48 protein-coding genes (2 of these 48 running past the window's edge) are annotated in these 57671 nt (G+C 66.5%); 26 read left to right on the top strand and 22 right to left on the bottom strand.

Features of this window, described 5'->3' with window-relative positions; translation table 11 throughout:
- The 7 genes from J2Y55_RS14665 to J2Y55_RS14635 form a co-directional block, all read right to left on the bottom strand.
- Positions 1-10250, bottom strand: partial view of a leukotoxin LktA family filamentous adhesin gene (locus J2Y55_RS14665; protein WP_310154286.1) — the 5' portion only. It extends 9382 nt beyond the left edge of the window; 10250 of the gene's 19632 nt are visible here — the first part of the coding sequence; it begins with the start codon at positions 10248-10250; its stop codon lies off the left edge, out of view.
- A 374-nt stretch (positions 10251-10624) separates the two neighbouring features.
- Entirely contained in the window at positions 10625-11734 is a 1110-nt protein-coding gene (locus J2Y55_RS14660; protein ID WP_310154284.1) for a 5-methyltetrahydropteroyltriglutamate--homocysteine S-methyltransferase, read from the bottom strand.
- A gap of 54 nt (positions 11735-11788) precedes the next feature.
- A complete protein-coding gene (locus tag J2Y55_RS14655; RefSeq protein ID WP_310154383.1) occupies positions 11789-12532 on the bottom strand; it encodes an ABC transporter ATP-binding protein in 744 nt (247 codons plus the stop codon).
- Between the two features lie 31 nt (positions 12533-12563).
- Positions 12564-13331 (bottom strand): ABC transporter ATP-binding protein, encoded by a 768-nt coding sequence (locus J2Y55_RS14650; protein ID WP_310154283.1) that lies wholly within the window; start codon positions 13329-13331, stop codon positions 12564-12566.
- On the bottom strand, positions 13328-14359 hold the full coding sequence (locus tag J2Y55_RS14645; RefSeq protein ID WP_310154282.1) for a branched-chain amino acid ABC transporter permease: 1032 nt from the start codon (positions 14357-14359) through the stop codon (positions 13328-13330). Before J2Y55_RS14645 ends, J2Y55_RS14650 begins: the two co-directional genes overlap by 4 nt.
- A 1-nt stretch (position 14360) precedes the next feature.
- Positions 14361-15215 (bottom strand): branched-chain amino acid ABC transporter permease, encoded by an 855-nt coding sequence (locus J2Y55_RS14640; RefSeq protein ID WP_310154281.1) that lies wholly within the window; start codon positions 15213-15215, stop codon positions 14361-14363.
- Between the two features lie 188 nt (positions 15216-15403).
- On the bottom strand, positions 15404-16612 hold the full coding sequence (locus J2Y55_RS14635) for an ABC transporter substrate-binding protein (protein ID WP_404978922.1): 1209 nt from the start codon (positions 16610-16612) through the stop codon (positions 15404-15406).
- Between the two features lie 247 nt (positions 16613-16859).
- Between J2Y55_RS14635 and J2Y55_RS14630 the strand changes: the two genes are divergently transcribed.
- From J2Y55_RS14630 to cysN, 4 genes are all read left to right on the top strand, one after another.
- Positions 16860-17645 (top strand): SDR family oxidoreductase, encoded by a 786-nt coding sequence (locus tag J2Y55_RS14630; RefSeq protein WP_310154279.1) that lies wholly within the window; start codon positions 16860-16862, stop codon positions 17643-17645.
- A 203-nt stretch (positions 17646-17848) separates the two neighbouring features.
- Positions 17849-18679 (top strand): phosphoadenylyl-sulfate reductase, encoded by an 831-nt coding sequence (locus J2Y55_RS14625; protein ID WP_310154277.1) that lies wholly within the window; start codon positions 17849-17851, stop codon positions 18677-18679.
- The gene (cysD, locus tag J2Y55_RS14620) at positions 18676-19578 is read left to right on the top strand and encodes a sulfate adenylyltransferase subunit CysD (protein ID WP_310154275.1); all 903 of its coding nucleotides are present in this window, start codon (positions 18676-18678) and stop codon (positions 19576-19578) included. Before J2Y55_RS14625 ends, cysD begins: the two co-directional genes overlap by 4 nt.
- Complete coding sequence (cysN, locus tag J2Y55_RS14615) at positions 19578-21212, top strand: sulfate adenylyltransferase subunit CysN (protein ID WP_310154273.1); 1635 nt, start codon at positions 19578-19580, stop codon at positions 21210-21212. The genes cysD and cysN overlap by 1 nt, the downstream gene beginning before the upstream one ends.
- Positions 21213-21279: 67 nt before the next feature.
- Here the strand turns inward: cysN and J2Y55_RS14610 are convergent, their stop codons facing one another.
- The 7 genes from J2Y55_RS14610 to J2Y55_RS14580 all read right to left on the bottom strand — a co-directional run bounded on the left by J2Y55_RS14610 (position 21280) and on the right by J2Y55_RS14580 (position 27884).
- A complete protein-coding gene (locus J2Y55_RS14610) occupies positions 21280-22164 on the bottom strand; it encodes an EF-hand domain-containing protein (protein ID WP_310154271.1) in 885 nt (294 codons plus the stop codon).
- Between the two features lie 187 nt (positions 22165-22351).
- On the bottom strand, positions 22352-22759 hold the full coding sequence (locus tag J2Y55_RS14605; protein ID WP_310154269.1) for a RidA family protein: 408 nt from the start codon (positions 22757-22759) through the stop codon (positions 22352-22354).
- Between the two features lie 46 nt (positions 22760-22805).
- The gene (locus J2Y55_RS14600) at positions 22806-24449 is read right to left on the bottom strand and encodes a benzoate-CoA ligase family protein (RefSeq protein ID WP_310154268.1); all 1644 of its coding nucleotides are present in this window, start codon (positions 24447-24449) and stop codon (positions 22806-22808) included.
- A gap of 30 nt (positions 24450-24479) precedes the next feature.
- Entirely contained in the window at positions 24480-25682 is a 1203-nt protein-coding gene (locus tag J2Y55_RS14595; protein ID WP_310154378.1) for an acyl-CoA dehydrogenase family protein, read from the bottom strand.
- Between the two features lie 55 nt (positions 25683-25737).
- Positions 25738-26571: an enoyl-CoA hydratase family protein gene (locus tag J2Y55_RS14590; protein WP_310154266.1), complete on the bottom strand. Its 834-nt coding sequence runs from the start codon at positions 26569-26571 to the stop codon at positions 25738-25740.
- A complete protein-coding gene (locus J2Y55_RS14585) occupies positions 26568-27113 on the bottom strand; it encodes a MarR family winged helix-turn-helix transcriptional regulator (RefSeq protein WP_310154264.1) in 546 nt (181 codons plus the stop codon). The genes J2Y55_RS14590 and J2Y55_RS14585 overlap by 4 nt, the downstream gene beginning before the upstream one ends.
- A 3-nt stretch (positions 27114-27116) precedes the next feature.
- On the bottom strand, positions 27117-27884 hold the full coding sequence (locus J2Y55_RS14580; protein WP_310154261.1) for an SDR family NAD(P)-dependent oxidoreductase: 768 nt from the start codon (positions 27882-27884) through the stop codon (positions 27117-27119).
- A gap of 229 nt (positions 27885-28113) precedes the next feature.
- On the opposite strand from J2Y55_RS14580, the gene J2Y55_RS14575 reads away from it, so the two are divergent.
- The 4 genes from J2Y55_RS14575 (at position 28114) to J2Y55_RS14560 (ending at position 33312) form a co-directional block, all read left to right on the top strand.
- A complete protein-coding gene (locus J2Y55_RS14575) occupies positions 28114-30438 on the top strand; it encodes a bifunctional salicylyl-CoA 5-hydroxylase/oxidoreductase (RefSeq protein ID WP_310154258.1) in 2325 nt (774 codons plus the stop codon).
- A 110-nt stretch (positions 30439-30548) separates the two neighbouring features.
- The gene (locus J2Y55_RS14570) at positions 30549-30881 is read left to right on the top strand and encodes a hypothetical protein (protein ID WP_310154255.1); all 333 of its coding nucleotides are present in this window, start codon (positions 30549-30551) and stop codon (positions 30879-30881) included.
- Between the two features lie 173 nt (positions 30882-31054).
- Positions 31055-32002 carry a ring-cleaving dioxygenase gene (locus tag J2Y55_RS14565; protein WP_310154252.1) on the top strand — a complete coding sequence of 316 codons (948 nt, stop codon included), beginning with the start codon at positions 31055-31057 and terminating at the stop codon, positions 32000-32002.
- A gap of 608 nt (positions 32003-32610) precedes the next feature.
- Positions 32611-33312, top strand: coding sequence for a DUF2778 domain-containing protein (locus J2Y55_RS14560; RefSeq protein WP_404978920.1), 702 nt, complete (start codon positions 32611-32613; stop codon positions 33310-33312).
- A gap of 19 nt (positions 33313-33331) precedes the next feature.
- On the opposite strand, the gene topA is transcribed toward J2Y55_RS14560, so the two are convergent.
- Entirely contained in the window at positions 33332-36013 is a 2682-nt protein-coding gene (gene topA, locus J2Y55_RS14555) for a type I DNA topoisomerase (protein WP_310154250.1), read from the bottom strand.
- A 230-nt stretch (positions 36014-36243) separates the two neighbouring features.
- Between topA and panB the strand changes: the two genes are divergently transcribed.
- From panB to dprA, 6 genes are all read left to right on the top strand, one after another.
- Entirely contained in the window at positions 36244-37065 is an 822-nt protein-coding gene (gene panB, locus J2Y55_RS14550) for a 3-methyl-2-oxobutanoate hydroxymethyltransferase (protein WP_310154248.1), read from the top strand.
- A gap of 82 nt (positions 37066-37147) precedes the next feature.
- Positions 37148-38092: an aspartate carbamoyltransferase catalytic subunit gene (locus tag J2Y55_RS14545; RefSeq protein WP_310154245.1), complete on the top strand. Its 945-nt coding sequence runs from the start codon at positions 37148-37150 to the stop codon at positions 38090-38092.
- 5 nt (positions 38093-38097) lie between these two features.
- Positions 38098-38340 (top strand): hypothetical protein, encoded by a 243-nt coding sequence (locus J2Y55_RS14540; protein WP_310154242.1) that lies wholly within the window; start codon positions 38098-38100, stop codon positions 38338-38340.
- Positions 38333-39637 (top strand): dihydroorotase, encoded by a 1305-nt coding sequence (pyrC, locus tag J2Y55_RS14535; RefSeq protein WP_310154239.1) that lies wholly within the window; start codon positions 38333-38335, stop codon positions 39635-39637. Before J2Y55_RS14540 ends, pyrC begins: the two co-directional genes overlap by 8 nt.
- A gap of 34 nt (positions 39638-39671) precedes the next feature.
- Positions 39672-40295 carry a glycerol-3-phosphate 1-O-acyltransferase PlsY gene (gene plsY, locus J2Y55_RS14530; RefSeq protein ID WP_310154236.1) on the top strand — a complete coding sequence of 208 codons (624 nt, stop codon included), beginning with the start codon at positions 39672-39674 and terminating at the stop codon, positions 40293-40295.
- A gap of 6 nt (positions 40296-40301) precedes the next feature.
- The gene (gene dprA / locus J2Y55_RS14525; RefSeq protein ID WP_310154233.1) at positions 40302-41573 is read left to right on the top strand and encodes a DNA-processing protein DprA; all 1272 of its coding nucleotides are present in this window, start codon (positions 40302-40304) and stop codon (positions 41571-41573) included.
- Between the two features lie 26 nt (positions 41574-41599).
- Here the strand turns inward: dprA and J2Y55_RS14520 are convergent, their stop codons facing one another.
- Together J2Y55_RS14520 and J2Y55_RS14515 are read right to left on the bottom strand one after the other, a co-directional pair.
- On the bottom strand, positions 41600-41800 hold the full coding sequence (locus tag J2Y55_RS14520) for a hypothetical protein (RefSeq protein ID WP_310154230.1): 201 nt from the start codon (positions 41798-41800) through the stop codon (positions 41600-41602).
- Between the two features lie 563 nt (positions 41801-42363).
- The gene (locus tag J2Y55_RS14515) at positions 42364-43287 is read right to left on the bottom strand and encodes an AEC family transporter (RefSeq protein ID WP_310154227.1); all 924 of its coding nucleotides are present in this window, start codon (positions 43285-43287) and stop codon (positions 42364-42366) included.
- Between the two features lie 268 nt (positions 43288-43555).
- Between J2Y55_RS14515 and J2Y55_RS14510 the strand changes: the two genes are divergently transcribed.
- A complete protein-coding gene (locus tag J2Y55_RS14510) occupies positions 43556-44005 on the top strand; it encodes a hypothetical protein (RefSeq protein ID WP_310154224.1) in 450 nt (149 codons plus the stop codon).
- Positions 44006-44065: 60 nt separating this feature from the next.
- Complete coding sequence (locus J2Y55_RS14505) at positions 44066-44362, top strand: hypothetical protein (RefSeq protein ID WP_310154221.1); 297 nt, start codon at positions 44066-44068, stop codon at positions 44360-44362.
- A 19-nt stretch (positions 44363-44381) separates the two neighbouring features.
- On the opposite strand, the gene ruvX is transcribed toward J2Y55_RS14505, so the two are convergent.
- The 3 genes from ruvX to J2Y55_RS14490 form a co-directional block, all read right to left on the bottom strand.
- Entirely contained in the window at positions 44382-44906 is a 525-nt protein-coding gene (gene ruvX / locus J2Y55_RS14500) for a Holliday junction resolvase RuvX (RefSeq protein WP_310154218.1), read from the bottom strand.
- A 55-nt stretch (positions 44907-44961) separates the two neighbouring features.
- Positions 44962-45891: a tripartite tricarboxylate transporter substrate-binding protein gene (locus tag J2Y55_RS14495; RefSeq protein WP_310154214.1), complete on the bottom strand. Its 930-nt coding sequence runs from the start codon at positions 45889-45891 to the stop codon at positions 44962-44964.
- Between the two features lie 243 nt (positions 45892-46134).
- Positions 46135-46890 carry a GntR family transcriptional regulator gene (locus J2Y55_RS14490; RefSeq protein WP_310154211.1) on the bottom strand — a complete coding sequence of 252 codons (756 nt, stop codon included), beginning with the start codon at positions 46888-46890 and terminating at the stop codon, positions 46135-46137.
- Positions 46891-46979: 89 nt separating this feature from the next.
- Here J2Y55_RS14490 and J2Y55_RS14485 point away from each other — a divergent pair, with 89 nt between their 5' ends.
- From J2Y55_RS14485 to J2Y55_RS14465, 5 genes are all read left to right on the top strand, one after another.
- Positions 46980-47267, top strand: a complete 288-nt coding sequence (locus J2Y55_RS14485) for a UxaA family hydrolase (RefSeq protein WP_069691299.1) — start codon at positions 46980-46982, stop codon at positions 47265-47267.
- Between the two features lie 219 nt (positions 47268-47486).
- A complete protein-coding gene (locus J2Y55_RS14480; protein WP_092166517.1) occupies positions 47487-48677 on the top strand; it encodes a UxaA family hydrolase in 1191 nt (396 codons plus the stop codon).
- A 119-nt stretch (positions 48678-48796) separates the two neighbouring features.
- Positions 48797-49846: a YeiH family protein gene (locus J2Y55_RS14475; RefSeq protein WP_310154204.1), complete on the top strand. Its 1050-nt coding sequence runs from the start codon at positions 48797-48799 to the stop codon at positions 49844-49846.
- 79 nt (positions 49847-49925) lie between these two features.
- Complete coding sequence (locus J2Y55_RS14470; RefSeq protein ID WP_310154202.1) at positions 49926-50855, top strand: hydroxyacid dehydrogenase; 930 nt, start codon at positions 49926-49928, stop codon at positions 50853-50855.
- The gene (locus J2Y55_RS14465) at positions 50852-51832 is read left to right on the top strand and encodes an Ldh family oxidoreductase (protein WP_310154200.1); all 981 of its coding nucleotides are present in this window, start codon (positions 50852-50854) and stop codon (positions 51830-51832) included. The genes J2Y55_RS14470 and J2Y55_RS14465 overlap by 4 nt, the downstream gene beginning before the upstream one ends.
- Here the strand turns inward: J2Y55_RS14465 and ade are convergent.
- The gene (gene ade / locus J2Y55_RS14460) at positions 51829-53544 is read right to left on the bottom strand and encodes an adenine deaminase (RefSeq protein WP_310154198.1); all 1716 of its coding nucleotides are present in this window, start codon (positions 53542-53544) and stop codon (positions 51829-51831) included. The genes J2Y55_RS14465 and ade overlap by 4 nt on opposite strands.
- 264 nt (positions 53545-53808) lie before the next feature.
- On the opposite strand from ade, the gene J2Y55_RS14455 reads away from it, so the two are divergent.
- The 5 genes from J2Y55_RS14455 (at position 53809) to J2Y55_RS14435 (ending at position 57080) form a co-directional block, all read left to right on the top strand.
- Positions 53809-54093: a GIY-YIG nuclease family protein gene (locus tag J2Y55_RS14455; protein WP_310154195.1), complete on the top strand. Its 285-nt coding sequence runs from the start codon at positions 53809-53811 to the stop codon at positions 54091-54093.
- A 21-nt stretch (positions 54094-54114) separates the two neighbouring features.
- The gene (locus J2Y55_RS14450; RefSeq protein WP_310154194.1) at positions 54115-54813 is read left to right on the top strand and encodes a metal-dependent hydrolase; all 699 of its coding nucleotides are present in this window, start codon (positions 54115-54117) and stop codon (positions 54811-54813) included.
- Between the two features lie 77 nt (positions 54814-54890).
- A complete protein-coding gene (gene gatC, locus J2Y55_RS14445; protein WP_069691306.1) occupies positions 54891-55178 on the top strand; it encodes an Asp-tRNA(Asn)/Glu-tRNA(Gln) amidotransferase subunit GatC in 288 nt (95 codons plus the stop codon).
- A gap of 85 nt (positions 55179-55263) precedes the next feature.
- On the top strand, positions 55264-56778 hold the full coding sequence (gatA, locus tag J2Y55_RS14440) for an Asp-tRNA(Asn)/Glu-tRNA(Gln) amidotransferase subunit GatA (RefSeq protein WP_310154191.1): 1515 nt from the start codon (positions 55264-55266) through the stop codon (positions 56776-56778).
- Positions 56778-57080, top strand: a complete 303-nt coding sequence (locus J2Y55_RS14435) for a chorismate mutase (protein WP_310154189.1) — start codon at positions 56778-56780, stop codon at positions 57078-57080. Before gatA ends, J2Y55_RS14435 begins: the two co-directional genes overlap by 1 nt.
- 170 nt (positions 57081-57250) lie before the next feature.
- Here J2Y55_RS14435 and J2Y55_RS14430 read toward each other — a convergent pair whose 3' ends face one another.
- Positions 57251-57671, bottom strand: the 3' portion of a protein-coding gene (locus J2Y55_RS14430) for an efflux RND transporter permease subunit (RefSeq protein WP_310154187.1). Its footprint extends 2765 nt past the window's final position; only the last 421 of its 3186 coding nucleotides appear in the window; its start codon lies beyond the right edge, outside the window — the gene reads right to left on this strand; its stop codon occupies positions 57251-57253.

The raw sequence follows: 57671 nt of genomic DNA, 5'->3' as shown, positions 1-57671 counted from the left end.
CCCTGGATGGTGTCGCCGTTGACGAAGACGTTGCCGCCGGCCGCATAGAGCTGGCTGATCCGGTAGGCCCGCACCAGCCCCGAAGAGATGCCGCCGACCAGCGTGTCGGCGACAGCGGTGTCGTCGATCGTGCCGTTGGTCGTGGTGTAGTTGGCGCGGACATAGGCCACCGCGTCGAAGGCGTCGTCGCGGGTGACGACGACCGGCGCGCCGCCGGCCTTCACATAGACCGTCGGCGTCGCGTTGAGGTCGCAGATCGACAGGCCGCCCGTGCCGCAGCCGATGGTGATCTCCTGCTCGTGGAACACGCCGCCGACGGCACGGCCGTTCATCACCACCGTCGAGGTCGCCGATGCGCCGGGGGTCTCGTCGCGCTGCGTCACCGGGATGAAATAGAGCTGGAAGCCGTGGCCGGCGCCGTCGGCATTGGGCGTCACCATGCCGTTATAGGCGCCGAGCGTGACGTTCTGGGCGCTGAGCAGCGCAGCCCCGGTATTGACGTTCAGCCGCGCCCGGTTCTGCAGGTCGGTCGAGGCGTCGGCGTCGGGCACCGCGATCAGGCCGCGCACATAGCCGATCGCCGTGGCGTCGCCGGAGATCGAGGTCATGGCCAGGCCGGACGCATCGCGCCCGGCGGTGACGTTGACGTTGTCGAGGCCGGTCAGCGTGCTGTTGGTGCCGATCGTGATCGTCTGGTTGGTGATGATGTCGGTATCGGCCTCGGCGACGCCGACGGCAGCGAGGCCATAGGTCGTGACGAGCGCGTTCGTCTTGACCGTCGCGGTGGTGTAGGTGCCGATATTGATCGTGCCGGCCGAGGTCAGCGTGACCCCTGTTCCGAGCGTGACCTCGTTGTCGACATTGCGGGCGCGGTATTGCGAGGTGACGCCGGACCCTTGCAGCAGGCCGCCGGTGGTCAGCGTCACCGTGTCGTTGGCGGTCAGTTCGGTGATCGCCTGGATCGCGATCGGGCCGGGCGAGGAGACGGCGTTGAAGCCGCCGGAGAAGTTGGCGTTGTCGCCGATCAGGACCTTCGACGAGCCGTCGATGTCGATCGTCGACTTGGCGCCGACGCCGTTGATGCCGCCGCCCGCGCCGGCGCTGATCGTGTCGCCGAGCGCGAGTTGGGTGAAGACGTTGCGGCTTTCGAGCTCGATGCCCTGGAGGCAGGTGGTGACGTAGCAGCCTTTGGTGCCGTTGCCGATCGCGTTGAAGATGACGGACGCACCGATGTCGACCAGTACGTTGGAGGTCGCGTCGTGACTTGCGAGCGAAGCGCTGGCGCCAAGGGCTGCCGCCTGCGTCGCATCGACCCGGTTGGCATAGGAATCGGTATGGCCCGCATTGACCAGGATCGTGTTGGCGCCGATCTGCGTGCGCGCGCCGATGCTGGCCGTGACCGTGGCGGTATTGGCGGTGTCGGCCGAGGCTCCGGCGCCGGCGACCAGCCCGCCGCTGCCTGATGTGGCGCTGGCGATCTGCGTGTCGCTGCCGGCTGCGATCAGGCTGAATTTCGTCGCGCTGTTGCCCAGCAGGCGGGCGTCGTCGCCCAGCGTCGCGCTCGTCGTCGCCGTCGAGCGCGCCTCGGCCAGCACGGCGCCGATCGCGTATTTGCCGGCGATCGAGAAGCCGGTCGCCGAGGCGATCTGGCGCGTCGTGTTGGTCGCGTTGATCTCGACGGTGCCGGCCGGCAGCCGGACGTTGTTGCCCGCAGAGGCGGTGACCGTCGAGGTGTTGACGGCCTTCGCGTCCGAGCCGACCGCGCTGGCATAGTAGGATCCAGAGCCGGAGAAGGACCAGGCGGCGGCTCCGGTGCCGCCGCGGCTGAAATCGCCGGTCGCGCCGGGCGAGCCGCCGATCGAGGTCACGGGCGTGCCGAAGATCGTGCTGGTCGCCAGGATCGAGAGGCTGCCGGCGGTGAGCGCGCGCTGGGCGGCGGCTCCGCCATCCATCGCCGCGATCACGGTCTGGTTGGTGGTGGCGCGCGAGATGGCCGCGCCTACGGCGAGCCCGCCCGTCACCGAGACGCCATAGGCGGCCGCCTTGGCGTCGGGCGTCGCGGTCGCGGTCACGCGGATTGCCCCGGTCCCGACATTGACGCTGGCGTTGTCGCCGAGATGGGCCTCGACGCGCGAGGAATCGCTGGCGCGCGCGTCGGCGCCCGTGCCGGCGACCAGCAAGCCGCCTGCGCCGGCGGTCGCCGAGGCATAGGAGATGCCGGCGCTGCTGGCATCGACAGTGAGCGATGTTCCGCCCGAGAGCGTGGTGTTGGCCGCGACATTCGATGTCGCCGTGCCGTCGAGGCTGCTCTTGGCGATCGAGATGCCAAGCGCGCCGCCGCCCGCCGCCGCCGCGCCGAGCGCGTCGGCGCGCGAGCCTTGCGTCGTCGTCGCGCCGACCGTCGTCGCGCCGGTGACCGTGAGCGTGCCGCCGAGCCGGGCGGTGAGCGTATTCGAAACCGCGCCCTGCGCTACCGCCGCGCCGGCGGAAGCCGTGCCCGAGCCCGCGCCGGCCTTGACGTCGATCCGGGACGCCACGCCCCCGGCGCCGTCGATGGCCGAGGCATTGACCGTGATCGAACCCGTCGTCACCGTCGCCTGGTCGAGCTGGGCGCTGACAGTGTCGGCGACCGTGGTGTAGCCAAGGGCCGCGCCGACGCCGACGCCGCCAATGCCGATGCCGAGCGCGGTGTTCTCGGTCGAGGTCTTCGAGGTCGAGGTCACCGTGACCGAGCTGGCCGTGATCGACCCGCCGAGCGCGGTCGCACCTGTCTGGGCGCCGGTCGAATCGAGCAGGGCGGTAGCGCTGATCGCGCTCGGCGTGGCTGTGCGGGCGCGGTTGCTGGTGAACCAGGCATATTGCGAGGCGGCGTAGGCGCTGACTTCGCTGAAGGTCGCCGTCCGGCCGAGCTGGGCGTCGGCGGCGGCCTGGTAGACGGCCTGGCCCGACCCACGCAGCGAATAGAGCCCGTTTACCGGGACGCCATTGGCCAGCAGCGTGGCATAGGCGTCGTTGGCGGCGATCTTGACCTGCGCGTCGGTGAGGTTGGGCGTCGTGACCTCGAGAACCTGCCGATAGGAATTCAGCCCGGCGTCGCCGATGACATATTGCAGATTGGCGGCCTTCAGCGCGGTGTAGCGCGCCGCCGCATAGTCGCGGACCTGCTGGTCGGTCGCGGTCGGCAGGAAGAGCGCGATGGCGGCGTTGGAGCGTAGAGCCTGGACGCCGCTGGCGGTCAGGGTCAGCACACCGTTGACGACCGTGCCGTTCTGGATGAGCGCCAGATATTCGGCATTGGCCGTCGTGCGCAGCTGGTCGTCGGTCGCGCCTGAGGCGTAGGCGCCGCGCAGGGTGCGATAGGTCGCGAGCCCGCTGGTGCTCAGAATGAAGCCGGGATCGACGGCGGTGAGCTGGTTGACGCGCGAGAGCGTGCCGTTGCCGCCGATATTGAGATCCGCGCCGGCCGGCGCGCCCGTGCCGACCGAGATGACGTTGACGGCCGCGCCGAGCCCGATCGAGCCGCCCTGGCCGATGGTGAAGGCGTTGGCATCGACGCTGCGGTCGCTCACCGCCTGGACCACGACCGCGCCGGTCGTCGAGATCGTGCTGCCGGAGAGGTCTGCGAGCACACTTGAGTCGAGGCTGGCGACATTGGTCGCGGAACCGGCGCCGACGCCGGCGCCGCCGATGGCTGCCACGCCCGTCTCCGGCGTGATCGTCGTGGTCTCGCGTGCGATCACGTTGAGCGAGCCGTCGATGGTCTGGCCGGCCAGTTCCTGGATCGGTGTACGGCGCTGCGTCGAGTTTACGCCATAGAGCCCGGCCCGCGTCGTGTTGGCGACATCGATCAGGTTGACCATGCCGGCGATGCCGACCAGGCCTGCGGCCGAGCCGCCGGCGGCCAGCGCGGTGAAGCTGTTGGTGCTGGTCGCCTGCACGTCGAGCCGGCCGTTCAGGTTGAGCGTCGTGACGTTGGCGCCGCCGCCGATCGTCGCCAGCGTGGTGCTCTGGCTGCGGGCCACGACGAAGGCGCTGCCGAGCGCGACGCCGCCGCCGGAGCCGACGCCGGCGACACCGTAGAAGCCGTTCATGCTGTCGGCGGTGACGCGCAGCGAGGCCGCGTTGACGATGCCCTGGTCGATAGTCGCGGTCGTGACCGCCTCGAAGCTGTTGACGAGGCCGGTCGCCGCCGCGCCGGCGACGCCGGCGGAAAAGCCGATCGTCTTGCCGGTCGAAGCTTGCGAGGACACCGCCGCGACCTCGACCGCGCCGACGCCGCCGAGCCCGGCCTGGTTGGTCGCGATCGTGCCCGTGGTCGAGTTCGTCAGCGCGGCGCTCGTCTGGCGCTTCAGCGTGGTCTGCGCGTCGGCGCCGGCGCCGGCCGCGCCGCCGATCGCACCGACGACGATGTAGCTGCCGGCATAGGAATGGCTGGCGGCGTCGACCACGATCGCCGTCGGGTTCTGGCCGGCGTTCAATCGCGTGTCGATCGTGCTGCCGTCGATCGTGGCCGAGGTCGTTCCGCCGAGCGAGTTGCGGATGGTGACATAGCCGACCGCGCCGCTGATCGGGTAGACCGCGATGCCCGCCGTCACGGCATTGGCCATCACCGCCTGCTGCGAGGTCGCGATCACGGCCAGGCCGCGAATGCTGCGCTGGGCCATCGCCAGGTCAGGCAGGGTGGTCGACGGGCCGCTTGGGCTGGACAGGCTCGGCGGGCTGACGAGCGCGCCGCTGGCGAAGCTCAGCGACCCGGTGCCGTTGACGCGCGCATCGACGGAGCTGGTCTCGCTGATCGAGGCAATGGTGCTGCCGCCGATCGTGTTGTTCACGATCGAGAGGCCGCCGGCGACGCTGGGCGAGCCGCCGGCCGCACCAAGCGCGCCGGCCGAGACCGCGATGCCGTCATGATTGGTTGCGATCACGCCGACATTGTTCTCGGCGATGATGTCGGCGCGCTTCACCGTCGCGGCAACGTCGGTCGCGACGCTGCTGGTGGCGACCGAGCCGGCGAGCCCGACCTGGCGCGAGATCGCGATGCCGATCGACAAGGTCGAGATCGTGCCGCTCGACTGGCTCTGGACCAGCACGTCGCGCGAGGCGCGCAGCCGCGCATCCTCGATCGTCGAGCTGACGTTGTTTTCGATGCTGTTCTCGACGACGGAGAGGCCGAGCGCGGCCGAGCCGAAACCGAGGCCGAGCGAGCCCGCCGTGCCGCGGATGGTTGCGGTCGTGCTGCCGTTCAGCTTCACGTCTCGGCCCGTGACGATCGTGCCTGCGCCGGTGATGCCGGCGCGCACGACGTTGTCGACCGACTGCAATGCGACCGAGGCGACGCCGGCGAACTGGCCGGTGGCCCCGCCGAACCCGATCGCAACGCCGGTGATGCTGGCGCCGTCCTGCGCCCGCACCGAAACATCGCCGGTCGCGGTCAGGATGACGTTGTCGATCGTCGCGATATGCGACTGCGCTACCTCGTTGCTGAGGAAAGCGATTCCGACATTGTTGCGCCCGGCTTGCAGCGTGCCGGAGAAGGCGACGATCGCGGCGCCGTTCGGATTGGGGTCGCCGCCATTGGCGACGGCTCCGTCGAACTGGACCTGGGCCGCGTCGGCCTGGGAGAAGGTCTGGCGGCCGGCGATGATGGCGTCGAAGGTCGTGTCGCGGCTGCTGTCGGCGGTGACGACGACGTCGCCGCCGATCGTGATGGTCGGCGGTGCCCCGGCCGTGCCGCTGATCTCGGCCCGCGTCGTCGTCGTGACCTTGTTGAAGACGAAGGCGCCAGCCAGGCCGTTGCCGCCGAGGCCGACCGTGGCGGCCCCCGAGGCGATACGGCTCGAATTCGAGGCGACGACATTCAGGCCATTGAGATTGACGAAGCTCGAGTTGCGGATGGTCGCGCTGACCGCGTCCTGCCCGCTTGGATCGCCGATCTCGGCATAGCTCAGCGAGAGCCCGATGCCGGACTGCCCGCCGATATAGGCCGCGCCGCCGCCGATGCCGATATCGGTGGTCTGATAGGCGTTGACGCTGGCGAGTTTCGAGACCGAAGTGGCGGCGTCCCCGGTGATGGCAGAGTTGGCGATCGAGGCCTGGACCCGGCTGGTGACGAGCCCGACCGCCGCCGAGACTGCGGCCGCGCCGCTGCCGCCGGCCGAGACGCCGATGCTGACGCCGACGATCGTCGCCCGGCCGCCGGCGATGGCCTGGACGGAGGTGTCGTAGGCGCCGGTCAGGTTCGATCCGGTGATCTGCGCGTCGGTGCTGTTGTCGAGGACGCCGATGGCGACGGCCCCGGCGATGGCGCCGCTTGCGCCCGAGGTGTTGGCGAGATTGGCGGCAGCGGCGCCGGCGCCGACCTCGATGATCGTCGAGTTCACGGCCCTGACCGACGTGGTCAGTCCGGCATTGTCCTTCTTCTGCAGCCGGGCGCCGTCGATCCAGGCGGAGGTGCCCATTGTCGTCAGCGCGACGGCCGATGCGCCCGCCGCCGAGAGGCTGGGGCCGCTGCCGGACTGCTTGTTGAAGCTGTCGGAGATTTTCCGGATTGCCTCGCTCGTGCCCGGCGGCAGGGTCGTGGCGACAGCGCCATCAGCCGCAGCCGCTGCGACGGCGGCGGCCGTGATCCGTCCGGTCGTCGCTGCCTCGACAGCGATCGAGCCCGTCGTGATCAGCCCCTGCGGCGCGTTGCCGGCGAGCCGGCCGTCCGTGAGATCGTCCGAATTGTCGCCGACATAGGCGCGCGTGACCGAACCCGCATCCAGCACCGCCACCGAGATGCCGATGCCGTTACCGCCGCCGGCCACGATGCCGCCGCTGAGCGCGAAGACGGAGACGAATTGCTCGGCCTTGACCGAGACCGCATTGGCCGTGACGACCGCCTTGTTGCTGATCGAGGCCAGCGTCTGGTTGTGGATGCCCGAGACCGAGACGATGCCGTTCAGCGCGATCGTGCCGGCTGAGCGCCCGGAGGTGGTGGCGATCGCAAACAGCATGTCGGAGGTGCTGGCGGTGACCGCGAGATCGGTCGCCGTGATCGTCGCGCCGGCGGCCACCGCCGCGACGGTCTTGCTGCTGCGGCCGATGTCGATCAGCGAACCGCCGACCGCCGAACCGGAGCCGCCATTGACGCCGCCGGTGAAGCCGAAATTGCCGCCGACATCGACCGAATGCTGATCCGTGTCGGCATTGACGGTGACACCGCTCGCCCAGTTCTGAACGTAGTTTCCGGAGAGCGTCGTCGTCCAGGGCGCCGTCGTCGAGGTCTGGTTCAGCGTCGCGCCGCTGGCGATATAGGCCGAGGTGTCGTTGCTGACGCGGAAATAGTCGACCGCGCCGGCGAGTCCGAGATCGTTCGATTGCGAGGCGGCATTGGCATAGCTCGTCAGGATATTGTTGACGATGCCGAGATTGCCGTTGATGTGCGAGAGGGTCTCGCCCAGTCCGGACCAGTTCGTCCAGGTATTCGAGATCGGATTTTCGCTGAGCGCGGCGACGCCGATGCGGCCGGCATTGATCGTCACGCCGGACCCGATGGATGCGGTCGAGCTATGGGCGTAGTTGCCGACGGCGATACCGAAGGAGAGCGAGACCATCGCCTCGGGATTGCTCGCGGTCGGGTCCTTCGAGTTGGAGTTGGTCGAGCTGTCGGCGATCAGGCGCACGCCGAAATCGCGCTGCCGGCTCGCTACCACGACGTCGCCCGAGGCATAGATCGTCGGCGCCTGATCGCCCGGATCGGCCGCGATCGCGGCCGTGGCGCTCAGGTCGCTGCTGGCGATGGTGACGGCGCTGCCGACCTTGATCGGCACACTCGATGAGGCGGTCGACAGCTTGCCGAAGAGCTGGCTGAGCAGGTTCGAGACGGTGCTTCCGGCCGGCCCGGCATTGAAGATGATGTTGTCGCCGGTCGTCGCCGATGAGCTCGTGGCGTTCTTCGTCGTGTCCGAAAGGGCCTGGACCGTGACGTTCTGGACCTTGTCGGCGCTCGTGCCCAGCGAGGCGCCGAGCAGCGCATCAGCCTCCGCCTTGTAGTCGGAATAGGCGACGGCGATGCCGGCGACGCCTCCCGAGGCTGCCACGGCCGTTGACGAGGTCGAGAAGGAATTGGTGTTCTTGGCGGTGACGCTGACGGTTCCGAAGCCGCTGGTCGCCCCCGCAGTGACCGTCGCGCCGGAGTGGACCTTCGCGGCGGTGGTGACATCGACGTAGCCATAGGCGACCGTCGCCGCGACCAGGCCCGTGCCGACCGAGATCGAGATGGCCGAGACAGCGAGCTTGACGTCGTTCTCGGCGTTGACGGCGAGGTTGCGGCCGACCTTGATCGTCGCGCCCGAGGCGACGTCGGCGGTGACCGTTCCCATGATCTCGCCGATCGACACCGCCGCCGCGAACGGGTTTCCGCCGCTCAGCGTGATCGCGGGCAGCGAGGCCTCCTGCCGCGCCTTGGCGGTGATGGTGACGTCACGCGTCGCCTCGATCGTCGCGCCGTCGACGACACGGATGCGGCTCAACACATGGCTGCCGACATAACCGCCGTTCAGGCCAAAGAGGATGCCGCCAACGCTCTGCGCCGCCAGCGCCAGCAGCGGCCCGGCGGAGGGATCGACATAGGAGGCGACGGCGGTCGCATCCGCCTTCAGCAGAATGTCGCGTCCGGTGATCGTGCCGTGGACGTCGATGGTCGAGGTCGCGCTGGCCATGCCGGCGATCCGGATGTCCGATGTCGTCGCGTCGAGCGTGACGTCACCGGCGGTATAGGCGCTGCCCGTGCTGACGCCGGCGAGCAGCGAGCCGAACACGCTGATATTCGGGGCGGTCAGCAGGATCGCGCCGGAATTGCCGGTCGAGGGATTGGAGGCCGAGAGCACGCCGCCATTGGCGGAGCGGTTGAACTGGCGCGTATCGATGCTGCCATCGGCGGCGATCGTGATGCTGTTGGTCGCCTGCAACGACACATCCGTGCCGTTGGTGGTCATGCTGGCGCTGCCGCCGGTCCCGATGATCAGGTCTGTCGGGTCGATATAGAGCAGGCCGGCCTTGCCTGAGCGGGCGGAGAGATCGACATCGACCGCGCCCAGCGTGACCGTCTTCGTCGCGCTGAGTTCAGTGAAGCCGCCATCGCCGGTCAGGCCGCCCTTGCCCCTGAAGATCGCGCCATTCTCGACATCGAGATTGGTCCCGGCGAAGACCTTGATCTCGCCGCCCTTGCCGGCGACGCCTTGCGCCGCGCTGGCGTCAAAGCGCGCTCCGCGCGCAATCGAGATCGCGGCGTCGGAGGTGATCGAGATCTTGCCGCCGTCGCCGGTGTTGACGGCAGCCTGGCCCGCTGTGGCGCTGCCCTGCGCAAGCTTCGCCGAGGGCGCCGCCCCCTGTGCGCTCAGCCGCGCCGTCTGGGTGATCGTCGTGCCCCGGCCGGAGCGCACGACGATCGAGCCGGCGGAGCGCCGCGCCGTCGCATTGGCGCTCAGGGAGCCCGAAATGGTCGCTGTGCCTGCCGCGACGATCTCGATGCCGCCGCCGCGCCGCGCCACCATCGCGCCGCCATGGCGGATGCCGGAGGTGTTGACGCTGGCCGCGAAGGCGTTCTGGTGCCGCCGCCTGCGTTCGCCGATATCGACGGGGGCGGCATTGGCCGTGATCTGCCCGGCGACGCTGACGGAGCTGCCGTACAGCGTCACGCCGCGTTTGGCGTTGATGCGGCCCTCGATCGAGATCGCGCCGTCCGCCGAGATCGGAATGTCGTTGGCTCGCAGCCGCGCCGCCATCGTTTCATTCACGACGCCGTTGGGGCTGATCACCTGATCCAAGAAGTCGCGCGTCGGCGTGTTGACGGTCAGCTGTCCGGTGTTGATCACCCCGGACGGTCCGACCGTGAAGCCGGCGGAGTCCGAGAAGTAGACGTGCCCGCCGATCTGGCCGTTCTTGTAGGAATTCAGGATGCCGTTGACGACGACGGGGCCGTTGCGGACGATATTGACCAGCGCGCCGGTATTCTGCGGCAGGTGCATGTTGACGGTCGTGCCACCCGCTTGCTCGAAGCGCGAGAACGAGTTGTAGCCGGCATTGCCGGAAACCGTCTGGGTGGTGATCGTCGTGGTGGCGCCGTTGACGGAGACATTGGTCTGTGTCCGCCCGTCGGGCGTGATCATGTTCTGCGCGAAGGCCGGAGCGTTCCACAGCACCAGCGCCATGGCCTGGCCGACCAGACAACGCTGGCGCAAATTCGCCAGCACGGACTTCGTAGGCACGGAGCTGGGCCGGGCCGCAGGCAATGGCGTCGGAAGCATGACGTGCGGCAGCCGCGGCGAAGCGGTGCGACAGCGTGTGGTCTTGGAGCGTAGTGAGCGCAACGCGGAAGCCTCGGCCCGTCCGGCAAAACGGTGTTGTTTCGCCGGTTTCCGAGTCGAGACACGAGCGCCCGAAAGCCGGCGCGGATCGCGCCAGTCTCCGAATGCCCGTCTCCTCCCTGGATCAGGCTTAACGACTCCCTACCAGAGGCCGCCTGTCCTTGCGTCAGTGAGGAGTGAATGCGTTGCGAACCACAGTTCACATCACGCCTTCAGCAGGCGGGTTATGGCGGAAAACCGCCAAAATGGTTAGCGCGCGGCCGGTCGAATGGGGCTCAGCCCCAAATCTCACCTGCCGTCTCCGCGATCAGTTCGAGCTTCCGCCACTGCTCGTCCTCGGCCAGCGTATTGCCTTCCTCGGTCGAGGCGAAGCCGCATTGCGGGGACAGGCAGAGCTGGTCGAGCGCGACGAATTTCGAGGCCTCGTCGATGCGCCGTTTGAGATCGTCCTTGCTCTCCAGCACGCCGGTTTTCGAGGTCACCAACCCGAGCACGACATGTTTGCCCTTGGGCAGGAAGCGCAAGGGCTCGAAGCCGCCGGAGCGGTCATTGTCCCACTCCATGAAATAGCCGTCGACCGGCATGGTGTTGAACAGGAGCTCGGCGATCGGCTCGTAGCCGCCGGATGCGATGAAGGTCGAACGGAAATTGCCGCGGCAAAGATGCATGGTGATGGCGAGGTCTGCCGGCTTGTCCTTGAGCGCGGCCCGCACCATGCCGGCATAGATCTCGGGCTGGTGCTCGGGATCGTCGCCGCGGGCCCGCAGCATCTCGCGCTGGTCGGGGTCGCAGAGATAGGCAAACGAGATGTCGTCGAGCTGCAGATAGCGGCAGCCGGCATCGTAGAAGGCGTGGACGGCCTTGTTATAGGCGGCGCCGACATCGCCGTAGAACGCCTCCATCTGCGGGTAGACGCCCATATTGATCATCTTCCGGCCGCCCCGGTAGTGCAGCATGCTGGGGCCGGGGATGGTCATCTTCGGCGTCGAGCCCGGAGAGACATTGTCGCGCAGGAACTTGAAATGCTCGATCATCGGATGGCCGCTGAACCCGACCTTACCGACGATGCGCAGCGATTTGGCGATGCCGACGCCGCCCTTGAAGTTCATGCCTGAATCGGCCGTGATCGCCTCGATGCCGTCGAGCTCCTCCATGAAGTCGAAATGCCAATAGGCGCGGCGGAACTCGCCATCGGTCACGCCCTTCAGGCCGATCGCCTCCTGCCTGGCGATCAATTTGCGGATCTCGGCATCCTCGATCGCCTTGAAGGCGGCGTCATCGAGCGTCCCGGCGGCGTGCGTCTCGCGGGCCTGCTTGAGCGGGGCGGTGCGCAGCAGGCTGCCGACCATGTCGGCGCGGAAGGGTGGCTTGGTCCTGGTCGTCATGGTCTTGGTCCTCCGATCAGGTCTGGTTGTGGGCGGGCCTGGTTGTGGGCAGGTCTAGCAGTGGGATCGTGGCGACCGTCGCGAGCGGGCCGGCCGTTCGGCGACGGCGAGATGGGCGGACATGGCCGTCTCGTCAGCTAGGAGCGCTTCGGAGCGCGCGGCATGGACGATGGCGCCCCGGTCGAGGATGATCGCTTCGTCGGTGAAGGGCAGGATCTTGCGCGCCTTCTGCTCGACCAGGATCGTGGTCAGCCCGCCCTCGCGGTTGAGCCGGGCGATCGCAGCCAGCAATTCATCGACGATGATCGGGGCGAGCCCCTCCAGCGGCTCGTCGAGCAGCAGCAGGTCGGGGTCGAGCATCAGGGCGCGTGCGACCGCCAGCATCTGCTGTTCGCCGCCGGAGAGCTGGTTGCCGAGATTGCGGCGGCGCTCGCCGAGACGCGGGAACAATTCATAGGCGCGCGCGACCGTCCAGGCCGTGCCTCGTTGAACGACCGTCAGGTTTTCCTCGACCGTGAGCGAGCGGAAGATGTTGCGCTCCTGCGGAACCCAGCCGATGCCGATCGCCGCGCGCCTCTCGGGAGGCAGATGGGTGATGTCCTCGCCCTTGAAGCGGATGCGGCCCGAGACATGGCGGGTCAGCCCCATGATCGTGTCGATCAGCGTGGTCTTGCCGGTGCCGTTGCGCCCCAGCAGCGCCAGCGCCTTGCCGTCGGCGAGCCGCAGAGACAGCCCGTTGATGACGATCGCCTCGCGATAGCCGGCGACGAGGTCGTCGATTTCGAGCAGGCCGGCGATGGCTTGGGACTTGGATAAGAGACTTTGGGGCTCAGACATGCGCGTCCTCCCCGAGATAGACGGCCTTCACGCGTGGGTCGGTCGAAATCTCCTCGACGCCGCCTTCCGCGAAGAGCTGGCCCTGGACCAGCACCGAGATCCGGTCGGCGAAGGAGAAGACCAGCTCCATGTCGTGTTCGATCAGCAGGACGGTGACGTCCTGCGGCAGCGCCTCGACGCTGTCGAGCACGTCGTGGCGTTCATCCTCCGGCACGCCGGCCGCAGGCTCGTCGAGCAGGAGCAGCTTCGGCTTGCAGGCCATGGCGAGCGCGATCTCGAGCAGCCGCTGCTTGCCATAGGGCAGTGTCGCGGTACGCCACATCATCACTTCACCGAGCTTCATGCGCGTGAGCAGCGCCTCGGCTTCGTCGACGACCGCGCTGTTCTGGCCGACGCGGCTCCACCAGCGCGCACCGGCACCCTCGCGCTCGGCGATGGCGAGGCCGACGGTCTCGATCGGCGTGAGATCGGCGAAAAGCTGGTTGATCTGGTAGGTCCGCGCCATGCCGCGCTTGACGCGGCCTTGCTGGCTGACGCGCGTCACATCCTCGTCCAGCAGCCGGACCGTGCCGGAGGTCGCCGGCAGCACGCCTGTGAGCAGGTTGATGAAGGTGGTCTTGCCGGCGCCGTTGGGGCCGATCAGCGCATGGCGCGCGCCCTTGGCGACGCTGAGCGAGATCTCCGAATTGGCCTTGAAGCCGCCGAAGGACTTGCTCAGCCCGAGAGTTTGGAGGGCGAGCGTCTGGTGGGCGAGCGTCATGGCCGGCGCGCTCCCAGCAACCTGAGCAGCGGGGCAAAAGGCCTGGCCAGCGTGGCCATCAAGCGGTCGCGACCGATCAGCACCAGGATCACCAGGATGAAGCCCATCCAGAAGATCCAATAGGCCGGCGTCATCGCCGAGAGCGTGTCCTTCATCAGCTTGAAGGCGATCGCGCCGATCAGCCCGCCATAGAGATAGCCGGAGCCGCCGATGACAAGCACCAGCAGTGCGTCGGCCGAGCGCGCGAAATCGAGCACCTCCAGCGAGACGAACTGCGTCGTCTGGGTGAGCAGGGCGCCGGCCATGCCGGCATAGACGGCGGCCAATGTGTAGATCGCGACGATGCGTCGGTTCGGCGCGATGCCGATCGTCGCCGCGCGCAGGCGGTTGTCCTTGAGCGCCTTCAGCGACAGGCCGAAAGGCGAATGCACGATCCGCCTTGCCAGCAGGAAGAGCAGGAATGTCGCGGTCAGGCTGTAGGTATAGGCCTTGGTGCCGGCGAAATCGAAATCGAAGCGGCCCAGGATCGGGCCGACCGAGACGCCGAGCAAGCCGTCCGCGCCGCCGGTGATCCAGTCGAGCCGGTTGGCGAGTTCGTGGAAGATCAGGGCGACGCCGAGCGTCACCATCAGCCGGGTCAGATCCGTGCCGCGCAGGATCATGAAACTGGCGAGGAAGCCGACGAGGCCGGCCGCCGCCCCCGACAGCAGGAGCCCGGTCACCGGCTCGGACACGCCGTGCTTGGCGAGCAGCCCCGCCGCATAAGCCCCGACGCCGAAGAAGGCTGCATGTCCGAGCGAGACGATGCCGGCATAGCCCAGGATCAGGTCGAGCGAGAGCGCGAACAGCCCCAGGATCGCGATTTCGTTGAGCAGGAGATGGCGATTCGGAAACAGAAGAATCAGTCCGAAAGCACTGATCCAGAACAGGATTTCCGGCCAGCGCCAGGCTGCCTTCGCTTTCAGGAAGGCGGCGGGTGAGGGCGCTTGCGCCCCCAGCGGCCGGGTACGGGGAGGTTTGCTGAGCATCTCAGCGCCCACGCGCGAACAGGCCCTGCGGCCTGAGCATCAGGACTGCCAGCATGATCGCATAAATGATGAAGGCTCCAAGCTGCGGCACGAGATATTTGCCCATCACGTCGGCGACGCCGAGCATGAGCGCCGCCAGCAGCGGCCCGGTCAGGCTCGAGGTGCCGCCAACCGTGACCACGATCAGGAAGTAGAGCATGAATTTGAGCGGGAAGGTCGGATCGAGCCCGACGATCTCGGCGCCGAGCGCGCCGCCAAGCCCCGCCAGACCGGAGCCGAAGGCGAAGGTGATGGCGAAGACCTTGACCACCGGGATGCCGAGCCCGCGCGCCGCGCGCCGGTCATCGACGGCGGCGCGCAACTGGCTGCCGAAGCGCGTCTTCGCCAGCATCCATTGCAGGCCAAGCGCCATCAGGCCGCAGAGCACCACGATGAAAAGCCGGTAGATGCCGATGCCGACCCCGCCGATGAAGATGCGGCCCTGCAGATAAGCCGGCAGATGGATGTTCTGCTGCTGCGAGCCCATCAGATAGTCGGTCGCGGCGATCGACATGAAAACCAGGCCGATCGAGAACAGCACCTGGTCGAGATGGCTGCGCTCATACATGTGCCGATAGAGCGCGCGCTCGAAGAGCAGGCCCAGCGCCGCACTGAACAGGAAGGCGAGCGGCAGGCAAAGCAGGAACGGCACACTGAGCCGGTTCATCAGGATGACGGTGGCGTAGCCGCCGGCCATGGCGAAGGCGCCATGCGCCAGATTGACGAAGTTCATCAAGCCGAGCGTCACTGCCAGCCCCGCCGCCAGCACGAAGAGCAGCATGCCATAGGCGATCCCGTCGAACAGGATGGTCAGCAAGGAGGGCTCCACTCTCGGGTTGGAGTTGCCAGTGCTAGATCGTCATTGCGAGGAGCGCAGCGACGAAGCAATCCAGGGGGAGGTCGAGCACGGCCGCTCTGGATTGCTTCGCGGAGCCTGTACTCTGGCTTGCCGAAGGCAAGACCCGGGTGCTCGCAATGACGGTTGCGGTCTTGATGATCAGTGCCTTACTTCGCGGCCTTCACCGGGTCCGGCACAGCCTCGAAGGTCGAGAACTCGACATTGTAGAGTTCGCCATTCACCCTCTCGACCTTGCGGACATAGACGTTCTGGATGATGTCGCGCGTCTTGGGGTCGATCGAGATCGGCCCGCGCGGGCTGACCCAGCTCATGCCCTTCATCGCCTCGACCAGCTTGGTACCGTCGGTGTCGCCATTGGTCTTTTTCAGCGCCTGATAGATCAGGTGCATGCCGTCCCAGCCGCCCACCGCCATGAAATTGGGCCGCACATTGGCGGATTTGCGGAAGGCCTCGACGAAGGCCTTGTTCTCGGGCGAGGGATGGGCCGCCGAATAGTGATGCGTGGTGACGAGGCCGAGTGTGACGTCGCCCATGCTGTCGAGCGATTCGTCATCGGTGACGTCGCCGGTCGCGATCAGCCGGATGCCGGATTTGTCCAGGCCGCGCTCGACGAATTGCTTCATGAACTGCACGCCGAGGCCCGAGGGTACGAAGACGAAGAGCGCATCGGGTTTGGCGTCCGTGACGCGCTGCAGGAAAGGCGAGAAGTCGGGATTGCGCAGCGGGATGCGGATTTCGCCGGTGATCTCGCCGCCGGCTGCCGTCAGCCGCTCTTTGAACGACTTCTCGGCGTCGAGGCCCGGGCCGTAATCGGCGACCAGCGTCATCGCCTTCTTGATGCCGTTCTTCGAGGCCCAGTCGGCGATGCCGATCGTCACCTGCGGCAAGGTGAAGGAGGTTCGCACGATGAAGGGGGACTGTTCGGTGATCGAGGAGGTGCCTGCCGCCATGACGATCTGCGGCGTCTTCGACTGCGTCGCCAGCGGCGCCACCGCGAAGGCGAGCGGGGTTAGCCCGAAACCGGCCAGGAAGGAGACCTTGTCGTTGACCAGCAGTTCCTGCGCGATGCGACGGGTGACGTCGGGCGTGCCGGTATCGTCCTTGACGATCAGCTCGATCGTCTTGCCCGCGACGCTCGCGCCGTTCTGCGCAATGTAGAGCTTCGCGGCGGCCTCGATCTGCCGGCCGATCGCGCCGGCGAAGGGGCCGGTCATCGGCAGGATCAGACCGATCTTGACGGTCTGTTGTGCTTGCGCCTGTGCCGGCGCCGAGGCGAGCATGAGGGCCGTGCCGCCCAGGGCCAGCAAGGCACGGCGTGATAAGGCGCGCGATAATGCGAATCTCGATTTCGGCATGATACCCCTCCCAAAACGTGCGATTACCGCACTACTATTTTGAATTCGCACAATTTTCCGCTGGCCGATGCCGTCTGTCAATCTGGTCGAAAGGCGATGCCGGCCGTAGCCTAGCACGCGCCAGCGCAACGCGTCCTCGTCCTGTCTGCCCCGGCGCAGGCGGCCATTCCCTTGGCGAGGCCGAGCCGCTATCAGCGAGCCGACCGCGCGCGAACGCGTGCGCCCAGGAAACCGGACGGAGCACATCATGGATCTCGGCCTTCACGACAAGCGCGCTCTGGTGCTGGGCGCGAGCCGCGGCCTCGGCGCAGCCATCGCCCGGACGCTCGCGGCGGAGGGTGCGACGGTGATCGCGGCCGCACGCAACGTCGCCGCGACCAACGCCTGGATCGCCGACTGTCCCGCAGAGATGCGCGGGCGCCTCTCCTCCGTGAGCCTCGATTTGTCGGATATCGCAGCCGTCGACACGTTTCTCGGTGAGCTCAATGGCACTGGGGGCGTCGACATCCTGATCGGCAATTCGGGCGGCCCGCCGCCGGCCGAGGCGCGCGAGGCCAAGCGCGAGGACTGGCTGAAGCATTTCGAGGGGATGGCGGCCAACCTCTTCCACCTTGCGCAGGGCCTGCTGCCTGGCATGACGGGGCGCGGCTTCGGCCGCATCATCACCATCGCCTCATCCGGCGTGGAACAGCCGATCCCGCGCCTGGCGCTGTCGAACGGCATCCGCTCGGCGGTGATCGGCTGGTCGAAGACGCTCTCGGCGGAAGTCGCCGCGCAAGGCGTCACGGTGAATGTCGTCCTGCCCGGGCGCATCCATACCGAGCGCGTCGACCAGCTCGACAAGGCCGCCGCTGACCGCACCGGCGTCACGCCCGACGAGGCGGCCAAGGCCTCGCGCGCGACGATTCCGGTCGGGCGCTACGGCACGGCGCAGGAATTCGCCGATGTCGTTGCCTTCCTGGCCAGCACGCGGGCGAGCTATGTCACCGGCGCCAAGATCCGCATCGATGGCGGAGCCACGCGCGGGATCTGACGCTCTGCATGATCTGAACCCGGCAGGGGCGCGAGCGCCCACGATTCCGCAGCGGAAACGGGCCGTTTGCCTCGCTGCGGAAGGTTGTTCTCCTTTTTAAGTGAAATAAGAAAAACCACGCTACTGCCTGTGAATTGATCATTCGGGCTTTCGGGACTAGGTGAAGCGTTCGATTTACCGAACGCTTCACCTGGCGAAAACCGATGTCCGCCGATCTCTTGAATGCACCGGGCCTATCCGGTCGGATCACCGCTTCGGACGCTCCAACTACTGGCGCGACGCTGGAGCAGCGGGCCCAGGCCTTGAACGAGGCGTTCGGTGCGGCGGATGTCGCTGCCCGGCTCACTGGCGCCGCAGCAGCTGCGCATGGTCGCCTCGTCTTCACGACCAGCTTCGGCCTGGAGGACCAGGTCCTCACCCATTTCATCATCGATGCCGGACTTCCGGTCGAGATCGTGACGCTCGACACCGATCGGTTGTTTCCGGAGGTCCATGCGCTCTGGAAAGAGACCGAGGCGCATTTCGGCGTCCGGATCCTGCCGTTCTACCCGCGTCATGACGCGGTCGAGGGGTTTGTCGGCGAATATGGCCTCGACGGCTTCTACACCTCGCGCGAGGCGCGCAAGGCCTGCTGCGACATTCGCAAGGTGGAGCCGCTCGGGCGGGCGCTGGCCGGCGCCGACATCTGGATCACCGGACTGCGCGCCGATCAGTCGGCCGCGCGCGGCGGCGTCCGCTTCGCCGAGGCCGAGGCGGCGAGGGGGCTGATCAAGCTCAGCCCCTTGCTCGACTGGTCGCGCGACAGGACGCTCGCCTTCGCCAAGGCGAATGGTGTTCCGCTCAACCCGCTACACGAGAAGGGTTTCGTCTCGATCGGTTGCCAACCCTGCACACGCGCCATCCGCCCCGGCGAGCCCGAGCGGGCCGGGCGCTGGTGGTGGGAGGACGATGCGGCCAAGGAATGCGGACTCCATGTCGGCCCGGACGGGAAGCTGACGCGGGCGAAGTCCGCTTCGCTGGGAGCCGGCGCATGATCCAGCTCAGCCATCTCCAGAAGCTCGAAGCCGAGGCGATCTTCATCATCCGCGAGGTCGTGGCGACCTGCGACAAGCCGGTGCTGCTCTATTCGATCGGCAAGGATTCCGCCGTCCTGCTGCATCTCGCCATGAAGGCGTTCTACCCGGCCAAGCCGCCTTTCCCGCTGCTCCACGTCGATACGACCTGGAAGTTCCGCGAGATGATCGCCTTCCGCGACGAGACCGCCGCCCGGCTCGGGCTCGATCTCATCGTGCATGTCAACCAGGAGGGCGTGAAGGCAGGCATCGGCCCCTTCGCCTCAGGCTCGCGCATCCATACCGATGTGATGAAGACGCAAGGCCTGAAACAGGCGCTCGACCTGCATAAATTCGACGCGGCCTTCGGCGGCGCCCGGCGTGACGAGGAGAAGAGCCGCGCCAAGGAGCGCGTCTTCTCCCTGCGCTCGCCCGAGCATCGCTGGGACCCGAAGAACCAGCGGCCCGAGCCCTGGCAATTGTTCAACACCCGCAAGCACAAGGGCGAGAGTTTTCGCGTGTTTCCGCTCTCCAATTGGACCGAGCGCGACGTCTGGGACTACATCGCGCTCGAGAATATTCCGGTCGTGCCGCTTTATTTCGCCGCTCCGCGCCCGGTGGTGAAGCGCGACGGCGCCTGGATCATGCGCGATGACGAGCGCATGGAGCTCCGGCCCGGCGAGGTCGTCGAGAGCCGCATGGTCCGCTTCCGCACGCTCGGCTGCTATCCGCTGACGGGAGCGGTCGAGAGCGAAGCCGCGAGCCTGACCGAGATCATCGCCGAGATGCGCTCCTCGCGCTCGTCGGAGCGGCAGGGCCGCGTCATCGACCATGACGGCGCGGGCTCGATGGAGCAGAAGAAGCAGGAAGGCTATTTCTGATGACCGCGCTGGCCAAGGAAAAGCGGTCCTCGGGCCCGGCTGCCGGGCAGGTTCCTGCCAATGATTCGACCGGCCTCGAAGCCTCGGGCCAGCATTCCCTGCTGCGCTTCATCACCTGCGGTTCGGTCGATGACGGCAAGTCGACGCTGATCGGCCGGATGCTCTATGAAGCCGGTGCGGTGCTGGACGATCAGCTCGACACGCTCGACGCCGATTCCCGCAAATTCGGCACGCAGGGGACACAGCCCGATTTCGCCTTGCTCGTCGACGGCCTGTCGGCGGAGCGCGAGCAGGGCATCACCATCGATGTCGCCTATCGCTATTTCGCCACGGAGAAGCGCAGCTTCATCGTCGCCGACACGCCCGGCCACGAGCAATACACCCGCAACATGGCGACAGGCGCCTCGACCGCCGATCTCGCCATCATCCTGATCGATGCGCGCAAAGGCCTGCTGCCGCAGACGCGGCGGCACTCCTTCATCGTCTCGCTGGTCGGCGTCCGCCATGTCGTGGTCGCGGTCAACAAGATGGACCTCGTCGGCTATGACGAGTCTGTCTTCCGCCGCATCGTCGAGGATTATCGCGAGGCGACGAAGTCGCTGGGCTTCGCCTCGGTCCGCTTCATCCCGGTCTCGGCGCGCGACGGCGAGAACGTGATGCGCCGCTCGCCCGCCATGCCCTGGCATGACGGTCCGGCGCTGCTGCCCCTGCTTGAAACCATCTCGGTCGCGCCGGAGCAGCACGGCGAGGAGGGCTTCGTGCTGCCGGTGCAGTGGGTCAACCGGCCCAATCTCGATTTCCGCGGCTATGCCGGCCTGGCCGTGCGCGGCCGAGCGCGCGTCGGCGATGCCGTGACCGTCCTGCCCTCGGGGCGGGCGAGCCGCATCGCCCGTTTGATCGGCGCGGCAGGCGAGGCCAGCAACGCCGCCGTCGGCCAGGCCGTGACCGTGACGCTGGAGGACGATGTCGATGTCTCGCGCGGCGATGTCATCATTGCAGGGTCTTCATCCGTGCCGGTCAGCCGCGAAGTGAAGGCGCGCCTGCTCTGGACCGGCGAACGCGCCTTGCTGCAGGGCGGCCAATTCCTGCTCAAGCTCGCGACGCAAAGCGCCAATGCGACGCTGGACGTGCTGCATCACAGCATCGATATCGAAGGCTTCCGTCCGGTGCCGGCCCAGAGCCTGCGCATGAACGGCATCGGTTTCGTCACCTTGAAGCTCGACAAGCCCGTCATCGCCCTGCCTTACCGGGAGAACCGTGAGCTTGGTGGCTTCATCCTGATCGACCGGATCAGCAACGAGACGGTCGCTTTCGGCTTCGTCGAGGCGGCTGCGGGCGCAGGTTCGGCCGGTGGCGCTGCGACCGGCCCGCTGGCGCGTTTGCGGCAGGCGCTCATCCGGACTGTCGGCCGCTCCGGCACGCCCGATCGCCGGTTGTGGCTGGCTGCGGTGAGCTGGCGGCTCCTGAGCACGGCCGGGCTGTTCCTGGCAACCTGGGCGGTGACTGAGCAGGTCGGCATATCAGCTGTGCTGGCGCTCGGGGATATTGCCCTGCGGCCGCTGCTGCGCAGGCTCCACGCGCTGCTGTGGCGTGAGCGCGCAGGCTCGGCCTTGCAGGACGGCGCAGGTATCTGAGAGGCGCTGGGTCTCCAGGAGACGCCGACCGGCATTCTGCCGGCCGGAGTTGATCAGGCGATGGAGGTCACGCCGCCTGCGAATAGCTGCTGGTTGCGGAGCTCGAGGCTCCCAACTGGTAGGCGCTGCCATAGCTCTGCGAGGCGTTGAGGAACGCGGCCGGGGGCTGGGGCGGAGGTCCGCGCCTGTCCAACGCCTGCTGGAAGGCGGTCTGCTCGTCCTTGGAGATCGATCTGTTCTTGTCTGAATCGATCGCATCGAACAGCTTGCTCAAAAGATCGCTGGAACCGGAAGCCGTCTTGTCGGAGGACAGGGCGCTCAGGAATTCGTCCTTGGCGACGCTGCCATCCGAATTCGCATCGAGTTGCGAGAAGATGTCCTGATCGTCGGTGTCCTCGCTGGAGGCGTCCTGCGCAGGCGGCGGAGGTGGCGGAGGTCCGGCAGCCTTGAGCGTGTCCTGGAAGGCCTTGGTCTCGTCTTTCGAGATCGAACCGTCGGAGTTGGAGTCGATCGCGTCGAAGAGGTCGCCCAAGGCGCTGGTCGAGTCGCTCGTGCCCATGGAGAAGGCCTGGGTGAACTCGTCCTTGGCGATGCTGCCGTCGGAGTTCGCATCGATTTTCGAGAAGATGTCGGTGTCGTCGCTCGTCGCGCTGTCGCTGGCGCTGCTCGTCTGGCCGGATTGAAGCCCGAACAGGAAGGACTGCAATTGCTGGCCTGCTTTTTCGGCCTTGGCCTTGAACGCATCCGACTCGGCCTTTGTGACCGAGCCGTCGCTGTCGCTGTCGATCGCCTTGAAAAGCGCTTCACTCTTGGCGCTGTCAGCGCCCTTGGGAGCTCCGCTCTGGAACTCGTCGAGACTGAGCGAGCCGCTGCTGTCGCTGTCTAGCGTGTCGAAGCTGGGTGGTTTCGGCGGAGGCGGACGAAAGCCGCCAACGCTGCCGATGCTGGACATGAAATGTCTCCATCACTGATTGCCGCCGGTCGACGGCGCAAACAGAGTCAAGGAGCAACTCATGCTGGATTGCTAAGCCTGTGCCATTGCAGGAAGGATCTTGGTTTCGATTGTTTTCGAAATGCAGGCTTCGAAACATATGGAAACATAATCGCCGCGCCGGGGCAGGCCTTCAGGAGACTGGCCTTCAGCTGCCGATGACCGCGGTCGCTTCGATCTCGATCAGGGCCTGCAGTTCGACCAGCGCCACCACCTGCACCACGGCCATGGCGGGGAAATGCCGGCCGAGCACCTCGCGGTAGACCGGGCCCATCTCTTTCAGGCTGGCGCGATAGGTCGCGATGTCGGTGACGTACCAGGTCAGCCGGACGATATCCTCGACATGCCCGCCGCCGGCCTCGATCACGGCCTTGATGTTGATCAGCGTCTGTCGAAGCTGCGGCAGGAAGCCCTGCGCGAAGACGCCGGCCGCGTCCCAGCCGACGAGCCCGCCGGTGACCAGGACGCGCCCTTCCGCGACCATGCCGTTGGCATAGCCGCGTGGCGTGGGCCAGCCCTCCGGCAGGATGGCGCGTTGTGTTGCAGCACTCGACATGGTGTCGCCTCGGTTGGGCCGTTCCGGCTCGTGTTTCGAAGAAGGGTCAGGCCTCGCCGCGCGCGATCTCGCGCAATGCGAAGCGCTGCAGCTTGCCGGTCGGCGTTTTGGGCAGAGCCGTCACGAAGGCGACGGCGCGCGGGTATTTATAGGGCGCGATATGGGCTTTCACGTGGTCCTGCAACGCCTTGACGAGGTTCGCATCGCCCTGGAAACCCTCGCGCAGCACGACATAGGCTTTGACGATCTGTCCCCGATCCGGACAGGGCGCACCGACGACGCCGCATTCGGCGACTGCGGGGTGCGTCAGCAGGCAGATTTCGACCTCGGGGCCGGCGATGTTGTAGCCGGCCGAGATGATCATGTCGTCGGAGCGGGCCTGATACCAGAAATAGCCGTCCGCATCGCGCAGATAGGTGTCGCCGGTGATGTTCCAGCCATCCAGCACATATCTGGCCTGGCGCGCATCGGCGAGATAGCGGCAGCCTGTCGGGCCGCGTACCGCCAGCCGGCCAGGCGTGCCGTCGGGGCACTCGACGCCGGCCTCGTCGACGATCTTGGCCTCATAGCCGGGAACGGGGAGACCGGTCGCGCCCGGCCTGATCGTCTCCCGCGGTGCGCCGATGAAGATGTGCAGCATCTCGGTCGCGCCGATGCCGTCCATCAGCGGCAGGCCGGTCTTGGCCGCCCAAGCCTCGAAGGTCGGCTTGGGCAGGGCCTCGCCGGCCGAGACGCAGATGCGCAGGCTGGAGATGTCGCGCCCTTCGAGCCGGTCGAGCATGGCGCGATAGGCCGTCGGCGCGGTGAAGACGACGGATGCCTTGTGACGCTCGATCGCGTCGATCAGATCGGGTGGGCCGGCCTTCTCCGGCAGGATCATCGCCGCGCCGATCCGCATCGGGAAGAGCACGAGCCCGCCGAGCCCGAAGGTGAAGGCGAGCGGCGGCGAGCCGATGAAGCGGTCGTCCGGATCGGCCTTGAGCACGCGGGCGCCATAGCAGTCGCAGATTGCCAGGATGTCGCGCTGGAAATGCATCGTGCCCTTGGGCTCGCCGGTCGTGCCGGAGGTGAAGCCGATCAGGCAGACATCGTCGCTCGCCGTGTCGGCGGCAGTGAAGCTCTCATAACCGGGCTGGCGCATCAGCACATCGAGGCTACCAGTCGCATCGTCGCCCCAGCCTACGATCCGTGTCAGCTCCGGCGCCTGGGCCTGGGCTGCCTCCAGCTCGGAGAGCAGGCGATGGTCGCACAGCGCCAGCGAAATCTTCGCCTTGCGGATCGGATAAACCAACTCACCCACGCGTAGCATCGGCATGGTCGCGACCACGACGCCGCCGGCCTTCAGCACGGCGAGATAGCTCGCCACCATCATCGGCGTGTTGGCGGCGCGCAGCAGCACGCGGTTGCCCGTAACCATGCCGAGGTCGCGGGTCAGCACATTGGCGATGCGGTTCACCTGTTCGGCGAGATCGGCATAGCTCCAGCGCAGATCGCCCGCGATGATCGCGGTCCGCCCACCGCGCCCGTCCGAGATATGGCGATCGAGCAGCTCCGTGACGACGTTGAGCCGTTCCGGATAGGTCAGCCCCGCTTCTGTCAGCCTGAGATCGGGCCAGCTGTCGCGCGGCGGCAGGTTGTCCCGCGCGAAACCGTCCTCATGTCCCGATCTCGCGAATCCGGTTGCTGTCATCTCGTCCCCCCAGCCTAAAGCCGAATCCGATCAGGTTGGATCGACCTGATCGGCGCGTGCTCGAGCGGCATGTGTCTTCAGCAGGTCGCGTGCGATCACGACCTTCTGGACCTCGCTGGCGCCCTCATAAATCCGCAAGGCCCTGATTTCCCGGTACAATTCCTCCACCTTGACGCCCTTGGTCACACCGAGCCCGCCATGGATCTGGACGGCACGGTCGATGACGCGCTGGGCGTTCTCTGTTGCGACGAGTTTGGCGAGCGCCGCCTCGCGGGTAACGCGGGGCGCGCCGCGATCCTTGGTCCAGGCGGCGCGATAGACCAGCAGCGCCGCCGCATCGACCTCGGCTGCGCTGTCGGCGATGGCGGCTTGCGACAATTGCAGGTCGCCGAGCGTGCCGCCGAAGAGCTTGCGGCCATTGGCGTGCGAGACCGTCTCGTGCAGCGCCCGCCTTGCGAAGCCAAGTGCGGCCGCGCCGACGGTCGAGCGGAAGATGTCGAGCGTCGCCATCGCGACCTTGAAGCCGTCGCCGGGGCCGCCGATGCGGTTCTCGACCGGAATCCGGCAGGCATCGAAGCGCAAGGTGGCGAGCGGGTGCGGCGCGATCACGTCGATACGCTCGGCGATGCTCAGGCCGGGCGTGTCCGCCTCGACCAGATAGGCCGAGAGGCCGCGCGCACCGGGCGCCTCGCCGGAGCGAGCGAAGACGACATAGTGGTCGGCGATGCCGCCATTCGAGATCCAGGTCTTTTCGCCGTCGATCCGGATATGCGTGTTGCCGTCCGGTGTTGCGGTCGTCGCCATTGCGGCGACGTCGGAACCGGCCTCATTTTCCGATAATGCGAAGGCGGCGATGCGCTTGCCGTCGCGGATGCCGGGCAGGATGCGCTGCTTCATCGCCTGCGAGCCTGCGAGCGTGATCGACCCCGTGCCGAGCCCCTGCATGGCGAAGGCGAAATCGGCGAGCCCGTCGCGCGCCGCCAGGATCTCGCGGGCGAGGCAGAGTGTGCGGACATCGAGCGCCTCGCTCAGGCCGCCATAGGCCGCCGGCACCACGGCCTTGAGGAAGCCCGCCTCGCCAAGCGCCTTGACGCGGGCTCGGCAGGCGACGTCGACATCGTCATGCGGCAAGCCGGGCAGGGTGGTGTCGGCCCAGGCCGAAAGCGCCTCGGCGAAGCGGCGATGGCGATCCTCGAAGAAGGGCCAGTCGAGCGTGTCGTCCAGGATCGCCATGCCCAAAGTCGCACTACCCAAAGTCGCCATGCCAGGAATGCCGCTGCCCGCCATCTCAATTCCCCTCGAAGACTGGCTTCTGCTTGTTGGCGAAGGCGTGGTAGGCGCGGGCAAAATCCTCGGTCTGCATGCACAAGGCCTGCGCTACGGCCTCTGCCTCGATCGCGCTTTCGACCGACATCGCCCACTCCATTTCGAGCATGCGCTTGGTCATGGCGTTGGCGAAGGTCGGGCCGTCGGCAAGCTCGGCGGCGAGCGCCTGGGCCTCAGCGAGCAGGCTCTCCCTCGCCACGAGCCGGTTGAGGAACCCCCAGCGTTCGGCTTCCTCGCCCTTCAGCGCGCGGCCGGTGTAGAGCAATTCGGCTGCGCGTCCCTGGCCGACGATACGCGGCAGCATCGCGCAGGCGCCCATGTCGCAACCGGCCAGGCCGACGCGGTTGAACAGGAAGGCGATCTTGCTCTCGGCCGTGCCCAACCGCAGATCGGACGCCATCGCCATGATCGCACCCGCGCCGGCGCAGATGCCGTCGATCGCGGCGATGACCGGCTGCGGGCAGGCGCGCATCGCCTTGACCAGTTCGCCGGTCATGCGGGTGAACTTCAGCAGGTCCTTGGTCTCCATCGCGACCAGAGGCCCGATGATCTCGAAGACATCGCCGCCCGAGGAGAAATTGCCGCCGGCGCCGGTGACGACGATCGCCTTGACGTCCTCTTCCTTCTGCGCGGCCAGGAAGAAATCGGTGAGTTCGCGGTAGCTTGCGAAGGTCAGCGGATTCTTCTTCTCAGGTCGGTTCAGCGTCACCGTCGCGACCTTGCCGGCGACGTTCAGCTCGAAATGTGCCGGTGTGAAACCCGCCAGCGGCAAGGTCGTGGCGTTGGCGAGGCTCATGCCTTGTCTCCGTTTGCTGCCTTGTCTCCGTTGGCGCGCTGCGCGATGGCCGCATGCAGGGAAGTTTTGGTGCGGCCGAGCAGCCGGAACAATTGCGTGGTCTCGGCGGGGTCGAGCCCCGCAAAAAGCTCCGCGATCCAGCCCTCATGCCGCTCGGCCATTGCCTTGAAGGCCTTGCGCCCCTGCGCCGTCAGCGTCAGCACCTGCACGCGCCGGTCCTGCGCGGCGGCGCGCTTGTCGACGAGCCCGTCGGCGAGCAGACCGGCCACCACGGCGGTGACATTGCCGTTCGAGACCATCAATCGCTGCGAGACCTCGCCGACGGTCATGCCGGTGGTCGATTTCTCGAGCTGCGCCATCAGGTCGAAGCGCGGGAGCGTCGTCTTGAACTCCTCACGCAGGCGGTTGCGGATCTCGGTCTCGATCAGGGTCGAGCAGGTCAGCATTCTGAGCCAGAGCCGGAGTTCGTCCTTGTGATCGCCGGGGCGTTCGCTGGCCTTGGTCTCGCGGTCGAGCACGAGGCTGGGGGCGGGCGTTTCCATGCTCTAGAACTCCCCGCCATTGATCAGGATCGATTGTCCGGTGATGGATTGGCTGGCCGGTCCGCAGAGATAGAGCACTGCGGCCGCGACCTCCTGCGGCGCGATCAACCGCCCCTGCGGATTATCCTTCACCAACTGCGCCAGCGCCTGCTCGTCTGTGAGGCCGGTCTTGCTGGTGATCGCGCTGATACTGCCTGCGACCATGTCGGTGTCGGTATAGCCGGGGCAGATCGCGTTGACCGTGACGCCGGCGCGCGCGGTTTCCAGCGCGAGCGAGCGCACCAGGCCGATCACCGCATGCTTGGCGGCGGCATAGGCCGAGACATAGGCGTAGCCGCGATGCCCGGCGGTCGAGGCGATGGCGATCAAGCGGCCGTTGCGGCGCTCCAGCATGCCGGGCAGCACCGCATGGAAGGCGTTGACTGTTCCGATCAGGTTGATCTCGTTCATGCGGCGGAAGCGCTCGGCATCGCTACGGGTGAACGGCCCGGTCTCGACTGCTCCGGCATTGGCGACGACGATGTCGAAAGGCCGAGCTTGCGGCTGGGCTTGCGCCAAGGCGGCCGCGGCGGTGGCAGTCGCTGCCTCGTCGCGGATGTCGCAGGACATGAACGCGTCGGCATCGCCGGCCTCGGCCGCCTCTTGCAGAACCTTCGCGTCGCGCCCGATGATGCTGACGCGGGCGCCCTCGCGCTTCAGCGCGGCTGCGACGGCGCGGCCGATGCCACGTCCACCGCCTGTCACCAGTGCATGCTGTCCTGCCAGACCCATCCTGAGCGACCTCCTGATGAATCAATATATTTTAGGTCTAAAGGAATTTGCAAGCGCCCTGATCGGGTTGGAGGTGGGCGACGAAATCGCAAAGAAACTGCCATGCATCGGCTGCGTGTGAGCCGATATGACGCCCGTCGTTCGATTTTTCGGTGAACGAAATGAGCCTCTTGAGATAAAATTATTTTAGACCTAAAATAATTTTGCAGCCCATGTTTCGGAGGTCATGATGCGCATCGCGGTCGTTGGCGGCGGACCCGCCGGGCTCTATTTCGCGCTCCTGATGAAGCGTGACTGGCCGCAGATCGAGGTCACGGTCTTCGAGCGCAACCAGCCCGACGACACCTTCGGCTTTGGCGTCGTCTTCTCCGACCAGACGCTCGACACCTTCAAGGCGGCCGATGCGACGAGCTATGCCGCGATCCGCGACAATTTCGCATACTGGGACGATGTCGAGATCCATTTCAAGGACAGCGTCCACCGCGTCTCCGGCAACGGCTTCTGCGGCTGCTCGCGGCGTTCCCTGCTCATGCTGGTGCAGGCCCGTGCCCGCGAGCTCGGCGTCGAGCTTCGTTTCGGCGAGGAGGCCAACGATATCGAGGCGCTGAAGCGCGACTATGATCTCGTCGTCGCTGCGGATGGCATCAACAGCCGCATCCGCGAGGGCTGGCGCGAGCGCTTCCAGCCCGAGACCGACCTGCGGCCCAACATCTTCACCTGGATGGGGTCGACCCGCCCCTTCGACGCCTTCAATTTCTTCTTCAAGGAAACCGAGTTCGGGCTCTTCATCGCCCATTGCTACCAATATGAGGTCGGCCGCTCGACCTGGGTGCTGGAGACCGACCCCGAGACCTTCGCCAAGGCTGGGCTCGACAAGCTGGGCGAAGCGGAATCGGCCGCCTTTCTCGAAGGCGTCTTCGCCGAGGAGCTGCAGGGCCACAAGCTGGTCACCAATCGCTCGCTCTGGCGGAATTTCCCGATGATCCGCTGCCGCAACTGGGTCTCGGAGAACGTCGTCCTGATCGGCGATGCCAAGGCGACGGCGCATTTCTCGATCGGCTCGGGCACCAAGCTCGCGATGGAAGACGCGATCGCCCTGCACAAGGCCTTCGGCAAGGCGAATCTGAATGTCGCCGAGGCGCTGAGCCTGTTCGAGCGCACGCGCCGCGAGGAGGTCGAGAAGACCCAGCACGCCGCCGATGTCTCGCTGGTCTGGTTCGAGCAGCTGCGCCGCTTCTGGGATTTCGACCCGTTGCGTTTCGCCTTCGGCCTGATGACGCGCTCCAAGGCGATCACCTATGACAATCTGGCCCTGCGTGCGCCGGGCTTCGTCGCGGCGATCGACAGGCTGGTCGCGCAGGAGCTCGGTCCGCTCGCCCGCACCCGCAAGGACGGCGCGCCCGTGCCGCCGGCCTTCCAGCCGCTCAAGCTGCGCGAGATGCAGGTCGAGAACCGCATGGTGCTCTCGCCGATGTGCCAGTATTCGGCGCAGGATGGCCTGCCCAATGACTGGCACCTGATGCATTACGGCTCGCGCGCAATCGGCGGCCCCGGATTGATCTTCACCGAAATGACCTGCGTGGCGGCCGACGCACGCATCACGCCGGGCTGCGCCGGGCTCTATACCGACGCACAGGAAGCCGCTTGGGCTCGGATCGTCGACTTCGTCCATGCCAATTCGGTGGCGAAGATCTGCCTCCAGCTCGGCCATGCCGGGCGCAAGGGCGCGACCAAATTGATGTGGGACGGCATGGACAAGCCGCTGGAGGAGGGCGCCTGGCCGATCATCTCGGCCTCGCCCTTGCCCTACTACCCCGAGAGCCAGATCCCGGGCGAGATGAGCCGCTCCGACATGGACCGGGTGAAGGCCGAGTTCGTTGCGGCAGCGCAGCGTGGCGAGCGCGCCGGCTTCGACATGCTGGAGCTGCACTGCGCCCATGGCTATCTGCTGGCGAGCTTCCTCTCGCCGCTGACCAATCACCGAACGGATGAGTATGGCGGCTCGGTCGAGAACCGCCTGCGCTATCCGCTCGAAGTCTTCCGCGCCCTGCGCGAGACCTGGCCGCTGGAGAAGCCGATGTCGGTGCGCATCTCCGCGACCGACTGGAAGGCGGGCGGCGTGACCCCGCAGGACATGATCGCGATCTCCACGGCCTTCGCCGAGGAGGGCTGCGACCTCGTCGATGTCTCGACCGGGCAGACCGTCAACGACAGCCGCCCGATCTATGGCCGCATGTTCCAGACGCCGTTCTCCGACCAGATCCGCAACGAGGCCCAGGTCGCGACCATGTGCGTCGGCAACATCACCACGGCCGACCAGGTCAACACCATCATCGCCTCGGGCCGCGCCGACCTCGTCGCGCTCGGCCGGCCGCATCTGGCCGATCCCTCCTTCGTGCTGCGCGCCGCTGCCTGGTATGGCGTCGATGTCGCGCAGCCGGTGCAGTATCAGCCGGGCAAGGACCAGCTTATGCGCAACACTCCGCGCGAGCGCGAGGAGCTGCAGGATCTCAAGCTCAAGGCCAAACCGAGCCGCCACGCGGTCTCGGTCTAGTCAAGCGAGCCGAGTCGCCACGCAGTCTCGGCTTGAAGCCAGGTGCGGGAGGAACATCCCGTGCGCCCGCCTGTTTCTTGAGCATCACAGTCCCAGCCAGAAGGACCGACATGCTCGCCATCACCCGTTCGCTCGTCGCCGCGCTAGCCGTCGCGACGGGCCCTCTCGCCGCGCTCGCCCAGGGGACGGTCACACCGCCATCGCCCTCGGCCGTCGCACCGCAATCCAATGGCGGGCTCGGCCCGGTGACAACGCATCCCTCGCAGGTCGACAAGGGCCAGAACATGATCCTGCCGTCGGCTGGGAGTTCCGGTCCGTCAGCTGCGCCGACCATGATCTATGATTGCAAGGCCAAGCCGCAGGATTGCACGACACCCGCGACGCCTGCCGACAAGGCTACGGCTCCGCAAATCTCCGCTCCACCGGCTACGACGACACCGTAGCGCAGCGGAGTCAGTTTGCGCAGGCGCTCTCCGGCGTGAGCGTTTCATCTGCTTGATTGCATGGGTGCAAGGTCAGGATTGGGCGAAGGGGGCTTCCGCTGGCGGCGGGGAGCGCTATCTCCAGCACAGACAGCGGGCCGATCCGGCCCTGCGCTCCAATCATGAGGTTCCCGATGAAGCTCACCGGCATTCACCACGTCACCGCCATCTCGGCCGATGCGCCGGGCAACCGCCGCTTCTATGCCGAGACGCTGGGCATGCGGCTTGTCAAGAAGACGGTGAACCAGGACGACACTTCGGCCTATCACCTGTTCTACGCCGATGGCGCCGGCTCGCCCGGGTCGGATCTGACCTTTTTCGACTGGCCTGCCTCACCGGCAAGGCGTGGCACGCATTCGATCAATCGCACCTCCCTGCGTGTCGCCAATGAGGCGTCGCTGGAATGGTGGCGCGAGCGTCTGACCAAGGCCGGCGTCAAGGTCTCGAACATCCGCGCGATCAATGGCCGCCCAGCCGTCGATTTCGAGGATCCGGAAGGCCAGCGCCTGACATTGCTCGCGGATGGCGGCGAAATCCCCTTCGTTGTCTGGGAGAAGAGCCCGGTTCCCGCCGAGCACCAGATTCGCGGGCTCGGGCCCGTCACTATCTCGGTGCCGAAGCTCGAGCGCACCGAGGTCGTGCTGACCCAGCTTCTCGGACTGGAGCGCATCGCCTCCTATCGCGACGCGGCCCATGCCAGCGGCGAGATCCATGTCTTCAAGATCGGGGAGGGTGGTCCGGCTGCCGAGCTGCATGTCGCGGTCGAGCCCGATGCGCCGCAGGCGCGCGAAGGGGCCGGCGGCGTGCATCACCTCGCGCTGCGCACACCAACCTTTGCCGACTACGACGCCTGGGCGGAGCGGCTCAAGGAAGCGGGCTATCCCAATAGCGGCAAGGTCGACCGCTTCTACTTCCGCTCGCTCTATCTGCGCGAGCCGAACGGCATCCTGATCGAGATCGCCACCGACGAGCCCGGCTTCTCCGCCGACGAGCCGACCGAGACGATGGGCGAGAAGCTCGCTCTGCCGCCCTTCCTGGAGCCGAAGCGGGCGCAGATCGAGGCTGGGCTGAAGCCGCTCTGAGCGGCTCGGGGACTTTCAAGGCGCCGATCTATGTGGCGCGGCGGACCGGATCGGTCCGCCGCGCTTTTTTTGTCGCAAATTGCCGCGTTGGATTCACCGGCAATTAACCACGCGGGATTTTACTGAACTCAGTTGAGTTGCGTTGTTGAGTTGAGAGCGCCACCCCGATGTCGGACCAAGGCTACAGGCCGCGTGCAGTCAGGTTGCGCTCTCGCGCCCGGTTGCGCCGCAAGGTGTTACTCCAGCTTGCCTTCGTCGCGGCCACGACCGCACTGGGGTTCCTGGTGATGGATGGATCGCAGGATAGGCCGGCGATCCATGAAGCGACGCCTGCGCAGACAGCTGCTGTATCGCTGCAAAAGACAGAGGCAGCAAGAGTTTACAGCAATCTCCTGAATTCCGAGTTCAGGCTCGGCCCTGCGCCCACCACGCTCGGTGGGAGCGCGCCGCTGGATGCTGGTTTCCACGTCAACACGCCGCTGCAGACGGCATCGCTCGCACCGATAGCTCTGTCGCAGCCAGTTGTTTCGACCTCGGCGCCCATCGTCCCGCGTGACGTGGACACGACCGGAAGCATCGCGCCTGGCGCCCTTCCTTCGACCGGGTCGGTGTCGGACATTCTCAAGACCCCTGCAGCGCCCAGGCTCGTGTCCGGCGCACCGCTGCCGATCGCACGGCCCTCGGAGCTCAAGCCCCCGGAGACCCGCGAGCCGCCGGCCATCGTGCTGCGTCAGCCGGCGCGACGGCCCAAGGTCGCCGCCGCGCCTGCGCAGGCACCGGACAATCGTTCGTTCTTCGAAAAATTCTTCGGCGTGCCGCCGCAGCCGGCAGGGCCCGCTCTCGCTTATGCGGCGCCCGAGGATGATGTCGTCGACCGTTCACGCGGACGCCGGCTCAGCCCCGGAACGGCACCGGCGTTCGGTTCGGCGCAGGCGACGGCGATCTACGACATCAGCGCACGCACGGTCTATATGCCCAATGGCGACCGTCTGGAGGCGCATTCAGGTCTCGGCGACAAGATGGACGATCCCCGTTTCGTCCATGTCCGCATGCATGGCGCCACGCCGCCGCATACCTATGATCTGACCGAGCGCGAGGCGCTGTTCCATGGCGTACGGGCGCTGCGCCTGAACCCCGTCGGCGGCAGCGGCGCGATCCATGGCCGCGCCGGCCTCCTGACCCACACCTATCTGCTCGGCCCCAACGGCGATTCGAATGGCTGCGTGTCGTTCAAGGACTACGACAAGTTCCTGCAGGCCTATCTGCGCGGCGAAGTGAAGCGCCTGGTCGTCGTGGCGAGCCGCAGCTGACGGCACGCCTTTGGGATGATCAGGCCTTGGCGGCGGCCTTCGGTTTAGCCGCTGCCTTGGTTGGCGCCTTTGCCTTTGCGGTCGCCTTGGGCTTGGCCGCGGATTTCGCGGCAGCTTTGGCCGGAGCCTTCGCCTTCGTCGCAGCCTTTGGCTTCCCGCCACCCTTGACGCCGCTGGCCTCGGCCTTGGCGTTGACGAGTTCGACCGCCTGTTCGAGCGTGATTGCGTCCTGCGTCATCGTCTTGGGCAGGGTCGCATTGACCTTGCCCCAATTGACGTAAGGGCCGTATTTGCCGGCGCGGACGACGAGCTTGCCGCCACCAGGATGTTCGCCGAGATCGCGCCCCGGCACAGCCGCGCCACGCCCGAAACGGCTGCCGCCACCACCGCTCTCCTTGGCGACGATCAGGTCGATGGCGCGGTTGCCGCCGAGTTCGAGGATATCGTCATCCTTGTCGATATTGGCGTAGGTCTTGCCGTGCTGGACGTAAGGCCCGTAGCGGCCGATGCCGACGAGGATCGGCTCACCGCTCTCGGGATGCTTCGCGACCTCCCTTGGCAGCGCCAGCAGCGCCAGAGCCTTCTCCAGCGTCACGCTGGCCGCGCTCATGCCCTTGGGCAGGCTCGAGCGCTTCGGCTTCTCACCCTCGCCAAGCTGGATATAGGGCCCGAAGCGGCCGTCACGCAGCGTGACGTCGACCTCGGTGACCGGGTCCTTGCCGAGGATGCGCACGCCCGGCGCGCCCTGGCCGCCTTCGGCGGTGGCTTCGCCATCAGCCGCGGAGACGGTCAGCGGCCGGGTGTAGCGGCATTCCGGATAGTTCGAGCAGCCGACGAAGGCGCCGAACTTGCCGAGCTTGAGCGAGAGCGTACCGGTGCCGCAGACCTGGCAGGAGCGCGGATCGCCGCCATCCTCGCGCGCCGGGAAGACATGGGCGCCGAGCACGCCGTTCAGCGCCTCCAGCACCTCGGTGACGCGCAGATCCTTGGTCTCGCCGATCGATTTGGTGAACTCTTCCCAGAATTCGCGCAGCAGCACCTTCCAGTCGATCTCGGCATTGGAGACCCGGTCGAGCTGCTCCTCGAGATTGGCCGTGAAGTCGAACTCGACATAGCGCTTGAAGAAGCTCTCCAGGAACGCCGTCACCAGCATGCCCTTGTCCTCGGGGACGAGGCGCTTCTTCTCGATGCGGACATATTCGCGGTCGCGCAGGGTCGACAGCGTTGCGGCATAGGTCGAGGGCCGGCCGATGCCGAGCTCTTCCATGCGCTTGACGAGGCTGGCCTCCGAATAGCGCGGCGGCGGCTCGGTGAAGTGCTGGTCGGCCGCGATGGCGCGCTTCTCGAGCGGCTCGCCATCCTTCATCGCCGGCAGCTTCTTTGAGTCCTCGTCCTCCTCGTCGTCGCGGCTCTCCTGATAGAGCGTCAGGAAGCCGTCGAAGAGCACGACCTGGCCGGTGGCGCGCAGTTCCAGATTGCGCGCGCCGACCTTGGCGGCAATGTCGACCGTGGTGCGTTCGAGCGAGGCCGATTCCATCTGGCTGGCGATGGTGCGCTTCCAGATCAGTTCGTAGAGCTTGGCCTGCTCGGGTTCGAGATGGCGCGCGACCATTGCGGGCAGGCGGCCAAGATCGGTCGGCCGGATCGCCTCATGGGCCTCCTGCGCGTTCTTGGCCTTGACCGTGTATTTGCGCGGTACGCCGGGAACATAGGCGTCGCCGAACTCCTTGCCGATGACGCGCCGGGCGGCGGTGATGGCCGAGCCGTCCATGTCGACGCCGTCGGTTCGCATATAGGTGATGAGACCAACCGTCTCGCCGCCGATGTCGACGCCCTCATAGAGCCGCTGCGCCAGTTGCATCGTCCGCGCCGGAGCGAGGCCCAGCTTGCGCGAGGCCTCCTGCTGCAAGGTCGAGGTCTGGAAGGGCGGATAGGGGTGGCGCTTGACGGGCTTGGCCTCGACATTCGCCACGCTGAAGGCGGCGGTCTCCAGCGCTGCCTTGAAGGCGCGCGCCTCGTCGCCCGTGCCGATGTCGAGCCGGGTGATCTTCTTGCCGTCGGCGCCGACGAGCCGCGCGTCGAAGACGCCGCCTGCGCTGGTGGCGAGCGTCGCCACCAGCGACCAGTATTCGCGTGCCCGGAAGGCCTCGATCTCGCGCTCGCGGTCGCAGACGATGCGCAGCGCCACCGACTGGACGCGGCCGGCCGAGCGCGCGCCGGGCAATTTGCGCCAGAGCACGGGGGAGAGGGTGAAGCCGACGAGATAGTCGAGCGCCCGGCGCGCCAGATAGGCGTCGACCAGCGCCTGGTCGACCTGGCGCGGATTGGCGAGCGCCTTCTCCACGGCGTCCTTGGTCACGGCGTTGAAGGTGACGCGCTCGACGGGAATGCCCTTGAGCGCCCGCTTGGCGTTCAGCGCTTCCAGCACGTGCCAGGAGATGGCCTCGCCCTCGCGGTCCGGGTCGGTCGCGAGGATCAGCTTATCGGCGCCTTTCAGCGCCTTGACGATCTCGGCGACCTGCTTGGCGCCGCGCCCCTCGATCTCCCACTTCATCGCGAAGTCCTGCTCGGGCTCGACGGAGCCGTCCTTGGCGGGCAGGTCGCGGATATGCCCGAACGAGGCGATGACCTCGTAATCCGAGCCGAGATACTTGTTGATCGTCTTGGCCTTGGCCGGCGACTCGACGACGAGGAGCTTCATGGTGCGTTTCAGTCTCAATGGGCGAAGGACGGGGCCGGGCAAAACACAGGGAAAGCACGTTATGTGCCTGCCTGGCGAAGCTTGGCGCAGGGCGCGTTGATAGCGGTTCGGAATGGCGCGCGAAAGTGGTTCACGCCGTTATCTCTGTCAAACGCCGATTACGCTTTGCCCGGACGGGTGGAGGCCTTACCGGGAGCGCTGGCGTTCGACGACGATGAGCGGAGGATATCGTGTCTGTACACAGCTTGATCAAGCGCCGGACCGCGCAGGACATCCAGACGCGCAAATCCGGCGAGCCGATCGTCTCTCTGACGGCCTATACCGCTGCGATGGCGGGCATCGTCGACGAGGTCGCCGATTTCATCCTGGTCGGCGATTCGCTCGGCATGGCGGTCTATGGGCTCGACAGCACCGTTCCCGTGACGCTGGAAATGATGATCCTGCATGGCCAGGCCGTGATGCGCGCGACGCGTCAGGCCCTCATCGTGGTCGACATGCCCTTCGGCAGCTATGAGGAAAGCCGCGAGCAGGCCCTGCGCAACGCCGCCCGCATCCTCAAGGAGACCGGCTGCGGCGCGGTCAAGCTCGAAGGCGGCGCGCGCATGGCGCAGACCATCCGCTTCCTGGTCGAGCGCGGCGTGCCGGTGATGGGCCATGTGGGCCTCACGCCGCAGGCGGTCAACACGCTGGGCGGCTTCAAGGCGCAGGGCCGCAACAAAGCCGAGTGGCCGGCCATTCTCGCCGATGCCGAGGCGGTCGCGCAGGCGGGCGCCTTTGCGCTGGTGGTCGAGGCTGTCGCCGAACCGCTGGCCGTGCAGATCACCGAGCGGGTCGCCATCCCCACCATCGGCATCGGCGCGTCCGCGGCTTGCGACGGCCAGATCCTCGTCCTCGACGACATGCTCGGCCTGACCGGGCGCGTGCCGAAATTCGTGAAAGCCTATGGCAATCTCGCCGCCGAGGTGAGGCAGGCAGTCTCGACCTATGCCGCGGAGGTCAAGGCGCGCCGGTTCCCGGGACAGGAGCATGTCTATGCGCTGAAGGCCGAGTGAGACGCAGCGTGGGAAAAAGGCGGGCGCGGCCGTAACCGTGCCTTGCGCAGGTCACGACTCGCGCCTAAACACCCTGCTTCAAATGACATCGCCAGCACCGCTCTACCCGCATCGCCACCTCCTCGGCATCGAGGGGTTGTCCCATCTGGACATCGAGGCGCTGTTGGACAGGGCCGACACCTATGTCGCGCTCTCCCGGCAGGTCGAAAAGAAGACGGCGACCCTGCGCGGCCGTACCCAGATCAACCTGTTCTTCGAGCCCTCGACCCGGACGCAGGCCTCTTTCGAGCTCGCCGGCAAGCGGCTCGGCGCCGACGTCATGAACATGTCGGTCGCCTCCTCCTCGGTGAAGAAGGGCGAGACGCTGATCGACACTGCCGCGACGCTGAACGCGATGCGGCCCGATATCCTGGTGGTGCGCCATCATGCGGCCGGTGCGGTCAATCTCCTGGCCCGCAAGGTCGATTGCTCCGTGGTCAATGCCGGCGATGGCGCGCATGAGCACCCGACGCAGGCGCTTCTCGACGCGCTCACCATCCGCCGCAACAAGGGCCGCATCGCCGGGCTGACGGTGGCGATCTGCGGCGACATCCTGCATTCGCGCGTCGCCCGCTCCAACATCATCCTGTTGAACGCGCTCGGCGCGAAAGTCCGCCTGATCGCACCCTCGACCCTGCTGCCGGCCGGCATCGAGCGCATGGGCGTTACTGTCTTCACCGACATGAAGAAGGGGCTGGAAGGCGCGGACATCGTGATGATGCTGCGCCTGCAGCTCGAACGTATGCATGGCGCGTTCGTGCCGTCCCCGAAGGAGTATTTCCGCTATTACGGCCTCGATCGCGACAAACTCGACGCGGCTCAGCCGAATGCGCTCGTGATGCATCCAGGCCCGATGAATCGCGGTGTCGAGATCTCCTCCGAGGTTGCCGACGGCGCACAGTCCTTGATCCGTGAACAGGTCGAGATGGGCGTCGCCGTCCGCATGGCCGTACTCGATGCGCTCGCCCAGCACCTGCCGAATGGCTGAGCGCAGTGGACCTCGCCCTTGCCCTGCTGCTGAAGCTGATGCACCGGGTCCGATACGTCTTCGTGGCGCTCTATCTCGTCGTCTCGGCCGGGTTCCTCTATGCCGAGCCGCGCTCGGGCTGGACCTGGTTCATCGTCGTCGCGGGCGCCGTTTTATGTCTGGCGTTCTGGGGTCTGGTGGGCTTCTGGAGTTATGCCTTCGCGCGCAGGCAGAGCCGTGACGGCAGGAATGGAACCGACCATGGCTGAACTTCAGGACATCGCGATCGTCAATGCCCGGCTCGTCGATCCGGCGACGGGGCGCGACGAGCGCGGTTCGCTCCTCATCCGGTCGGGCCTGATCGCGGGTGTCGTCTGGGGCGGTGCGCCCCCGACCGTCGCGGAAGGCACGCAGCTGATCGATGCGGGCGGCCTGGTTCTGGCGCCGGGGCTGATCGATCTGCGCGCCTTTCTCGGCGAGCCAGGGGCCGAATTCCGCGAGACGCTCGGCACCGGCTCGCAAGCCGCCGCCGCGGGCGGCGTCACCACGGTCGTCTGCCGGCCCGATACCGATCCGCCGATCGACGATCCCGCGATCATCGACTTCATCAAGCGCCGTGCCCGCGACAAGGCGATCGTCAATGTCCTGCCGTCGGCCGCCCTGACCAAGGGTATGCTGGGCAAGGAGATCACCGAGTTCGGCCTGTTGCTGGAAGCCGGCGCCGTGGCCTTCGGCGATGGCGCCAAGGCGGTCCGCAATCCGCAATTGCTGCGCCGGGCGATGATTTACGCCCGCGATTTCGACGCGCTGTTGATGAACCATGTCGAGGATCCCGATCTGCGCGGTTCGGGCGTCATGAACGAGGGCGAATTCGCCAGCCGCAAGGGGCTGCCGGGCATTCCCCACGAGGCCGAGACCGTGATGCTGGAGCGCGACATCCGACTCGCCCGGGCGACCGGCTCGCGCTACCACGCGGCGATGATTTCCTGCGCGGAATCGGTCGAGCTGGTGCGCCGGGCCAAGGCGTCGGGACTGCGCGTCACCTGCGGCGTCTCGATCAACAACCTGACGCTGAACGAGAACGATGTCGGGGACTATCGCACCTTCTGCAAGGTCTCCCCGCCGCTGCGCCATGAGCAGGAACGCCTCGCCATGGTCGCGGCGCTGGCCGAGGGTGTCATCGACGTCGTAGTGTCCGATCATGATCCCCAGGATGTCGAGACCAAGCGCCAGCCCTTTGCGGAAGCCGCCGACGGCGCGCTCGGCATCGAGACCTTGCTGCCGGCAGCCCTGCGCATGGTCCATGCCGGGCAGATCGGTCTTGCCACGCTGCTGGCTTCGCTCTCTGCGCGGCCGGCAGGCTTGCTGGGCTTAGCCAGCGGCCGGCTTGCGGTCGGCGCGCCCGCAGACCTCGCTTTGTTCGATCCCGACGCCCCGCATGTCGTCGATAAGCGCAAGCTCAAATCGCGCGCCAAGAACTCGCCTTTCGACGAGGCCAAGCTCGAAGGGCTGGTGCGCACGACGCTGGTCGCGGGCAGGGTGGTCTATCACGACGACGCGGTCTAAGCTCCCGCGTACAGGCTGAGACGAGAGGGGCGGCATGCCGGACTGGATGAATTTGGGCCTGTCATGGCCCTCTCTCTGTGCGGCCCTCGCCATCGGCTATCTGCTCGGCTCGATTCCCTTCGGGATCATCCTGACGCGCCTGTCGGGCGGGCCGGACCTGCGAAGCATCGGCTCGGGCAATATCGGTGCGACCAATGTGCTGCGCACCGGCAACAAGAAGCTCGCGGCCCTGACGCTGGCCGGCGACATGCTCAAGGGCACGGCGGCGGTGCTGCTCGGCGCCTATCTCGTCGGCGGCAAGAGCGCCGCCCTGCTGGCAGGGTTCGGAGCCTTTCTCGGCCATCTCTTCCCGGTCTGGCTGCGCTTTCGCGGCGGCAAGGGCGTCGCCACCTATCTCGGTATCCTGATCGGGCTGAAATGGCCGATTGCTGTCACTTTTGCCGCGATCTGGCTCAGCGTCGCCTATCTCAGCCGGTATTCCTCGGTCTCGGCGCTGCTGGCAAGCGTGCTGGCGCCGCTCCTGCTCTGGTTCTGGGCGCGCGAATACCAGATGGCGGTGGGGATGGCGCTGCTCACCGTGCTGCTCTGGTACATGCACCGGGAGAACATCGCGCGGCTGCTCGGCGGCCGCGAAGGCAAGATCGGCCAGAAGGGCTGAACGGGTATGGCTGGCGTCGCCCTCACCGATCGCCAGCGCCTGGATTGGCTGAGACTGATCCGCAGCGAAAGCGTCGGCCCGCGCACCTTCCGCGCCTTGATGAACCGCTTCGGTGGAGCGGCCGCGGCGCTTGAAGCCTTGCCGGATCTCGCACGGCAGTCCGGCCGCACCCTGCGCCTCTGTACGCCGGCCGAGGCCGAGCGTGAGTTCGCGGCTCTACAGCATCAGGGCGGCCGTTTGATCGCCCTGGGCGAGGCGGCCTATCCAAAACCCTTGCAGGCGATCGATTCGGCGCCACCCTTGCTGGCGGTGATCGGGACAACTGACGCCCTGCTGCGGCCTTGCGTGGCGCTCGTCGGCTCGCGCAACGCCTCTGCCGCCGGGCAGAAATTCACAGCCAGGCTGGCGCGCGATCTTGGCGAAGCGGGTTTCGTCGTGGTCTCGGGGCTGGCGCGCGGCATCGACACCGCAGCCCATGAAGCGAGCCTTGGGACTGGAACGATCGCAGTGCTGGCTGGCGGTCTCGACGAGGTCTATCCGCCTCAGAATGGGCCCTTGTTCCGGCGGCTTCTGGAGAGTGGCGCCGGGATCAGCGAGATGCCGATGGGCTGGGCTCCGCGCGGGCGCGACTTTCCGCGCCGCAACCGGCTCGTCTCAGGGCTTTCATTGGGAACCGTGGTGGTCGAAGCGGCACGCAAATCGGGCTCGCTGATCACGGCACGCTTCGCCAATGAGCAAGGCCGGCAGGTTTTCGCGGTTCCCGGTTCGCCGCTCGATCCGCGCGCCGAGGGTGGCAACCACCTGATTCGTGAGGGCGCGACGCTTTGTGCGGAAGCCGCTCACGTCATCGAGGCGCTGCTGCCGCTGGTCGAGTTCGAACAGGGATTTGGCGGCGGCGGGGCCGTGATGCGGGATGGCGCGGGAGAGGCCCCGCCTCAGGCGCTGTGGGACGAACTCGATCTGCCTGGGATTACGCCCGCGCCGAAGACGGAACTCCCGGCGGAGACGGCTTGGCAAGACAAGTCTTGGCAAGACAAGACCTGGCAGGACAAGGCCTGGCAGGACAAGGCCTGGCAGGACAAGGTCTTGCCCTCGGAGACGAGCGATCAGGGCATCAGCCTGCTCGAACTGCTTGGTGCGGCGCCGATCTCGATCGACGATCTCGTGCGCGCCAGCGGCCGGTCCGCCCGCGACGTCAGTCGGGAGCTTCTGGAGCTGGAGCTTTCAGGCGCGGTTTTGCGGCAGCCAGGTGGCTTGCTGACGCGCCTGATGCCCTGAGGTGAGATCACCTGGCGCGATGGTCGTCAGGGGCGGCAACGCTCGGTCTGGTCCCTCGCTTCCTGGTGCGTCAGCTCGAGAAAATAGGCCAGATGCCGCAGATCGGCCGCCCGTGCCATCGTGCCGAGCTCGATGAGCAGCAATTCGATATAGTGCGAGACCTCGAACTGGAGCTGGCGGCGCTGGGCGGCGCAGTCATCGGTCGCACCGGCCGGCGTGGCCGTCATGGCGGATGAAGCTTTGCGGCTCTTGCGCGGCTGGCTTCCAGGAAGGGCTTGGCCGGGTTCGGCTGCGGCAGTCACGTCTATGCCTCCATTAGGTGCAATTACATGATAATGCAACCTGGAGTGTAATAAGGATTGGCTTGAGCTACCCCTGTCCCTTGCGGGTCACATCGGGGCCGCGCCGGCCTCGCGCTTGAGCTGGATGGATGCTTCGAGCCGCGCCATGTCCAGGAAAAAGGCGAGACTCTCCATATCGGCGGATCAAGCCATCCGGAGCATCTCGGAGCTCATGCGCTCGATGTAGAGCAGGGTCGCCTGCTGCAATTCGGAGAGCTGTGGCGCTTCCGCGGGCATCGCTGCAGGCGAGGCGGAGCGAGCTCCGTCGCGTCCGGCGCTGCCGAAGCGTGGGAGGGTAACCCGTCGCGGTATCAGGGGGCTAAACTCCCGTGACTATGCGTGATGTCGCGCGACATCTGAATCTCAACCATATCCGCGCGGTCTTATAGAAATGCAATTAATGCGTGTAAAATTGGATTGGCCTATCCTCAATGTAGAGGGGGGGCCGCTCAGGTGAGGATGAGCACCGCCAGCGGCAGGGTGCCGAGTGCGAGCAGGGTCTGCATCGTCGTGATCTCGGCCATCAGCGGCGCGTCGCCGCCGAGGTCGCGCGCCAGGAAATAGGCGGCCGTGGCTGTCGGCACGGCGGCGGCGACCACCGTCATCGTCAGCGCTGGACCGGAGACGCCGAGCTGCCGGGCGAGCGTCCAGGCCAGCACCGGCATGACGACGAGCTTGAGCGCGATGGCCAGGCCATGAGCGAGCCGGGGCTTGGCGAGGCGGCCCAGATCGAGCCCGGCCCCGACCACCAGCAGCCCGATGCCGAGCGCCGCGCGGCCCAGGATATCGACATAGGTCGCAACCGCGACCGGGAGCATCCACTGCAACTGGTTGAGGATCAGCCCGAGCGCCGACGACCAGATGAAGGGATTGAGCGCGACCGAGCGCATCGTTGCGCCTGGGCTCATCGGCTGTCCGTTGGCGTAGCGCGCCAGCACGATCACGCACATCACGTTCAGCAGCGGGATCATCGCCGCGACCGCGATCGCCATCATCGTCGCGCCATCGCGGCCCAGGAGCCCCGAGGCGAGCGCCAGGCCCACAAAGGTATTCCAGCGCACCGAGCCCTGGAAGATCGAGGTGAAGGCCGGACCCTCGATCCCCAGACGCCGCAGCAGGGGGCGGCTCAACAGAAGAGCCGCGGCGACGCAGAGTATGGTCAGGATCAGGCTCAAACCCATCGCCAGCACGGGCAGGCGGCTCAGATCGGCGACAGCCAGGGTATGGATCACGACCGCGGGGAACAGCACCTGATAGGTCAGGCGCTCGACGCCGCTCCAATGCGTCGCCGTGACGAAGTCCGCGGTCTTGAGGCCCCATCCTGTTGCGATCACCAGGAAGACGGCGACAAGGCTGTTGATCATCGGGCTCATGTCGCGGGCGAATCCAGGTGTCGGCTGCCGGTCACGGCGGGCTGGCGGCGCCCGGAATCGGAACAAGCGGCCGAGACGCTCGTTGTTGAGACCGAGAGCATCGTCAAGGCGGGCCATTGTCCTGTCATGGCGGTGAGGCCCGGACAAGGGCGCAGAGGAATGGGCGGCCTGCTGTCGCCGCAATACTGCCGCGATTGGTTCAGGCCCTGTTCAATCCGGCGCAGGCATCTTGGGGATGCTGCTGCTGACCACCTCAGGAGATACCATCATGGCTTCCAAGAGGACTGTTTTCATCGCGGGCGTGACGGCTGCGGCTATCGCAGGCGCAGGGCTCGTGACGCCTGCCTTCGCAGGCGAGACGCGACTGCGGGTCGATGCGCAGAGGCTCGACGCAGCCCCGGCCGAGTACAGCTATTATCGCGGCCATCGTCGCGGTTGGAATGGCGGCCGTGGTGCGGCCGTCGCCGGTGCGGTTGGCCTCGGCCTCCTCGGTGCGGCGGCGATCGCCTCGAGCCGCCCGGCCTATGCCGATCCCTATTACGGCTATGACGACGGCTACACCGAGTATGCCCCGCGCCGCCCGGTCTATTACGAGCCGGCGCCGGTCTATGAGGAGGCTCCAGTCTACGCCCCGCGCTACCAGTACTATCAAGGTGGCTACGACTCACGCTATCGCTCCCGTAACGGAACGGTCGACCCGTCTCGCGGCGGTCGTTGACGCACATAGGCAAGCCCGGCCGGAAAGGCCGGGCTTGCCGACATGATTTGGGGAAATTCGATGTCTTACGATCGCAAGGCGATATGGCTTTGCCTTGGTCTTGTCGTGTCCGCCATTGGCGGAGCCGGGTCGGCCTCGGCCCAGTATGATCGCGGCTATGACCGCTATCCCGATTATGATCGGCGCAGCGGCTATGAGCGCAGGGACCGCTATGATCGGCGCGATGGTTACCGCCGCGACGACCGCGGCGGCTATGATCGCGGCCGGCGTGGCTATGATCAGGGAGCCGGACCAGGCAGGGGCAACCAGCGCGAGACCGAGAAGAATCTGATCAGGCGCGGCCTCCTCGGACAGTGAATCAGGCTTTTCCGCCCGTCTAACGCGCCGCGTCGGCTCCGTCCGGCGCGGCGTCGTCATGTCCGGCATCGCCCGGCTCCATGCGCATCAGCCGGTCGAGCGCGCCTTGCAGGATGTAGGCAGCAGCCATCTTGTCGACGACCTCGGCCCGCTTGGCGCGCGAGGCGTCGGCGAACAGCAAGGTGCGGGTGACGGCCATGGTCGACATGCGCTCGTCCCAATAGGCGACCGGCAGCGGCGTGAGCGGCGCCAGATTACGCACGAAGGCCCGCGTCGACTGAACGCGCGGCCCTTCCGAGCCGTCCATGTTGAGCGGCAGGCCGATGATCAGCCCTGCGACGGCATGGCTCTGCGCGATCTTGATCAGGGCCGCCGCATCGAGCCCGAACTTGACCCGGCGGATCGTCTCCAGAGGCGTCGCGATCTGCCGCTCGACGTCGGACAAGGCGAGCCCGATCGTCTTGGTGCCGAGATCGAGCCCCAGCAGTCGGGCATGGTCGGGCAGGTCCAGGAAGGTTTCGAGCGGCACGACATTGCTTGACATGCCATGGCCGGTAGCACGCGCCGCCCATCGAGGCGAGCGGCGCGTTTCTATCCGCTCAGTTCACATTCTGCGGCGTGATGCCGGCCGCCTGCAGTGAGGCCGCCCATTTCGCGATCTCCGCATTGAAGCGCTTCGCGTGCGCCTCGCGGGTCCAGTCGCTCTCCGGGAAAACCTGGGTGCCGGCCGATTTGAAGCGCTCGAGCACTGTTGGATCCTTCAGTGCCGCTCTGAGCGCGCCGTTGAGCTTGTCGAGCACGGGAGCGGGCGTGCCCTTCGGGGCGTAAAGCCCGTGCCAGATCGTCATTTCGAGGTCGGTGCCGCTCTCGCGGGCCGTTGGTGTATTGGGCAGGACATCGAGGCGCTGGAGCGAGGTCACGGCATAGGCGCGGATCTTGTCGCCCTGGATCTGCGGCACGGCCGTGGTCGACTGGTCGCAGAGTAGATCGACCTGTCCGGAGACAAGGTCGTTCATCGCCGGTCCGGTGCCGCGATAGGCCACCTGCGTGAACTTCACGCCAAGCGCCTGGCCCAGCAGCACGGCGCAAAGATGCGCGTTCGAGCCGATGCCGGCATGGGCGATCGTCAGCTTCTCGGCCTGGAGTTTGGCGTAGGGAAAGAAGGCCTTGGCATCGACTGGCGGCAAGGCGAGCTTGCCCGCGAGCACCATCGGTCCGGCATTGATCAGGCCGACCGGTGCGAAGGCCGTCCGTGTGTCATAGGTCAGATTGCCGTAGAGCGCGGGCGCCGCGGCGAGCGCGAGATGGTGGATCAGCAGCGTATGTCCATCGGGCTCCGCCGATGCGAGGCGCCGTGCTCCCGCCGTGCCGCCCGCGCCGGCGACGTTCTCGACGAGGATCTGTTGACCGAGCGTGCGCCCCATATGGTCGCCGACCAGGCGGGCGATGACGTCGCTGGGCCCCCCGGCGGCGAAGGGTACGATCAGGGCGATCGGCTTGCTGGGAAAGCTTTGCGCCCATGCCGGCATGGCAAGCCCCAGAGCCAGCAGGCCCCCGAGCGCTAGAGCATTACGCCAAAAAGCGGATACCGGTTTTTCGCAAGAGCAATGCTCTAAGCTTTTAGAATCGATCACGTTTCTCGCATTCGGACGGAACCGTCCGAATGCGACGTGACCTAGGCGTCTTGTGGTCTTCGCTAGCATCCATTTCCTCCGATTTCGAAACCGCTCTGCGGCGGCTTGGTGGGAAAGCGAGCGATCGGACCTGGCGCGTCAGCGCAGGTCGGACAGGTAGTGGGCCTCCTTGGTCAGGCAGATGCTCAGGCGTCGCTCGACCGGCGAGCCATCGAGCGAAAAAGCGATGCGGTCGATCCGCAGGGCTGGTGTGCCGGTGGGGGCTGCGAGCAGGCTGGCCTCATTGGCGTCGAGCGCCACGGCCTTCAGGCGCTCCCGTGCATGGGCGATCGTCACGCCGTAGCGCGCGGCGAACAGGCTGTAGAGATTATTGGGGACCGGCCCCGCCTCCAGCCCCGGAAAGACGCGCTGCGGCAAGGTCAGGGTCTCCAGAATGATGGGGACGGCATCGAGCGACCGCAGTCGGCGGATGCGGATGACGTCGGCTTCGCCGTCGAGATCGAGCGCCGCGCATTCGGCTTCATCGGCCTTGCCGGTCTCCACCCCCAGCACGGTGCTGTCGGGAAAGCGGCGCTCGCCATCGTCGTGAACCAGCTTGAAGAACTGGAACAGGATGCGCCGCTCGTCGTGTTCGGCGACGAAGGTGCCGCGGCCCTGGCGGCGCACCAGCAGGTTCTCGGCAGCGAGCTCGTCGAGCGCCTTGCGGACCGTGCCCTGGCTGACGCCGATCTCGGTGGCGAGCTGGCCTTCGCTCGGCAGGCTTTCGCCCGGCGCCCAGACGCCATCCACGAGCCGCCGGACGAAGATCGCCTTGACCTGCCGGTAGAGCGGCCGGAAGCCGAGCGGCTCGGCTGTGCCGGTGACGTTGCGCCCGGGATTTTCGGTCTTGTGCACACTCATATGTCTTATATAAGACTTGGTGTCATTCAGGTCGAGCGCCGATTTGCCGGACCGACCTGGCCTCACTCCCGGAGGAGCCCCGCATGAGCAAGCCCCATCTCCTGGTTCATGAAAAGAAGGACACTGTCGGCGTCGTCGTCGTCGAAGGCCTCAAGGCCGGCACGGACATGCTCGGCGTCGTCACTCACGACAATTCCGATTTTCGCCTGACCGCCAAGATGGACATCCCGATCGGCCACAAGGTCGCGCTCAAGGACATCAAGGCGGGCGATACGATCTGGAAATACGGCCAGGACATCGGCAAGGCGGTCGCCGATGTGAAGCGGGGCGAGCACCTGCACGTCCACAACGCCAAGACCAAGCGTTGGTGAAACCAAGCGTTGGTGAGACCAAGTCTTGGTGAGACCTGGCGTTGGTGAAACAAACCCGCGCAAAGGCTTGAAAAGAATCGGCAATGGGCTCCCGGCAAGGTCGAGCCCGCAACGAATAGAGGAAACGCCATGTCGATCGTCGCCAATTTCGATCTCGTGAAGGGCAAGCTCGGCCGGATCAAGGGCCGCAAGATCGAGGCGCCCGAGTTCAAGGCCCCGATGGTTCGGCGTCCGACTGGTCGCAGCCTCGATGCCTTCCATGGCTGGCGTCGCGAGAATGGCCGCGTCGGCGTGCGCAACCATGTGCTGCTGCTGCCGCTCGACGATCTCTCGAACGCTGCCTGCGAGGCCGTCGCCAACAACATCAAGGGCACGCTGGCGATCCCGCATGCCTATGGCCGGCTCCAGTTCGGCGAGGACCTCGACATCCATTTCCGCACCCTGATCGGCACCGGTGCGAATCCCAATGTCGCCGCCGTAGTGGTGATCGGCATCGAGGATGGTTGGACCAAACGCGTTGTCGACGGCATAGCCGCCACCGGCAAGCCGGTCGTCGGCTTCGGCATCGAGGGTCATGGCGACATCGCCACCATCGCCAAGGCCTCCTATGTCGCCAAGGAGTTCGTGCAATGGGCGAGTGAGCTCCAGCGCGAGAAATGCGGCATCGAGGAGCTCTGGGTCTCGACCAAATGCGGCGAGTCCGACACGACGACGGGGCTGTCCTCCTGCCCGACGGTCGGCAACATGTACGATAAATGGATCCCGCGCGGCATCCATGGCGTCTTCGGCGAGACCTCGGAGATCACCGGCGCCGAGCATCTCTGCAAGGCGAGAGCTGCGACGCCCGAGGTCGGCGAGCGCTGGTACAAGATGTGGAAGGCCTACCAGGACGACGTCATCGAGGCGCACAAGACCGACGACCTCTCGGACTCGCAGCCAACGAAGGGCAACATCGCCGGCGGCCTGACCACGATTGAGGAGAAGGCGCTCGGCAATCTCGAGAAGATCGGCCGCGAGTGCAAATACATCGACATCCTGCAGCCGGCCGAGGCGCCGTCGAAGGGGCCGGGGCTCTACTATATGGACACCTCATCGGCCGCGGCGGAATGCGTGACGCTGATGGCGGCGGGCGGCTATGTCGTGCACACCTTCCCGACCGGGCAGGGCAACGTCATCGGCAATCCGATCGTGCCGGTCATCAAGATCACCGGTAACCCGAAGACGATGCGCACCATGCCCGAGCACATCGACGTCGACGTCTCCGGCATCCTGCGCCGCGACCTCACCATTCCCCAGGCCGGCGACGCGCTGATCCAGAACATCGTGCGCACCGCCAATGGCCGCCTGACCGCCTCTGAGGCATTGGGGCATCGCGAATTCTCGATGACTAAGCTCTACCGCTCGGCCTGAGCTGCTGCTATCAGCCGGAGCGGCGACGCGAGCCGTCGCTTCGGCCCTGTTTTTGCTAAAATCATTTACCGAAGCCATTTGCCGAAGCCATCTCGACCAGACGAGTCGGAGCCGCGTTCTTGCCCGTTGCGACAACCTCACCGCTGAGCGCCTGGCGCCCCCTTCTCGACGGCATCGCGCTCTCGGTCATCGTCGCGGTTGCCTCCGTGCTGGTCGAGCCGCTGCTCAAGGCTGCTGCCGGCGGCCGTGTCGGAATCCCCGCCGTCGTGATCGCCCTGGTGATCGGCATGCTGCTGCATCCCGTCGCCAACACGACGCGCTTCGCGCCGGGCATGACCTTCTGCGTCAAGAAGCTGCTGCGCTGGGCGATCGGGCTGCTGGGCCTGCGCGTGGCGCTTGGCGACATCATTGCGCTGGGGCTCTCGACCGCGCTGCTCATCATCGCCTCGATGATCGTGACCGTGATCTGCGGCTTCCTGCTGGCGCGCTGGCTGGGCCGCGAGGCCGGGGTCGGCGCGCTTGCCGGCGTTGCGACGGCTGTCTGCGGGGCGTCGGCTGCGCTCGCGACCGCGACCGTGGTGCCCGATTACCGCGGCAAGGCGGCCGATGTCGCCTTCACCGTCATCGCCATGAACGCCTTCGCGACGCTGGCGATGCTGGCCTATCCCTTGATCTGCGCCTGGCTCAATCTCTCGCCGATGCAGACCGGCATCATGCTGGGCGCGACCATCCATGACGTCGCCCAGGTCGTCGGCGCGGGTCAGGCGGTCTCCGACGAGGCGGCCAATGCGGCGATCATCGTCAAGCTGTTCCGGGTGTTCATGCTGCTGCCCGCGGTGCTGGCCGTGGGCTGGTGGATGGTGCGCGAGGGCGGGCATGCCGAGCATGCGAAGGTACCGGTCCCGGTCTTCGCGATCGTCTTCCTCGGCTTGTGCCTGCTCAACAGCCTGTTGACGACGCTGCCGGCGCTGGCGAGCGTCTATCTGCCTGTTCGCGACGCCTTGCTCGAGGTCTCGCGCTGGGGCTTGCTGATCGCCATCGCGGCACTTGGGCTCGGCACCTCCATGGCGGCGATGGCCCGCCTCGGCTGGCGGCACCTCGTGCTTGTCACGGGCACAAGTCTCGTCATCCTGGTTATCGTCACCGGCGGCCTGCTGGCGCTGGGCTGATCGGGGATTTCGAAAAGCGGAAGGTGGCTTTAAGGCGACCTTACCTTTCAACTCTTGAATAAGAGCCGGCCGGGACCTCATGGCAGACATCGTCATAACCGAATTCATGGATGAGGCCGCCGTTGCGATGCTGCGCGCACGCTACGAGGTCCATCATGACCCCGAGCTTTTCGGCAAGCCGGACGAATTGGCCGCGCTGGTTGCGCAATCGCCCGCCTTGATCGTGCGCAACCAGACGCAAGTAAGGGGGGCCGTGCTCACTGCTGCCAAGGCGCTCAAGGTCGTCGGGCGCCTCGGTGTCGGGCTCGACAATATCGACATGGAAGCCTGCACGGCGCGCGGCATCAAGGTTTTTCCGGCGACCGGCGCCAACAGCCTGTCCGTGGTCGAATACGTCATCGGCAGCGCGATGGTGCTGCTGCGCGGCTCCTATTTCGCCAATGCCGCGATGGTCGCCGGCGAATTCCCAAAGACCAAGCTGATCGGCCGCGAGATCGCCGGCAAGCGGCTCGGCCTGGTCGGCTTCGGCGCGATCGCGCGCGACACAGCCAACCACGCCCGATTGCTCGGCATGAACGTCGTCGCCTACGATCCTTATGTGCCTGAGGATGATCCGGCCTGGCAGGCGACCCAGCGCCTCGATCTCGACGCGGTCCTCTCCAGCGCGGACGTCGTCAGCATCCATTTGCCGCTGACGCCGGAAACGCGTGGATTGATCGGCAAGGAGGCCTTCGCCCGGATGAAGCCGGATGCCGTGCTGGTCAATGCGGCGCGCGGCGGCGTTATGGACGAGGAGGCGCTGATCGCGGCGTTGAAGGGCGGCGAACTCGGCGGCGCGGCGCTCGATGTCTTCGAGGAGGAACCCCTCCGTGAAGGCGGAAAACGCTTCGCCGGGACGCCCAATCTGATCCTGACGCCGCATATCGCGGGCAATACGGTCGAGTCGAATGGCCGCGTCTCCGGTCTCGTCGCCGAGCGCGTCATGGCCGCGCTGGAGGGGCGGATATGACGAAGCTGTCGTTTGAGGCGGTCGAAACCAGGCTCGCGGACCTGTTCGCGGCGGCCGGCGCATCTCCCGCCAATGCGGCCTCCGTCGCCTGGGCGCTCGTCATGGCCGAGGCCGACGGGCTCAAGGGCCATGGCCTGTCCCGCGTGCCGACCTATCTCGCCATGCTCAGATCCGGCAAGATCGACGGGCAGGCGGTCCCGATCGCGCGCCGGCCCAAGCCCGGCGTGCTGGCGATCGACGCCGGCCATGGCTTCGCCTATCCGGCGATCGACCTCGCCGTCATCGAATTGCCGGTACTCGCCCGCGAGCAGGGCGTGGCGATCGCCCCGATCCGGCGTTCGAACCATTGCGGTGCAGCAGGCCTCCATGTCGAGCGATTGGCCGAGCAGGGGCTCGTCGCACTGCTTTTCGCCAACACGCCGGCGGCAATCGCGCCCTGGGGCGGGGCGAAACCCGTCTTCGGCACCAACCCGATCGCCTTTGCCGCGCCGCTCGCCGGCCGCGACCCGCTGGTCATCGACATGGCCTTGTCGAAGGTCGCGCGCGGACCGATCGTGGCGGCCAGGCAGAAGGGCGAAGCCATTCCCGAAGGCTGGGCGCTCGACCCGGCCGGCAAGCCGACGACCGACCCTGCCGCCGCGCTCGCCGGCACCATGGTTCCGCTCGGCGACGCCAAGGGTGCGACGCTGGCGCTGATGGTCGAGATCCTCGCCGCCTCGCTGGTCGGCGCCCATTTCGCCTTTGAGGCCTCCTCCTTCCTCGACGACAAGGGCGGCCCGCCCGATACCGGCCAGCTCATCCTTGCGATCGACCCCTCTGCCATGGGCGGTCATTGGTTCAGCGAACGCATGCGAATGCTGGCGCATGCGATCGAGGACCAGGACGGCACGAGGCTGCCGGGCGTCAGGCGCTTGAATCTGCGTGCGAAGGCGAGGGCGGAAGGGATTGAGGTCGCTGAGGAATTGCTGGCTGGCTAGACGTAGTCGAACCGGTCGACATCGACCAGCCCCTTATCGGTGATCTTGAGATGCGGGATCACGGGCAGCGTCAGGAAGGCTACTTGCAGGAAGGGCTCGGCCAGCACGACGCCGAGCGCCTTGGCGGCGGCGCGCAGATCCTCAAGCCCGTGCCTGACGACCTCGAAAGGCTGGTCGCTCATCAACCCGGCCACCGGCAGCGCCAGCTCGGCCGTCACAACACCCCCATCAGCCACGGCGAATCCCCCGCCAGTCTCGATCAAGCGGTTGGCTGCGGCGGCCATGGAGGCCTCGTCCACGCCGACGACGCAGAGATTATGGCTGTCATGGCCGACCGAGGAGGCGATGGCGCCATGCCTCATGCCGAAGCCATGGACGAAGCCGGTGGCGATGCCGCCGGATTTGCCATGGCGTTCGATCACCGTGACCTTGACCGCGTCCTGCGCCAGATCGGGCAGTGCTTCGCCGTCGCGTGAGGGCAGCTGCATCGCCAGCCGCTCAGTGATGATACGGCCTGGCACGACGCCGATCACCGGTGTTTCGCCTTGGCGCGCCCGCGCCTTGAAATCCGCCGGCGTGAGCTGCCGGTTTTTAACGCTGCCGAGCCCGACGGGCGCAACCGAAATGCGATCCGCGAACAATGCGTCCTCGACCAGCCTGCCGCCGGCGAAGACGACCTTCGGGCGGCATGTTGCGAGATCGTCGAGCAGCACGATATCGGCGCGTTTGCCCGGCCCGATGAAGCCGCGATCGAACAGTCCGAAATTCCGCGCGGCCGAGAGCGTCGCGACGCGGTAGGTTGCCAGCACATCCGCGCCATGGGCGATGGCCGTGCGGATCATGTAGTCGAGATGGCCTTCCTCGGCGATGTCGAGCGGGTTGCGGTCATCGGTGCAGAAGGCGAGGAAGGGCGAGGCGTCGCGGCTGATCAGCGGGATCAGCGCATGCAGGTCCTTCGAGACCGAGCCTTCGCGGATCAGGATGGCCATGCCCTTGGCGAGCTTTTCGCGGGCTTCGTCGGCGGTTGTGGTTTCATGGTCTGTGCGGATGCCGGCCGAGAGATAGCCGTTCAGATCCATCCCGCGCACCAGCGGCGCATGGCCGTCGATATGCCGGTGCGAAAAAGCCTCCAGCTTGGCCAGGCAGACGGGATCGCGATGCAGCACGCCCGGAAAATTCATGAACTCGGCCAGCCCGATCACCTTGGGGTGGTCCATCAAGGCAACCAGATCGGGGGCTTCCAGCCGCGCCCCGGCGGTTTCCAGATGGGTCGCCGGCACACAGCTCGAGAGCTGGACGCGCAGATCCATCCGCATCGCCTCGGCGCAAGCCAGGAAATAACGGATGCCCTCGACGCCCAACACATTGGCGATCTCATGGGGATCGCAGATCGCGGTCGTCACGCCATGGGGCAGCACGCAGCGCTCGAATTCGAGCGGCGTCACCAGCGAGGATTCGACATGCAGATGCGTGTCGATGAAGCCCGGCACGGCGATCAGGCCGGTCGCATCGAACTCGACCTTGCCCTGATAGGAGCCGTAGGTGCCGATGACGGTGTCGCCGCAGAGCGCGATATCGGTCTCGATCAGCTCGCCCGTGACGATGTCGAGGAGCCGCGCGCCGCGGATGACGAGGTCGGCCGGCTCGTCGCCGCGTCCCTGGGCAATCCGGCGGGCGAGTTGCTGGCTGGAGACCTTGGCGGCATCGGTCATGGGGGGGCGACTCCAGGTGAATTTGAAAGAAGGGGTGCACGCCCGCCGCTCATTTGTCGATCATCTCCTCCGAGTCTGACCTCTCCGCGCCGTCGTCCCGGGCAAGCGGCAAAGCCGCGCCGACCCGGGACCCATGCCTGACCGCCCTCATGTTTACGCGAGAAAGCGAGCTTGCGCGGCCTGAGGCTATGCTCGCTATGGTCAGGCATGGGTCCCGGGTCTGCGCTACGCTTCGCCCGGGACGCCCCGCGTTTGAGGGCAAGTATGTGGGTTTACATTCTAGCTAGCCAGAAGAACGGCACGCTTTATGTCGGGGTGACCAATCGTCTATCGAGGCGTGTCCAGGCGCATCGCGATGGCGAAGGTTCGGAGTTTGCGCACGAGCATCGCGTCTTTCGCCTCGTCTACGCCGAGCACTACGAAACCCCCGAGGAAGCCATCGCGCAGGAAAAGCGCATCAAGCATTGGCGTCGAAGCTGGAAGATCGAGCTGATAGAGCGCGCCAATCCTGATTGGAATGATCTATACCCCACGACGCATCTCGATTGAGCGAGCATTCTGGAGACCGCGATGAAACTCACCTGGTACGGCCATTCCGCTTTTCGCGCCGAGATCGACGGCGCCGTCATCCTGATCGACCCGTTCTTTACCGGGAATCCGGCTTTCGAGGGCGACATCGCGGCGATCTCGCAGGGCGTGAGCCATATCGTCGTCACCCACGGCCATGGCGATCATGTTGGCGACACGCTCGCCATCGCCGAGAAGACCGGCGCGACGGTCATCACCAACTACGATCTCGCCATGCATCTGGCCTCGAACGGGCTGAAGAGCTTTCAGCCCATGAACACCGGCGGCAGCGTCGATCTCGGCCCGTTCAGCGTGACGCTGGTGCGGGCCGATCATTCTGCCGGCATGGGCGAAGGCGGCGTCAACGTGCCTGTCGGCAATGCCAACGGCGCGATCATCAAGGCCAAGGGCGAGAAGACGCTCTGGCACATGGGCGACACCGACATCTTCTCAGACATGGCGCTGCTTGCCGAGATCCACGGCGTCGAAGCCTGCATCTGCCCGATCGGAGACCGTTTCACCATGGGCGGCAAGGTCGCGGCGCTCGCCATGACCCGCTTCGTCAAGCCGAAATTCGCGATTCCCTGCCACTACGGCACCTTCCCGATCATCGACGCCAATGCCGATGCGTTCCTGGCGGGGTTGAAGGGCAGCGCGGTCGAGGCGCTGGTGCCGAAGAAGGGCGAAGCGGTTTCGCTTTGATCAGTCAGTCATTACTGACTTACGTGTTCGACGCCCGCGCGCTATAGCGCGGGCAAATCATTTTTCAGGAGCCCGCCATGTCGGTCGACCTCGCCACCGTCAAGCGCGTCGCACATCTCGCGCGCATTGCCGTTCCGGAAGCCGATCTGCCCAAGCTGCAAGGCGAGCTCAACGCGATCCTCGGCTTCGTCGAGCAGTTGAACGAGGTCGATGTCGCGGGCGTCGAGCCGATGACCTCGGTGACGCCGATGGCGATGAAGCTGCGGGCCGACATCGTGAATGACGGCGAAATCGCCGACACGATCGTCGCCAACGCGCCAGCCTCCGAAGACAATTATTTCATGGTGCCGAAGGTGATCGAATAAGCGCGTCTCGCGCCTCTTCGATCACCCCGGACGCACGATGCGCGTGTCCGGGGTCTCCTGACCAGACAACTCCCGGATATCCCACGTGACCGATCTCACCCGCCTGACCCTGACCGAAGCCCGCGACGGGCTGAAGGCGAAGACCTTTTCCGCAACCGAGATCACCAAGGCCCATATCGCCTCGGTCGAGAAGGCGCGCGCGCTCAACGCCTATGTGCTGGAGACGCCCGAGCATGCCCTGAAGCAGGCAGCGGCCTCGGACGCGAAGCTCAGCAAAGGCGAGGGCGGCCCGCTTGAGGGCCTGCCGCTCGGTATCAAGGATCTCTTCGCCACCAATGGCGTGCGCACCACGGCCGGCTCGAAGATCCTCGGCAATTTCGTGCCGGCCTATGAATCGACGGTGTCGAGCCAGCTTTGGCGCGACGGCGCGGTCATGCTCGGCAAGCTCAACAACGATGAATTCGCGATGGGCTCCTCCAACGAGACCAGCGCTTTCGGCCCCGTGGTCAATCCCTGGCGGCGCAAGGGCTCGAATGTCGGGGCAGGGGCGACTGGTGCGATCGAGGGCGCCCATCTCGTTCCCGGCGGCTCGTCCGGCGGTTCGGCTTCGGCCGTCGCCGCTGATCTTTGCCTGGCTGCGACCGCGACCGATACCGGCGGTTCGATCCGCCAGCCCGCCGCCTTTACCGGCACGGTCGGCATCAAGCCGACCTATGGCCGCTGCTCGCGCTGGGGCATCGTCGCCTTCGCCTCCTCGCTCGACCAGGCAGGGCCGATCGGCAAGACGGTGCGCGACTGCGCCGTGATGCTGCGCTCCATGGCCGGGCATGATCCCAAGGACACGACCTCGGTCGATATGGCCGTGCCGGACTATGAGAAGGCCGTCGGCCGCTCCGTGAAGGGCATGAAGATCGGCATTCCCAAGGAATATCGCCTCGAAGGGCTCAATTCCGAGATCGACGCGCTCTGGCAGAAGGGCATCGACTGGCTGAGGGCGGCCGGCGCCGAAATCGTCGAGATCTCGCTGCCGCATACGAAATACGCTTTGCCGGCCTATTATATCGTTGCCCCGGCCGAGGCCTCGTCCAATCTCGCGCGCTATGACGGCGTCCGCTACGGTCTGCGCCAGCAGGGCCGCGACATCGTCGAGATGTATGAGAAGACCCGCGCCGAAGGCTTCGGCGCCGAGGTCAAGCGCCGCATCATGATCGGCACCTATGTGCTCTCGGCCGGCTATTACGACGCCTACTACCTGCGTGCCCAGAAGGTCCGCACGCTGATCAAGCGCGATTTCGACCAGGCCTATGCCGCCGGTATCGACGCCGTGCTGACGCCGGCGACGCCGTCGGCGGCTTTCGGCATCGGCGAGAAGGGCTCGGCCGATCCGGTTGAGATGTATCTCAACGACATCTTCACGGTGACGGTGAACATGGCCGGCCTGCCCGGCATCGCCGTGCCGGCGGGGCTGGACAGCCAGGGGCTGCCGCTCGGCCTTCAGCTCATCGGCCGGCCCTTCGACGAGGAGACGTTGTTCTCGCTCGGGCAGGTGATCGAGGACGCGGCCGGGCGTTTCCCCGTGAGCGAGCGCTGGTGGGGCTGATGGCAGACCGCGATCTCCTCGACGTTCCTGCTCTGGCGGGGCTGAGGCGGGAGATCGACGCCATCGATGCCGAACTCGTCGCGCTGCTGCGCCGGCGGCTCGACGTCGTCGAGCGCGTGCTGGTGGTCAAGCGCGGCGACGGCCTGCCGGCGAATATTCCCGCACGGGTCGAGCAGGTGGTCGAAACCGTCAGGGAAAGGGCGCAGGAGGCGGGCCTTCCGCCGGAACTGGCCGAGACACTGTGGCGGCCGCTGATCGGCTGGACGATTGCCTATGAGGAAGGTCGCCTGACGCCGACCTGAGAGTTCGGCGCGACCGACGCCATCAATGAGAAAGGGCCTTCCGCGCTGCGCGGAAGGCCCTTTTCGTTAGAGCAGGATACGAAAAAGGATCCTGCTCTCGCTCCCAGATGAGAGGCGGATTCAGATGTCAGATGGGATCACCCTGTGACCCCATCTAACATCATCCGGCTCTAATGCATGGGCTGCGGGGCGTGAGGCGCGTCGACCACCTTCTTCTTGCCGCGCAGCTCCGCCATCCAACGCACGATGACGTAGAAGGCCGGGGTGAAGATCAGGCCGAAGAAGGTCACGCCGATCATCCCCGAGAACACCGCCACGCCGAGCACCTGGCGCATCTCCGCGCCGGCGCCGATCGAGATCGTCAAGGGCAGCACGCCGAGGATGAAGGCGAGCGAGGTCATCAGGATCGGCCGCAACCGGGTCCTGGCCGCAGCGATCGCGGCCTCGCGCCGGTTCATGCCCTCGTCTTCCGCTTGCTTGGCGAACTCGACGATCAGGATCGCGTTCTTCGCGGCGAGGCCGACGAGCACGACGAGACCGATGTCGACAAGCACGTTGCGGTCGAAGCCCTTGTAGCCGACGCCGATCATC

The sequence above is a fragment of the Allobosea sp. BE125 genome (genome assembly GCF_031456075.1).
In the GTDB taxonomy this organism is placed as follows: Bacteria; Pseudomonadota; Alphaproteobacteria; order Rhizobiales; family Beijerinckiaceae; genus Allobosea.
The sequence above is the reverse complement of the archived record's forward strand: the minus strand, read 5'-3'. Positions and strand labels throughout refer to the sequence as shown.

What these genes read in the sequence shown, in the direction of transcription:
- J2Y55_RS14565 (WP_310154252.1), top strand. Translation starts at nt 31,055, where the DNA reads ATGAAGCTCACCGGCATTCACCACGTCACCGCCATCTCGGCCGATGCG.
- J2Y55_RS14480 (WP_092166517.1), top strand. Translation starts at nt 47,487, where the DNA reads ATGGTTCGGCGTCCGACTGGTCGCAGCCTCGATGCCTTCCATGGCTGG.
- cysN (WP_310154273.1), top strand. Translation starts at nt 19,578, where the DNA reads ATGACCGCGCTGGCCAAGGAAAAGCGGTCCTCGGGCCCGGCTGCCGGG.
- J2Y55_RS14605 (WP_310154269.1), bottom strand. Translation starts at nt 22,759, where the DNA reads ATGTCGAGTGCTGCAACACAACGCGCCATCCTGCCGGAGGGCTGGCCC.
- plsY (WP_310154236.1), top strand. Translation starts at nt 39,672, where the DNA reads ATGCCGGACTGGATGAATTTGGGCCTGTCATGGCCCTCTCTCTGTGCG.
- ade (WP_310154198.1), bottom strand. Translation starts at nt 53,544, where the DNA reads ATGACCGATGCCGCCAAGGTCTCCAGCCAGCAACTCGCCCGCCGGATT.
- topA (WP_310154250.1), bottom strand. Translation starts at nt 36,013, where the DNA reads ATGAAGCTCCTCGTCGTCGAGTCGCCGGCCAAGGCCAAGACGATCAAC.
- J2Y55_RS14575 (WP_310154258.1), top strand. Translation starts at nt 28,114, where the DNA reads ATGCGCATCGCGGTCGTTGGCGGCGGACCCGCCGGGCTCTATTTCGCG.
- J2Y55_RS14465 (WP_310154200.1), top strand. Translation starts at nt 50,852, where the DNA reads ATGACGAAGCTGTCGTTTGAGGCGGTCGAAACCAGGCTCGCGGACCTG.
- J2Y55_RS14635 (WP_404978922.1), bottom strand. Translation starts at nt 16,612, where the DNA reads ATGCCGAAATCGAGATTCGCATTATCGCGCGCCTTATCACGCCGTGCC.
- J2Y55_RS14625 (WP_310154277.1), top strand. Translation starts at nt 17,849, where the DNA reads ATGTCCGCCGATCTCTTGAATGCACCGGGCCTATCCGGTCGGATCACC.
- J2Y55_RS14585 (WP_310154264.1), bottom strand. Translation starts at nt 27,113, where the DNA reads ATGGAAACGCCCGCCCCCAGCCTCGTGCTCGACCGCGAGACCAAGGCC.
- J2Y55_RS14580 (WP_310154261.1), bottom strand. Translation starts at nt 27,884, where the DNA reads ATGGGTCTGGCAGGACAGCATGCACTGGTGACAGGCGGTGGACGTGGC.
- J2Y55_RS14520 (WP_310154230.1), bottom strand. Translation starts at nt 41,800, where the DNA reads ATGACGGCCACGCCGGCCGGTGCGACCGATGACTGCGCCGCCCAGCGC.
- J2Y55_RS14595 (WP_310154378.1), bottom strand. Translation starts at nt 25,682, where the DNA reads ATGGCGATCCTGGACGACACGCTCGACTGGCCCTTCTTCGAGGATCGC.
- J2Y55_RS14630 (WP_310154279.1), top strand. Translation starts at nt 16,860, where the DNA reads ATGGATCTCGGCCTTCACGACAAGCGCGCTCTGGTGCTGGGCGCGAGC.
- cysD (WP_310154275.1), top strand. Translation starts at nt 18,676, where the DNA reads ATGATCCAGCTCAGCCATCTCCAGAAGCTCGAAGCCGAGGCGATCTTC.
- J2Y55_RS14435 (WP_310154189.1), top strand. Translation starts at nt 56,778, where the DNA reads ATGGCAGACCGCGATCTCCTCGACGTTCCTGCTCTGGCGGGGCTGAGG.
- J2Y55_RS14485 (WP_069691299.1), top strand. Translation starts at nt 46,980, where the DNA reads ATGAGCAAGCCCCATCTCCTGGTTCATGAAAAGAAGGACACTGTCGGC.
- J2Y55_RS14515 (WP_310154227.1), bottom strand. Translation starts at nt 43,287, where the DNA reads ATGAGCCCGATGATCAACAGCCTTGTCGCCGTCTTCCTGGTGATCGCA.
- J2Y55_RS14660 (WP_310154284.1), bottom strand. Translation starts at nt 11,734, where the DNA reads ATGACGACCAGGACCAAGCCACCCTTCCGCGCCGACATGGTCGGCAGC.
- J2Y55_RS14505 (WP_310154221.1), top strand. Translation starts at nt 44,066, where the DNA reads ATGTCTTACGATCGCAAGGCGATATGGCTTTGCCTTGGTCTTGTCGTG.
- J2Y55_RS14600 (WP_310154268.1), bottom strand. Translation starts at nt 24,449, where the DNA reads ATGACAGCAACCGGATTCGCGAGATCGGGACATGAGGACGGTTTCGCG.
- J2Y55_RS14650 (WP_310154283.1), bottom strand. Translation starts at nt 13,331, where the DNA reads ATGACGCTCGCCCACCAGACGCTCGCCCTCCAAACTCTCGGGCTGAGC.
- J2Y55_RS14450 (WP_310154194.1), top strand. Translation starts at nt 54,115, where the DNA reads ATGAAACTCACCTGGTACGGCCATTCCGCTTTTCGCGCCGAGATCGAC.
- J2Y55_RS14470 (WP_310154202.1), top strand. Translation starts at nt 49,926, where the DNA reads ATGGCAGACATCGTCATAACCGAATTCATGGATGAGGCCGCCGTTGCG.
- J2Y55_RS14510 (WP_310154224.1), top strand. Translation starts at nt 43,556, where the DNA reads ATGGCTTCCAAGAGGACTGTTTTCATCGCGGGCGTGACGGCTGCGGCT.
- J2Y55_RS14545 (WP_310154245.1), top strand. Translation starts at nt 37,148, where the DNA reads ATGACATCGCCAGCACCGCTCTACCCGCATCGCCACCTCCTCGGCATC.
- dprA (WP_310154233.1), top strand. Translation starts at nt 40,302, where the DNA reads ATGGCTGGCGTCGCCCTCACCGATCGCCAGCGCCTGGATTGGCTGAGA.
- J2Y55_RS14645 (WP_310154282.1), bottom strand. Translation starts at nt 14,359, where the DNA reads ATGCTCAGCAAACCTCCCCGTACCCGGCCGCTGGGGGCGCAAGCGCCC.
- J2Y55_RS14570 (WP_310154255.1), top strand. Translation starts at nt 30,549, where the DNA reads ATGCTCGCCATCACCCGTTCGCTCGTCGCCGCGCTAGCCGTCGCGACG.
- ruvX (WP_310154218.1), bottom strand. Translation starts at nt 44,906, where the DNA reads ATGTCAAGCAATGTCGTGCCGCTCGAAACCTTCCTGGACCTGCCCGAC.
- J2Y55_RS14455 (WP_310154195.1), top strand. Translation starts at nt 53,809, where the DNA reads ATGTGGGTTTACATTCTAGCTAGCCAGAAGAACGGCACGCTTTATGTC.
- pyrC (WP_310154239.1), top strand. Translation starts at nt 38,333, where the DNA reads ATGGCTGAACTTCAGGACATCGCGATCGTCAATGCCCGGCTCGTCGAT.
- J2Y55_RS14590 (WP_310154266.1), bottom strand. Translation starts at nt 26,571, where the DNA reads ATGAGCCTCGCCAACGCCACGACCTTGCCGCTGGCGGGTTTCACACCG.
- J2Y55_RS14495 (WP_310154214.1), bottom strand. Translation starts at nt 45,891, where the DNA reads ATGCCGGCATGGGCGCAAAGCTTTCCCAGCAAGCCGATCGCCCTGATC.
- J2Y55_RS14610 (WP_310154271.1), bottom strand. Translation starts at nt 22,164, where the DNA reads ATGTCCAGCATCGGCAGCGTTGGCGGCTTTCGTCCGCCTCCGCCGAAA.
- gatC (WP_069691306.1), top strand. Translation starts at nt 54,891, where the DNA reads ATGTCGGTCGACCTCGCCACCGTCAAGCGCGTCGCACATCTCGCGCGC.